This window comes from Gaetbulibacter sp. PBL-D1, assembly GCF_050509525.1.
GTDB classification, from domain to species: domain Bacteria; phylum Bacteroidota; class Bacteroidia; order Flavobacteriales; family Flavobacteriaceae; genus Gaetbulibacter_B; species Gaetbulibacter_B jejuensis.
Genome location: NZ_JBNWKB010000008.1, coordinates 115,020 through 172,690, shown reverse-complemented (window position 1 = coordinate 172,690; position 57,671 = coordinate 115,020). Strand labels below are relative to the sequence as shown.

The 57,671-nt window shown below is 31.5% G+C and carries 66 protein-coding genes (2 of these 66 cut by a window edge); 43 read left to right on the top strand and 23 right to left on the bottom strand.

Annotated elements, in window-relative coordinates:
- Nucleotides 1–1,294: the 5' portion of an aminopeptidase P N-terminal domain-containing protein gene (locus ACQ0RB_RS08965; RefSeq protein ID WP_430497949.1), read on the bottom strand. 185 nt of this gene lie to the left of the window's left edge; only the first 1,294 of its 1,479 coding nucleotides appear in the window; its start codon is at nt 1,292–1,294; its stop codon lies off the left edge, out of view.
- Between the two features lie 301 nt (nt 1,295–1,595).
- Between ACQ0RB_RS08965 and gcvT the strand changes: the two genes are divergently transcribed.
- The 5 genes from gcvT to ACQ0RB_RS08940 all read left to right on the top strand — a co-directional run bounded on the left by gcvT (nt 1,596) and on the right by ACQ0RB_RS08940 (nt 5,771).
- On the top strand, nt 1,596–2,678 hold the full coding sequence (gene gcvT / locus ACQ0RB_RS08960) for a glycine cleavage system aminomethyltransferase GcvT (protein ID WP_430497947.1): 1,083 nt from the start codon (nt 1,596–1,598) through the stop codon (nt 2,676–2,678).
- Between the two features lie 3 nt (nt 2,679–2,681).
- A complete protein-coding gene (locus tag ACQ0RB_RS08955) occupies nt 2,682–3,596 on the top strand; it encodes a glutaminase (RefSeq protein WP_430497945.1) in 915 nt (304 codons plus the stop codon).
- A 22-nt stretch (nt 3,597–3,618) separates the two neighbouring features.
- Complete coding sequence (locus ACQ0RB_RS08950; protein WP_430497944.1) at nt 3,619–4,461, top strand: sugar nucleotide-binding protein; 843 nt, start codon at nt 3,619–3,621, stop codon at nt 4,459–4,461.
- Nucleotides 4,462–4,671: 210 nt separating this feature from the next.
- The gene (locus tag ACQ0RB_RS08945) at nt 4,672–4,962 is read left to right on the top strand and encodes a 4a-hydroxytetrahydrobiopterin dehydratase (RefSeq protein ID WP_129761864.1); all 291 of its coding nucleotides are present in this window, start codon (nt 4,672–4,674) and stop codon (nt 4,960–4,962) included.
- A gap of 62 nt (nt 4,963–5,024) precedes the next feature.
- The gene (locus ACQ0RB_RS08940; RefSeq protein WP_129761865.1) at nt 5,025–5,771 is read left to right on the top strand and encodes a YebC/PmpR family DNA-binding transcriptional regulator; all 747 of its coding nucleotides are present in this window, start codon (nt 5,025–5,027) and stop codon (nt 5,769–5,771) included.
- Nucleotides 5,772–5,822: 51 nt separating this feature from the next.
- Here the strand turns inward: ACQ0RB_RS08940 and ACQ0RB_RS08935 are convergent, their stop codons facing one another.
- The gene (locus tag ACQ0RB_RS08935; RefSeq protein ID WP_430497941.1) at nt 5,823–6,656 is read right to left on the bottom strand and encodes a tyrosine-type recombinase/integrase; all 834 of its coding nucleotides are present in this window, start codon (nt 6,654–6,656) and stop codon (nt 5,823–5,825) included.
- Nucleotides 6,657–6,773: 117 nt separating this feature from the next.
- Between ACQ0RB_RS08935 and ACQ0RB_RS08930 the strand changes: the two genes are divergently transcribed.
- From ACQ0RB_RS08930 to ACQ0RB_RS08820, 23 genes are all read left to right on the top strand, one after another.
- Nucleotides 6,774–7,433: a DUF7079 family protein gene (locus ACQ0RB_RS08930; protein ID WP_430497939.1), complete on the top strand. Its 660-nt coding sequence runs from the start codon at nt 6,774–6,776 to the stop codon at nt 7,431–7,433.
- A gap of 152 nt (nt 7,434–7,585) precedes the next feature.
- On the top strand, nt 7,586–8,026 hold the full coding sequence (locus ACQ0RB_RS08925) for a hypothetical protein (protein ID WP_430497938.1): 441 nt from the start codon (nt 7,586–7,588) through the stop codon (nt 8,024–8,026).
- A gap of 458 nt (nt 8,027–8,484) precedes the next feature.
- Entirely contained in the window at nt 8,485–9,027 is a 543-nt protein-coding gene (locus ACQ0RB_RS08920; protein ID WP_430497936.1) for a hypothetical protein, read from the top strand.
- A gap of 201 nt (nt 9,028–9,228) precedes the next feature.
- Nucleotides 9,229–9,600 (top strand): hypothetical protein, encoded by a 372-nt coding sequence (locus tag ACQ0RB_RS08915; protein WP_430497935.1) that lies wholly within the window; start codon nt 9,229–9,231, stop codon nt 9,598–9,600.
- Entirely contained in the window at nt 9,600–10,481 is an 882-nt protein-coding gene (locus ACQ0RB_RS08910) for an exonuclease domain-containing protein (protein WP_430497933.1), read from the top strand. Before ACQ0RB_RS08915 ends, ACQ0RB_RS08910 begins: the two co-directional genes overlap by 1 nt.
- 207 nt (nt 10,482–10,688) lie before the next feature.
- Nucleotides 10,689–11,444, top strand: coding sequence for a toxin-antitoxin system YwqK family antitoxin (locus tag ACQ0RB_RS08905; RefSeq protein WP_430497931.1), 756 nt, complete (start codon nt 10,689–10,691; stop codon nt 11,442–11,444).
- Between the two features lie 136 nt (nt 11,445–11,580).
- Nucleotides 11,581–12,084 carry a hypothetical protein gene (locus tag ACQ0RB_RS08900; RefSeq protein ID WP_430497930.1) on the top strand — a complete coding sequence of 168 codons (504 nt, stop codon included), beginning with the start codon at nt 11,581–11,583 and terminating at the stop codon, nt 12,082–12,084.
- 156 nt (nt 12,085–12,240) lie between these two features.
- Nucleotides 12,241–12,753, top strand: a complete 513-nt coding sequence (locus tag ACQ0RB_RS08895) for a hypothetical protein (protein ID WP_430497928.1) — start codon at nt 12,241–12,243, stop codon at nt 12,751–12,753.
- 80 nt (nt 12,754–12,833) lie between these two features.
- On the top strand, nt 12,834–13,454 hold the full coding sequence (locus tag ACQ0RB_RS08890) for a hypothetical protein (protein ID WP_430497926.1): 621 nt from the start codon (nt 12,834–12,836) through the stop codon (nt 13,452–13,454).
- Between the two features lie 139 nt (nt 13,455–13,593).
- Nucleotides 13,594–14,106, top strand: coding sequence for a hypothetical protein (locus ACQ0RB_RS08885; RefSeq protein ID WP_430497924.1), 513 nt, complete (start codon nt 13,594–13,596; stop codon nt 14,104–14,106).
- Nucleotides 14,107–14,184: 78 nt separating this feature from the next.
- Nucleotides 14,185–14,694 carry a WapI family immunity protein gene (locus ACQ0RB_RS08880; RefSeq protein ID WP_430497922.1) on the top strand — a complete coding sequence of 170 codons (510 nt, stop codon included), beginning with the start codon at nt 14,185–14,187 and terminating at the stop codon, nt 14,692–14,694.
- A 173-nt stretch (nt 14,695–14,867) separates the two neighbouring features.
- The gene (locus tag ACQ0RB_RS08875; RefSeq protein ID WP_430497920.1) at nt 14,868–15,287 is read left to right on the top strand and encodes a hypothetical protein; all 420 of its coding nucleotides are present in this window, start codon (nt 14,868–14,870) and stop codon (nt 15,285–15,287) included.
- 206 nt (nt 15,288–15,493) lie between these two features.
- Nucleotides 15,494–15,919, top strand: coding sequence for a hypothetical protein (locus tag ACQ0RB_RS08870; protein ID WP_430497919.1), 426 nt, complete (start codon nt 15,494–15,496; stop codon nt 15,917–15,919).
- A 155-nt stretch (nt 15,920–16,074) separates the two neighbouring features.
- Entirely contained in the window at nt 16,075–16,353 is a 279-nt protein-coding gene (locus tag ACQ0RB_RS08865) for a hypothetical protein (protein WP_430497917.1), read from the top strand.
- A gap of 63 nt (nt 16,354–16,416) precedes the next feature.
- Nucleotides 16,417–16,773 (top strand): hypothetical protein, encoded by a 357-nt coding sequence (locus ACQ0RB_RS08860; RefSeq protein WP_430497916.1) that lies wholly within the window; start codon nt 16,417–16,419, stop codon nt 16,771–16,773.
- A gap of 154 nt (nt 16,774–16,927) precedes the next feature.
- Nucleotides 16,928–17,581: a DUF4272 domain-containing protein gene (locus tag ACQ0RB_RS08855; protein WP_430497914.1), complete on the top strand. Its 654-nt coding sequence runs from the start codon at nt 16,928–16,930 to the stop codon at nt 17,579–17,581.
- A 172-nt stretch (nt 17,582–17,753) separates the two neighbouring features.
- Nucleotides 17,754–18,548 carry a cation transporter gene (locus ACQ0RB_RS08850; protein WP_430497912.1) on the top strand — a complete coding sequence of 265 codons (795 nt, stop codon included), beginning with the start codon at nt 17,754–17,756 and terminating at the stop codon, nt 18,546–18,548.
- Between the two features lie 177 nt (nt 18,549–18,725).
- Nucleotides 18,726–19,316: a hypothetical protein gene (locus ACQ0RB_RS08845; RefSeq protein ID WP_430497910.1), complete on the top strand. Its 591-nt coding sequence runs from the start codon at nt 18,726–18,728 to the stop codon at nt 19,314–19,316.
- Nucleotides 19,317–19,470: 154 nt separating this feature from the next.
- Nucleotides 19,471–20,091 (top strand): hypothetical protein, encoded by a 621-nt coding sequence (locus ACQ0RB_RS08840; protein WP_430497908.1) that lies wholly within the window; start codon nt 19,471–19,473, stop codon nt 20,089–20,091.
- Between the two features lie 206 nt (nt 20,092–20,297).
- Nucleotides 20,298–20,546, top strand: coding sequence for a type II toxin-antitoxin system ParD family antitoxin (locus tag ACQ0RB_RS08835; protein WP_019036946.1), 249 nt, complete (start codon nt 20,298–20,300; stop codon nt 20,544–20,546).
- The gene (locus tag ACQ0RB_RS08830; RefSeq protein ID WP_430497906.1) at nt 20,539–20,838 is read left to right on the top strand and encodes a type II toxin-antitoxin system RelE/ParE family toxin; all 300 of its coding nucleotides are present in this window, start codon (nt 20,539–20,541) and stop codon (nt 20,836–20,838) included. Before ACQ0RB_RS08835 ends, ACQ0RB_RS08830 begins: the two co-directional genes overlap by 8 nt.
- Nucleotides 20,839–21,448: 610 nt before the next feature.
- A complete protein-coding gene (locus ACQ0RB_RS08825) occupies nt 21,449–22,243 on the top strand; it encodes a cation transporter (protein WP_430497904.1) in 795 nt (264 codons plus the stop codon).
- A gap of 150 nt (nt 22,244–22,393) precedes the next feature.
- On the top strand, nt 22,394–23,020 hold the full coding sequence (locus ACQ0RB_RS08820; protein ID WP_430497902.1) for a hypothetical protein: 627 nt from the start codon (nt 22,394–22,396) through the stop codon (nt 23,018–23,020).
- A gap of 211 nt (nt 23,021–23,231) precedes the next feature.
- On the opposite strand, the gene ACQ0RB_RS08815 is transcribed toward ACQ0RB_RS08820, so the two are convergent.
- The 11 genes from ACQ0RB_RS08815 to ACQ0RB_RS08765 all read right to left on the bottom strand — a co-directional run bounded on the left by ACQ0RB_RS08815 (nt 23,232) and on the right by ACQ0RB_RS08765 (nt 36,797).
- Nucleotides 23,232–23,873: a DUF6266 family protein gene (locus tag ACQ0RB_RS08815; RefSeq protein ID WP_430497901.1), complete on the bottom strand. Its 642-nt coding sequence runs from the start codon at nt 23,871–23,873 to the stop codon at nt 23,232–23,234.
- Nucleotides 23,874–24,010: 137 nt separating this feature from the next.
- A complete protein-coding gene (locus tag ACQ0RB_RS08810; RefSeq protein ID WP_430497899.1) occupies nt 24,011–24,451 on the bottom strand; it encodes a DUF6943 family protein in 441 nt (146 codons plus the stop codon).
- Between the two features lie 792 nt (nt 24,452–25,243).
- Nucleotides 25,244–25,729, bottom strand: a complete 486-nt coding sequence (locus ACQ0RB_RS08805; protein ID WP_430497897.1) for a hypothetical protein — start codon at nt 25,727–25,729, stop codon at nt 25,244–25,246.
- Nucleotides 25,729–26,442 carry a DUF3800 domain-containing protein gene (locus ACQ0RB_RS08800; RefSeq protein ID WP_430497895.1) on the bottom strand — a complete coding sequence of 238 codons (714 nt, stop codon included), beginning with the start codon at nt 26,440–26,442 and terminating at the stop codon, nt 25,729–25,731. The genes ACQ0RB_RS08805 and ACQ0RB_RS08800 overlap by 1 nt, the downstream gene beginning before the upstream one ends.
- A gap of 32 nt (nt 26,443–26,474) precedes the next feature.
- Nucleotides 26,475–29,327, bottom strand: a complete 2,853-nt coding sequence (locus ACQ0RB_RS08795) for a type I restriction endonuclease subunit R (protein ID WP_430497893.1) — start codon at nt 29,325–29,327, stop codon at nt 26,475–26,477.
- A 4-nt stretch (nt 29,328–29,331) separates the two neighbouring features.
- On the bottom strand, nt 29,332–30,510 hold the full coding sequence (locus ACQ0RB_RS08790) for a restriction endonuclease subunit S (RefSeq protein WP_430497891.1): 1,179 nt from the start codon (nt 30,508–30,510) through the stop codon (nt 29,332–29,334).
- A gap of 2 nt (nt 30,511–30,512) precedes the next feature.
- Nucleotides 30,513–32,126: a type I restriction-modification system subunit M gene (locus ACQ0RB_RS08785; RefSeq protein ID WP_430497889.1), complete on the bottom strand. Its 1,614-nt coding sequence runs from the start codon at nt 32,124–32,126 to the stop codon at nt 30,513–30,515.
- Nucleotides 32,127–32,242: 116 nt separating this feature from the next.
- Entirely contained in the window at nt 32,243–33,142 is a 900-nt protein-coding gene (locus ACQ0RB_RS08780; protein WP_430497887.1) for a hypothetical protein, read from the bottom strand.
- Between the two features lie 5 nt (nt 33,143–33,147).
- The gene (locus ACQ0RB_RS08775; protein ID WP_430497885.1) at nt 33,148–33,432 is read right to left on the bottom strand and encodes a helix-turn-helix domain-containing protein; all 285 of its coding nucleotides are present in this window, start codon (nt 33,430–33,432) and stop codon (nt 33,148–33,150) included.
- 101 nt (nt 33,433–33,533) lie between these two features.
- The gene (locus ACQ0RB_RS08770) at nt 33,534–35,576 is read right to left on the bottom strand and encodes a hypothetical protein (RefSeq protein WP_430497883.1); all 2,043 of its coding nucleotides are present in this window, start codon (nt 35,574–35,576) and stop codon (nt 33,534–33,536) included.
- A gap of 3 nt (nt 35,577–35,579) precedes the next feature.
- Nucleotides 35,580–36,797, bottom strand: coding sequence for a tyrosine-type recombinase/integrase (locus ACQ0RB_RS08765; RefSeq protein ID WP_430497881.1), 1,218 nt, complete (start codon nt 36,795–36,797; stop codon nt 35,580–35,582).
- Between the two features lie 495 nt (nt 36,798–37,292).
- Here ACQ0RB_RS08765 and ACQ0RB_RS08760 point away from each other — a divergent pair, with 495 nt between their 5' ends.
- On the top strand, nt 37,293–37,586 hold the full coding sequence (locus tag ACQ0RB_RS08760; RefSeq protein ID WP_430497879.1) for a hypothetical protein: 294 nt from the start codon (nt 37,293–37,295) through the stop codon (nt 37,584–37,586).
- Here the strand turns inward: ACQ0RB_RS08760 and ACQ0RB_RS08755 are convergent.
- On the bottom strand, nt 37,546–37,848 hold the full coding sequence (locus ACQ0RB_RS08755) for a hypothetical protein (protein ID WP_430497877.1): 303 nt from the start codon (nt 37,846–37,848) through the stop codon (nt 37,546–37,548). The two genes, ACQ0RB_RS08760 and ACQ0RB_RS08755, sit on opposite strands and share 41 nt — an antisense overlap.
- A 267-nt stretch (nt 37,849–38,115) precedes the next feature.
- Here ACQ0RB_RS08755 and ACQ0RB_RS08750 point away from each other — a divergent pair, with 267 nt between their 5' ends.
- Nucleotides 38,116–38,742, top strand: a complete 627-nt coding sequence (locus tag ACQ0RB_RS08750; protein WP_430497875.1) for a CatA-like O-acetyltransferase — start codon at nt 38,116–38,118, stop codon at nt 38,740–38,742.
- 418 nt (nt 38,743–39,160) lie between these two features.
- On the opposite strand, the gene ACQ0RB_RS08745 is transcribed toward ACQ0RB_RS08750, so the two are convergent.
- Nucleotides 39,161–39,460: a type II toxin-antitoxin system HicA family toxin gene (locus tag ACQ0RB_RS08745; RefSeq protein ID WP_430497873.1), complete on the bottom strand. Its 300-nt coding sequence runs from the start codon at nt 39,458–39,460 to the stop codon at nt 39,161–39,163.
- Between the two features lie 2 nt (nt 39,461–39,462).
- A complete protein-coding gene (locus ACQ0RB_RS08740) occupies nt 39,463–39,843 on the bottom strand; it encodes a hypothetical protein (RefSeq protein ID WP_430497871.1) in 381 nt (126 codons plus the stop codon).
- Between the two features lie 368 nt (nt 39,844–40,211).
- Between ACQ0RB_RS08740 and ACQ0RB_RS08735 the strand changes: the two genes are divergently transcribed.
- The 8 genes from ACQ0RB_RS08735 (at nt 40,212) to ACQ0RB_RS08700 (ending at nt 46,717) form a co-directional block, all read left to right on the top strand.
- Nucleotides 40,212–40,733 (top strand): hypothetical protein, encoded by a 522-nt coding sequence (locus ACQ0RB_RS08735; protein ID WP_430497869.1) that lies wholly within the window; start codon nt 40,212–40,214, stop codon nt 40,731–40,733.
- Nucleotides 40,734–40,737: 4 nt separating this feature from the next.
- The gene (locus tag ACQ0RB_RS08730; protein WP_430497867.1) at nt 40,738–41,601 is read left to right on the top strand and encodes a hypothetical protein; all 864 of its coding nucleotides are present in this window, start codon (nt 40,738–40,740) and stop codon (nt 41,599–41,601) included.
- 414 nt (nt 41,602–42,015) lie between these two features.
- On the top strand, nt 42,016–42,957 hold the full coding sequence (locus ACQ0RB_RS08725) for a hypothetical protein (protein ID WP_430497865.1): 942 nt from the start codon (nt 42,016–42,018) through the stop codon (nt 42,955–42,957).
- A gap of 202 nt (nt 42,958–43,159) precedes the next feature.
- Nucleotides 43,160–43,753: a hypothetical protein gene (locus ACQ0RB_RS08720; protein ID WP_430497863.1), complete on the top strand. Its 594-nt coding sequence runs from the start codon at nt 43,160–43,162 to the stop codon at nt 43,751–43,753.
- Nucleotides 43,754–43,906: 153 nt separating this feature from the next.
- The gene (locus tag ACQ0RB_RS08715; RefSeq protein WP_430497861.1) at nt 43,907–44,695 is read left to right on the top strand and encodes a hypothetical protein; all 789 of its coding nucleotides are present in this window, start codon (nt 43,907–43,909) and stop codon (nt 44,693–44,695) included.
- A 119-nt stretch (nt 44,696–44,814) separates the two neighbouring features.
- Nucleotides 44,815–45,264 (top strand): hypothetical protein, encoded by a 450-nt coding sequence (locus tag ACQ0RB_RS08710; RefSeq protein ID WP_430497859.1) that lies wholly within the window; start codon nt 44,815–44,817, stop codon nt 45,262–45,264.
- 72 nt (nt 45,265–45,336) lie between these two features.
- The gene (locus tag ACQ0RB_RS08705; RefSeq protein ID WP_430497857.1) at nt 45,337–46,026 is read left to right on the top strand and encodes a hypothetical protein; all 690 of its coding nucleotides are present in this window, start codon (nt 45,337–45,339) and stop codon (nt 46,024–46,026) included.
- A 49-nt stretch (nt 46,027–46,075) separates the two neighbouring features.
- On the top strand, nt 46,076–46,717 hold the full coding sequence (locus ACQ0RB_RS08700; protein ID WP_430497855.1) for a hypothetical protein: 642 nt from the start codon (nt 46,076–46,078) through the stop codon (nt 46,715–46,717).
- 124 nt (nt 46,718–46,841) lie between these two features.
- Here ACQ0RB_RS08700 and guaB read toward each other — a convergent pair whose 3' ends face one another.
- The 3 genes from guaB to ACQ0RB_RS08685 form a co-directional block, all read right to left on the bottom strand.
- Nucleotides 46,842–48,314 (bottom strand): IMP dehydrogenase, encoded by a 1,473-nt coding sequence (gene guaB / locus ACQ0RB_RS08695; protein WP_430497853.1) that lies wholly within the window; start codon nt 48,312–48,314, stop codon nt 46,842–46,844.
- 71 nt (nt 48,315–48,385) lie between these two features.
- Complete coding sequence (locus tag ACQ0RB_RS08690) at nt 48,386–49,249, bottom strand: hydroxymethylglutaryl-CoA lyase (protein WP_430497851.1); 864 nt, start codon at nt 49,247–49,249, stop codon at nt 48,386–48,388.
- A 96-nt stretch (nt 49,250–49,345) separates the two neighbouring features.
- Nucleotides 49,346–50,368 carry a quinone-dependent dihydroorotate dehydrogenase gene (locus tag ACQ0RB_RS08685; protein ID WP_430497849.1) on the bottom strand — a complete coding sequence of 341 codons (1,023 nt, stop codon included), beginning with the start codon at nt 50,366–50,368 and terminating at the stop codon, nt 49,346–49,348.
- Between the two features lie 96 nt (nt 50,369–50,464).
- On the opposite strand from ACQ0RB_RS08685, the gene pepT reads away from it, so the two are divergent.
- The 4 genes from pepT to ACQ0RB_RS08665 all read left to right on the top strand — a co-directional run bounded on the left by pepT (nt 50,465) and on the right by ACQ0RB_RS08665 (nt 53,843).
- On the top strand, nt 50,465–51,709 hold the full coding sequence (gene pepT / locus ACQ0RB_RS08680; protein WP_430497847.1) for a peptidase T: 1,245 nt from the start codon (nt 50,465–50,467) through the stop codon (nt 51,707–51,709).
- A gap of 88 nt (nt 51,710–51,797) precedes the next feature.
- A complete protein-coding gene (locus tag ACQ0RB_RS08675; protein WP_430497845.1) occupies nt 51,798–52,478 on the top strand; it encodes a hypothetical protein in 681 nt (226 codons plus the stop codon).
- A gap of 114 nt (nt 52,479–52,592) precedes the next feature.
- A complete protein-coding gene (locus ACQ0RB_RS08670) occupies nt 52,593–53,243 on the top strand; it encodes a hypothetical protein (protein WP_262734015.1) in 651 nt (216 codons plus the stop codon).
- 3 nt (nt 53,244–53,246) lie between these two features.
- Nucleotides 53,247–53,843 (top strand): YdeI/OmpD-associated family protein, encoded by a 597-nt coding sequence (locus tag ACQ0RB_RS08665; RefSeq protein WP_262734014.1) that lies wholly within the window; start codon nt 53,247–53,249, stop codon nt 53,841–53,843.
- A gap of 86 nt (nt 53,844–53,929) precedes the next feature.
- Here the strand turns inward: ACQ0RB_RS08665 and yajC are convergent, their stop codons facing one another.
- From yajC to ACQ0RB_RS08645, 4 genes are all read right to left on the bottom strand, one after another.
- Nucleotides 53,930–54,220 (bottom strand): preprotein translocase subunit YajC, encoded by a 291-nt coding sequence (gene yajC, locus ACQ0RB_RS08660; RefSeq protein ID WP_129761827.1) that lies wholly within the window; start codon nt 54,218–54,220, stop codon nt 53,930–53,932.
- A gap of 6 nt (nt 54,221–54,226) precedes the next feature.
- The gene (locus ACQ0RB_RS08655) at nt 54,227–54,724 is read right to left on the bottom strand and encodes a DUF1573 domain-containing protein (protein WP_129761826.1); all 498 of its coding nucleotides are present in this window, start codon (nt 54,722–54,724) and stop codon (nt 54,227–54,229) included.
- A 74-nt stretch (nt 54,725–54,798) separates the two neighbouring features.
- Nucleotides 54,799–55,743, bottom strand: coding sequence for a transcription antitermination factor NusB (nusB, locus tag ACQ0RB_RS08650; RefSeq protein WP_430497841.1), 945 nt, complete (start codon nt 55,741–55,743; stop codon nt 54,799–54,801).
- 105 nt (nt 55,744–55,848) lie between these two features.
- Complete coding sequence (locus tag ACQ0RB_RS08645) at nt 55,849–56,952, bottom strand: Glu/Leu/Phe/Val family dehydrogenase (protein ID WP_131506566.1); 1,104 nt, start codon at nt 56,950–56,952, stop codon at nt 55,849–55,851.
- A 135-nt stretch (nt 56,953–57,087) separates the two neighbouring features.
- Here ACQ0RB_RS08645 and ACQ0RB_RS08640 point away from each other — a divergent pair, with 135 nt between their 5' ends.
- On the top strand, nt 57,088–57,671 hold the 5' end (the start) of the coding sequence (locus tag ACQ0RB_RS08640) for an ABC transporter ATP-binding protein (RefSeq protein ID WP_129761824.1). 1,174 nt of this gene lie beyond the right edge of the window; only the first 584 of its 1,758 coding nucleotides appear in the window; the start codon lies at nt 57,088–57,090; the stop codon falls past the right edge of the window.

Sequence of the window (57,671 nt, the reverse complement as noted above, 5' to 3'; positions counted from 1 at the left end):
GAATATAAATACCTGGTTCTACAGTAATCACCATATTCGGTACAAAAGCACCTCTTAAATTGGTGTCATGAACATCAAGTCCAATATGATGTGAGGTTCCATGCGGAAAATATTGTCTAGCATCAGCTTCATTTTTAGCGATACCTAATTTCACCAAACCTTTATTAATTATTTCTCTAGAAGCAGCATCAGTATCTCTTGTTGAGTTTCCTACTATAGTAGCATTAATTCCAGCTTCTTGAGCTTCGTATACTAAATCGTAAATTTGTTTTTGTTCTTTCGAAAACTTACCGTTTGCAGGTATGGTTCTGGTAACATCTGCTGTATAACCATGATACTCTGCACCAAGATCCATAAGCACTAAATCATTACCGAGTTTCGTCTTATTGTTTTCAATATAATGTAGTACACAACCGTTATGACCAGCACCAACAATACTAGGGTAACCTTCATACTCGCTACCATACTTTTTATACACATATTCATGCACACCTTGTACTTCAGTCTCAGACATATTAGGATGCATTGCTTTCATAACCTCACGTTGTCCCATTGCCGAAATTCGCACAGCTTTCTTTAACAACACCATTTCTTCGTCAGTTTTAACTTCTCGCAATCCTGCCATTAATCTTCCTAAGGTTCGTGTATCTGTTTTTACTTTAGATTGCACTACTTGCGTGTCTTGCTCCTCTTCGATTTGATCTTTCTTGTTATCAATATCAAAAGCTTCTAGCACATGAATTTGCTGTTTAAACGACTGTATTAAACTGTACAAATCTGCTGTGTTTCGTTTAGAATCTCTATAGTCATCTTTAAAATCGAAATACAACACCGAATCAAAACTAGTAAAATCAATTCCTGACTCTAAAAACTCCTTTCCATTAAAAGCCATTTCAAACCCTAACTGCTCTTTTGCGCCTTCTACTCCTAGCCTGTAACCTGTCCATTGTTCTGCTCTAGCATTACGCTCTTGAACATATAGTATTTCGTTGTAGCGTTTTCCTTCGGAATTGGTTTGATGCTCTGAAAATATCACCAAAACTGCATGAGGCTCTTTGTAACCTGTGAGGTAGTAAAAATTAGGATCCTGATGGTATACATAATCTACATCGTTAGCTCTGTTTCTAACAGGATTAGAAAAGAAAACAGCCACACTATTCTCTGGCATTTGTGTGCGTAAAGCTTCTCTTCTATTTTTATGAAATTCTGAACTTAAAAAATCTTCAGGCAACCCTTTTTGTGCTGTTACAGTTAAGGTTAACAACATTATACATACGGAAAATAAAATTCTCATGAGTTTGTTTAATTAGTCTTTAAAATTAAAAATAAATAATAATGTATTGCTAATATAATTATTGCTTTACATTAACATTTTTTTGTAAAACTTTTTAAGTGTTAAGGCGTTTAAATAAACAGATAATTTTATATACTTTTGCGAATAGATGAAGGAGTTTTTACTACTAATAATCGAGTTTTTAGGTGGTAGTGTTGAAATACTATCCAATAGTAAAAACCCAAAAAAAGCAATAGTTTCAGTTATTTGGTTTTAGCTGTTGTTTTTCTAATAATTTATTTACTAACCAAAGATTTTTAAAATGAAAGATACCGCCTTAACAGCAACACATCAAGCTCTTGGAGCAAAAATGGTTCCTTTTGCAGGATACAATATGCCAGTACAATATGAAGGTGTAAACATTGAGCATGAAACCGTAAGAAATGGTGTTGGTGTTTTTGATGTGAGCCATATGGGAGAATTTTTAATTGAAGGACCTCATGCGCTTGAGCTTATTCAAAAAACATGTAGCAATGATGCTTCAAAACTTACTGTTGGAAAAGCGCAATACAGCTGCATGCCTAATGATGATGGTGGTATTGTTGATGATTTAATTATCTATCGTATTAAGGAAGACACGTATTTATTGGTAGTAAATGCGAGCAATATTGAAAAAGACTGGAACTGGTTACAATCTAAAAATGATGTAGGTGCAGAACTACGTGATTTAAGCGAAGATTATTCGTTATTAGCCATTCAAGGACCAAAAGCTGTTGAAGCTATGCAATCCTTATCTAGTCATGATTTGTCAGACATTAAATTTTACAATTTTGTAGTTGGTGATTTTGCAGGTATTGAGCATGTTATTATTTCAGCAACAGGATATACAGGAAGTGGTGGATTTGAAATCTACTGCAAAAACAGTGAAGTTAAACAAATTTGGGACAAAGTGTTTGAAGCTGGAGCAGATTATGGCATTAAGCCAATTGGTTTAGCAGCAAGAGATACGCTACGTCTAGAAATGGGTTATTGCCTTTACGGAAATGATATAGACGATACAACCTCTCCTATTGAAGCTGGTTTAGGCTGGATTACAAAATTCTCTAAGACTTTCACAAACTCTGAAGCTTTAGAAGACCAAAAGCGTCGTGGAGCTGAACGTAAACTAGTCGCTTTTGAGCTAGACGAAAGAGGAATTCCGCGTCAAGGATATGACATTGTAGATTCTCAAGGAAAAGCAATAGGTAATGTAACTTCTGGGACTATGTCACCTTCATTAAATAAAGGTATTGGATTAGGATATGTACCAACTGTATTTGCTGATGCTGGTAGCAAAATCAATATTCAAATTAGAAAAAATGCTGTTCCTGCAACCGTAGTGAAATTACCATTTTACAAAGGTTAAAATATGATAGATTACCAAAACATTTTAAATCAAATAAATCAAAAAGTTACCAAGGATAAAAACAAAGGCAAAATTGCAAGTTATATTCCAGAATTGGCAACTGTAGATTTGAATAGTTTTGGTATTCATTTACAATTAGTCTCTGGTGAGCAGTTTGCGGTTGGAGATGCGCACAAGTCCTTTTCAATTCAAAGTATCTCTAAGGTATTATCCTTGGCATATGCAATGTCAATTATTGGTACAGACTTATGGAAACGACTAGATGTTGAACCCTCAGGAAACCCATTTAATCATCTTTCGCTTTTAGAACTAGAAGAAGGTATTCCAAGAAATCCTTTTATTAATTCTGGAGCCATTGTAATTGCTGATATTCTTGTGTCTAATTTAGAAAATCCAAAATCTGATTTTTTAAATTACATACGAGATATTACTGGAGACAATACAATTGATTACAATTACAAGGTCGCTCAATCTGAAAAAGAAACAGGTTTTAACAACTATGCTGCTGCTAACCTATTAAAATCATTCAACAACTTAAATAATGATGTAGAAGTGGTTTTAGACTTTTACTTTCATCAATGTGCATTACAAATGTCTTGTACACAACTCTCAAAGGCTTTTCATTTGTTTGCTAATAAAGGAAAATGTCTTGCTAATAAAGCACGACTTACTAAAAGTCAAGCCAAACGTATTAATGCTATTATGCTCACCTGTGGTTTTTATGATGAAGCTGGAGAGTTTGCTTTTGAGGTTGGCTTACCAGGAAAAAGTGGCGTTGGTGGTGGTATTGTAGCCTTACTTCCTAATGAGTTTGTAATTTCAGTTTGGTCTCCTGGATTAAATGAACGCGGAAACTCTAAGCTTGGCATGAAAGCCTTAGAGCAATTTACTACGCTCGCCAACCAATCTATATTTTAAAACGTTTAGTTTATAAGTATAAATGAAAAACGAAAACAAACATACTGTTTTAATTCTTGGTGCAAGTGGTTTTTTAGGTAACGCCATTTACAAAGAGCTATGTGCATATTTTAGAACATTTGGTACCTACCGAACTGCTAAACGTGAGTTTGAAAAGAACCAACATTTTTTTCAGTATGATGTTGAAGAAGACGATGTTGTTGAAATTATTGAAGTTGTAAAACCTACCATTATTGTTTCAGCACTTAGAGGCGATTTTCATGCGCAAGTAACAGCGCACAAACACATTGCTGAGTATCTTCAAACTAACAAAAACTGTAAAATCATATTCATTTCTTCAGCAAATGCATTTGATGCTTATAGCAAATTTCCAAGTTACGAGCTCGATAAAACCTTTAGCAACAGCATTTACGGACACTTTAAAATTAAAGTTGAAAACATGCTCTTGCGACTTCCAAAGCAGCAAGTAGTAATCTTAAGACTTCCAATAGTATTAGGCGTACAATGTCCTAGAATAAAGGAAATTCAACAGCACATTTTAGAAGGGACTTCAGTAGAAATTTTCCCTAATGTTATCATGAATGTGACTACAGACAGTAAAATTACCCAACAAGTACATTATATCATTAACCGTAATAAATATGGTATCTTTCATTTAGGAAGTACCGATTTGGTGCATCATGATGAATTCATAAAAGACATTGTAAAACTTCATACTCAAAAGCGTGTTAATTTCAAGCATGTATTTACCACCAACGAAGATAGATATTTAGCAGTATTACCTAAATACAATCTGCTACCAAAGCACTTACAAATATCTAGCACACAGGTTTTGCAAGAGTTGGAAAAACAACACAATAGTTAACGTGAATAACGGATAAGAAATTTTCGTCAGTTAGAGTGAATTTCACTATTAAAATGAGTGGAATTTGTATCGAAAACAAGAAAATTTCTATCAAAAACACACTTCTCGATACAAAATTCTTGCAGAATTTTACTCGAAGTGACTCATATTATTCACGTTAATTAGCCAATAATTTATTACCTTTAAGGGTAACCAAATTATTTAACTTTTATGACACTCCTTACCCAAGATGCTATAGAGAAAAAGCTGTTGCGTTTCCCTGACTGGGAATATTACGAAAACGCTATTCATGTAGAGTTTGAATTCGATAATTTTAAAGACTGCTTTAGTGCCATGAGCCGAATAGCTTTTGAATGTGAAGCGCAAAACCACCATCCAAACTGGACCAATGTGTACAACATACTCACCATTTCACTTTCAACACATAGTGCTAATGGTGTTACCGAAAAAGATTTTAAACTAGCCGAAGCTATCGAAACAATTGTAGAAGTTCAAGAATAGTTGTTTTTACAACGCTACATTTTTATTACATTTGGTCAAAATTTTAAATTAAGTAACAATTTATGGGAAGAGCTTTTGAATTTCGTAAAGCGCGAAAAATGAAACGTTGGTCTGCAATGAGTAAAGCCTTTACACGTATTGGAAAAGATATTGTAATGGCTGTTAAAGAAGGTGGTCCTGATCCAGACAGTAACTCCAGGTTAAGAGCAGTAATACAAAATGCCAAATCGGTAAACATGCCTAAAGACAATATTGAACGTGCCATAAAACGTGCGTCCGATAAAAACCAAGGCGATTATAAAGAAGTATTATTTGAAGGCTATGCACCACATGGTATTGCTATTTTGGTTGAAACTGCAACTGATAATAATACACGTACAGTAGCAAACGTAAGAAGCTATTTTAATAAATGCGACGGTAGTTTAGGTACATCAGGTTCGGTAGTGTTTATGTTTGACCATACCTGTAACTTTAAAGTAAAAAGTGACGGAATAGATCTTGAAGAACTAGAATTGGAGCTCATTGATTTTGGTGTAGAAGAAGTATTTGAAGACACTGACCAAGATGCTGATGGAAACGAGCAAACCAGCGTAATGATTTATGCACCATTTGAAAGTTTTGGGAAAATACAAGCCTATTTAGAAACCAATAACATTGAAATTTTATCTTCTGGGTTTGAGCGTATACCACAAGTTACCAAAGCAATTACTGCAGAACAAGCTGAAGATGTAGAAAAACTTTTAGAAAAGCTTGAAGAAGATGACGATGTACAAAACGTATATCACACTATGGAAGAAACTGCTGAGTAATAGTAGTTAATAAAAAGCATTAAAAAAGAGGAGTTGAACTCCTCTTTTTTATTACAATAAATCCAAAGGACTTTTTACACTTTCAATAGTAGTTTGAGCCACTTGTGTGTACTGTAATGTAGTATTAATGTTGTTATGGCCCAACAACTTTTGTATAATCCTTACATCAGTTCCATTTTCAAGCAAATGAGTAGCAAAGGTATGTCTTAAAGTATGTACAGTAGCTGGTTTTTTTACTTGTGCCTTAGCCAAGGCATTTTTAAATATTTTCCGTATACTAGATGCACTATACTTTCCTTTATTTTGTCCTTCAAATAAGTAAACCTTTGGATGGAACTCTACAAAATAAACGCGCAATAATTTAAGTAGTTTAACAGGCAGCATAACTACTCTATCCTTTTTTCCCTTGGCATTTTGTATATGAACAATCATTCTTTTGCTGTCAATATTTTCAATTTTCAAATCGATAACCTCACTCACCCTAAGTCCCAAACCATAAATAGTTGCCAAAACAGCTTTGTGTTTCATATTGTCAACACTCTGCAAAATATCCTTAACCTCTTCTTTGGATAAAATATGCGGTAAATAGTGCTCTCGTCTAGTAGGATAAATACTTGAAAAATCAATAGTTCTACCACACAGCTCCTTATAAAACAAACCAACCGCACCTATTAGTTGTTTTTGCGAAGACATGCTATATACAGACACCTTAACCATTCTTACAATAGTATTTATGACATCAATATCGCTTAAGAGCTCAAGTTTTTCATCTTGGACATTTAAAGTTTCCTTAAACTTTTTCATAAAATTAACATACACCTTAATTGTATTATCACTATAGCGTTTTAATTCTAAAATAGTTTGAAACTTTACAAGGTACGACATAACCTTAATTTAAACAGTTATACACAAATATACTAAAAGGTGTAGATAACCATTTATATTTAATTGAATAACAGCACTTTTTTTTATATTTGTTTATATACTAACGTTGTGCAACATATGACAAACGCAATGAACTTTCTAAAGAACATATTCAAATCGACAAAAAAAGAAACTTCTAAAGGTGCTATTTTTAACTCGACTGAATATGAAATGAAAAATCTATTGTGTGGAATTGGAAAATCAAAAATTACGGAAAATGAAATAGAAATTTCAGACTATCCATTTGAACCTTCAATTGCCTATCCTGACAAAACTATCAAAGCAAATGAAATTGATTCTTTGAGCGTGGATTTCGGAACTTGTAAAATATACGTTGACAATGATATAATTTTTGTATCAGCAGAAAAAAAGGAACAACTAAAAGAGTTTGCGAAAAATAACAAAATAAAATTGACCAAACATAGCTGGAATTGGGATTGGATTTTGGAACCTTATCTTGACACAGAATTTACTCAAGAAAATGAGCAAAGAGTTTTAGAAAGACTTAAAGAGAATGGAATAAATGAAAGCGAAGTTGACCAAATAAGAACTGAAGTCGGAAAACAAATGTATAAGTACAATTTTGATACAATGTTGTGGGATTGGTGCAGTTTAGGATTGACAGATGTTCTTTCAGCAATGAGAGCGAAATATGACAAAATTGAATTTAAAGACTTTTACAAAAGAGCATTAGAAATTGACAAACGAAATAAAAATACGTTGCACAACAATGTATAACCGCAATTACGGCGGATTCGACTACGTCCGAATCCACTCGGAATTGCTAAAGCCTGTGCTAAACCGAAAATAAATGCTAAATTAACCCGTAACTGACGGTTATACGAGACCGTTAGCAACCATTTCCACTCAAACGCTGAAAAAACGAATAAATGAAAAAACAATTTTTAATACCACAACCACCTTTAACAGACAAGCTTACTTTTTTAGTGGACGATATTAACGAATCACATACATTAGGATTGACAACGGATTTCGATAAAATTGAGTATAACCTAAAACTAATTGATGAAAGTTTTAGACAAGATTTAGAGATCGGACTTAACTTTTCCGAAACTGGAATAATGGATGTTCTTGATATTGGACGATACATTGCTGTTATCGGAATTAAAAAATACCAATCTACTGGTAAAATATATTTTTTCGATACAACAGTAAATTTTAGCAGAAAAGAATTATCTGAAATGCTAAAAGCCGATTTTAAATTTAGTGCTGGCATAATAGAAAGGTTTATGGTTATCTATGATTTAATGAAGTCGGAATCATCGCCATCATTTGACAACGTTGAATTGTTACGACCTTTAGAATCATAAATCTTTTTAAGTTTTTCAAAATGATTTTTGTTTTCTGTAAATTCATCTTCAATTGGTTTTGAATTTGGTAATTGTTTTCTAAAATAACCTGTGATTTTTGACATAATATTTTAATTTTAAATTAATAATCTGAATAAAAAACGAGTTGCTAACAATGTATAAATTCAATTGCGGCTGAATTTCCTGCGGAAATTCATTGCAATTTTCTATCTTTCAGCTCAATCGGAAAATCGTACCGATTTTCCGCAACTGAAATTTATACGCTAACGTTGTCCGCAATAACCTCAACATCGCACCTCAACAATCGCTCCCTTTGGTCGCTGTTTCGGTGCTCGTATCGGATACGTGTCACCAAACTCATTGCATTCCGTTTGACCTGTGACACTAATTGCGGACAACGACTCGCGGATACAAAAGAAAAACCCTGCAAGGCTTCGCCTTGACTATAATTTTTTAATATGGTGGCTAAATTAGACTCACACGGAATAAAACCTGAATATAACGCAGATGAAAAACTAGATGAATTTATTCCTTTAGTTATTAAACACGCGCCCAAATACGATAATTTCTCTATTTCTGATTTAAAAACTGAATTAAATTTATCTAAAACAGACCAAATAATATTTAGTGATTTAGCTTTTAAAATAAGACAACACTTTGTGAGTAATGGAATTGCTGAGATGTATGGCTCACGCCAAATAAAATTACTTGACAAAGGTCGAAACATTAAAAACGGAAAAGAAAAAATATTAGGTAATTTCATTTATAATAATTTTAATAATTCAACAGTAGGAACTTTAATTCAAGATTCTGATTTTTCAAAAAGCCAAAACACAAACAATATAAACGAACAACCAAGCATAAAACCAGACCAGAAATCCCCACTAAAAAAAGCATGGGAATCTGTTTCAAACAATAAACTTTTTGTTTTGATTGTTAGTGTTGTGATTGAAGAAATTGCTTGGGGTAATATTTGGAAATTCATATCGTCTTATCTTTAAATATTATTTCTTATTTTAGACTAAACGGATATTTAAGAATTACAGCGGACAACAATGGATATATATCATTGCTATCGCAATTGGTTTTTCTTTTGTTCGTTGCTCTTTCAACTACTACCACTTAAAAGCAAGCTTTACGTGGCTCGTTGACCGCAACGAAACATATCCGCGAGTCGTTAGGCACAATTAAAACCAACATCGATGACAAAAATTTACAGAAGTTTTTCAGAACCTGACAGAGAAAATCTTTCTTGGGAGGAAACTTGGAGACGAGAAGATAAAGGATTGATTAAAAACTACGAAGTTGGTCGAGCTTTAGCAAAAAAAGAACCTGAATTAGCTGAAAAAGCAAAAAGAGGAGAATTACCAGTTCTTGGATATAAAGGTGGAGTTGAAAAAGAATTAAAGAAAAAAGAAAAAATTGGAGCATTAAATTACATTGCCAAATGGCAAGCGTTACGTGGAGAAGATTTGAATTTAGATATGGACGAAGAAATGGTTTTGACTTGCACAAAGACAGGAGTGACGGTAACATTTACTATGGATTTGGAAAAACTTAAAAATCCTTCGTAATGGACTTTTTGGCTATTGACGTTGAAACAGCTAATTCTGATATGGCATCTATTTGCCAAATTGGATTTGTTATTTACGAAAATGGTCAAATTAAAAAAGAGTGGTCGAGTCTATTAAATCCAGAAGATTACTTTGATTATTGGAACGAATCAATACATAATATAACAGAAGAAGATGTTATTGATAGTCCAAAATTTCCGGAAGTTTACGAGTTTCTTAAACAACATTTGGAAAATTACATCTGTGTTTGCCACACTCATTTTGACCGAGTTTCAATAAATCGGACGTGCGAAAAATATGGACTTCCTTCTATTCAAAACAGTTGGATTGACACAGCAAAAGTTTCTCGCAGATGTTGGGAAGAATTTGCATACAAAGGTTATGGACTTGCCAATGTTTGCAAAAAATTGAATTTTTCTTTCAATCACCACGATGCTTTGGAAGATGCCAAAGCTTGTGCTCATATTTTAATTTCAGCAATTAAAGATAAAGAGAATACGATTGATGATTGGCTCGTAAGAGTTAACAATCCAATTTTGGCTAACGCAAAAAATTATAGTGATTCCGTTTCCAAAGAGGGAAATCCAAATGGAAATCTATTTGGGGAAATTTTAGTGTTTACGGGTTCATTACAAGTTCCAAGAAGAGAGGCTTCATTACTTGCATCAGAAATTGGTTGTAAAGTAGAAAACGGAGTTACTAAAAAGACTACGCTTTTAGTTGTTGGCGACCAAGATTTGAGCAAATTATCAGGGAATAAGAAAAGTTCAAAACATAGAAAAGCGGAAGAATTAAAAGTAAAAGGACAAAATATTAGAATTTTAAAAGAATCCGATTTTGTAGCACTTTACGAATCGAATAAAGAAGATAGTGAAAAATAACTGTGCCTAACAACGTGTATAGCTCATTGCTATTCAGTTTCTTAATCGAAGTTAAGGCATATTTGGAAAGTCGCCAAATTTTTAAATTTGACGATTTCCAACAAATAAGATAAATAGTAAAATTTAAAAATCTGGCTTGTGGCTCAACCGAAAAATAATCGCTAATTTACACGCAACGAGCCATACACAAGACCGTTGTGGTTAATTATGAAAAAACTGATCTACATACTAATCTCAGTAATACTTTTTAATTGCAAGTCCGAAAAAAATGAAATTTTTCAGGAATATAATGGACAATTAGTAAAAGTGGAATTTGATGATTCAAAAATAGATTCGACATTTACCGGATATGGTGGAGAACATTACCCGAATGGGAATTTGAAATCTCTATCATACATAAAAAATGGAATCCCTACAGATACTCTGTTTTTATACTATGAAAATGGAAAAGTAAAAGAAAAAGGGTTGATTAAAAATAACTTACCGATTGGTTGGTGGACTTATTACAATGAGAAAGGGAAACTAACTGAAAAATCAGAATGGCTAATATTAAGAGATAGATCTTACAAAAATCAATCAATATATTACGACCAAAACGGAAAGATTAAACATAAAAATAGTTCATTCTTCTACTTAAAAATATCTGATACTATTCAAGTTGGAAAAAACATAGCAAGTTTTGATTATAATTCAAATATTAACGTTTACGATAAGTTAATGTACGTTGTAATTGAAAATCAGTACAAGGAAGATAAAATAAAATTAGACACATTTGGAATTGAAGATGATGATTATAGATTTGGAGTTTTTGCATATAAAAAAGGTAGACTGAAGATTAAAGGACAAATTGTTGAGGAATTATATGAAATCAAAAAAATCGGAAATGATTCAGCAATAGGAACTATAAGCAATCACAAAAAATATTTTGAAAAAGAAGTATATGTTTCGGACAAAAATAACTAACCACAACAACGTGTATAATTAATTGCGGCTGAAATTCCTATCGGAATTTCATTCTTATTAATTATCTTTGGTTTACAGCGGAAAATGACTGCGTCCTTTTCCGCAACTAATCATACACAAGACCGTTGCCAGTAATTTGAAAAAAACATTCTTAATCATATTGACCTTAATCGGATTTGTAACATTCGGACAAGAAAATAAACTTGACCGAATTGATTATGAAGTGATTTTAATTGAATCTGACTCGACTCTAACTGAAACTGAATTTGACTGGACGGAATTGACGGGAATTACTACAGATGGTGGCGGAATTTTAAAAGTATGGCGGAATAAAAACCAAATCTGTAAAATCGTTGAGGAAATCGGACTTTCTTATGGTCGAATAAGAACTACGATTTATATAGAAAATGGATTACCGATTAAAATAATAGAAACTGAAGAAAATTTCGGGCAGAAAAATGGCGAATTAAATTATACAGAACTCAATGAAGTGTTTAGAGCAACGATTTATGTGTTCGACTGGGAAAATGACGAAAGTAAAATTGAACGAGTTGGAAAAAGAAATTTAAGCGAAGGAAATTGCTCGACTTTTGATTACAAACCGATTTTAGAACGTGCGAAAAAAGCAACAGCGGAATAAAAAAACTACTGGCAACACCGTGTATAATTCATTGCTAGTTATAGCCTACTTACGAAAGTCCTCGCGGACTTTCTATCTGTGATTTATTTGCTAAATTAGTTGCTTAAACACGCAACGAAATCATACACAAACACGTTAGCTACAAGCTGAAAAAAGATGCACGAAAAGATTGATGAAAATATAATCGGATTTTTTGCGAGCTTTAATGCTGGCGAAACTGACCAAAAAATAGTCAAGGACTACTTGTGGAGTGATAGCGGACTGAAAAATAAACTCGCTCATCTGAAATGGAAAAATTACGGACAAGGACTGCAAATAATTCTGTTTCAAGTTTATGTAAAGCCAATTCCTTACGAAAGGAGAAATTTGAGAGAAATAGAAAATTATAGACCTAAAGAAAAATCTATCGGAATCCCTATTATTCTCGACAACGAAAATTTCTTTAAGTTATCAGAAACTGACCGACAACAATTCTTTGCGGAATCGATAGTTAAAAAACTTGGACTTGTTGAATTAAAAGTAAAGCGGAATAAATTGGATTTTGACATTTTACGACTAATAACTGATGTAAAAAAAGCACTGAATTACAAAAAAATAGAAAAAAAGCCTGTAGCTAACAATGGCTATAATTCATTGTGGCAAAGGGCTAAAACAAAGTTTAATTTATAAATCAAACGGCTGGATTTCGGCGGAATAATCCTGCGGATGATTCCACAACGAAATCATAGCCTATACCGTTGCAAGTAATTATGAAAAACATTCTGCTGACATTAATAATTTTGACTTCAATAAGCTGTAAAAGTCAATCAAAATCTGAATTGAATTTAGAACAGCTAATTGAACGTGACAAAGCGGAGTTGAATAAAATAACGAAGTCGGAAAAATCTAAAGGAACTATTTCTGAACTGAATATTTTAGATTTAAAATTTGGACAGTCGACTAAAGTTGTTGACTCAATTCTAAAACAAAAATCTGACTTTGAATCTGTAAACGGAGATACGAATGAGTTTGAGAATTATGGAATAAACTGGGAATTAAACGCTGACTTTAAAATTCCAACAATTATCCGAACTGATTTTTACAAAGACAAACTATATGAATTGGAATTAGTGTTTTTGACTGACGAAAACAACATTGAACTCGGATTTGAAAAGCTGATTGAATATTTAAGACAAAAATATGGAAATGAGTATTTGAAAGTTTACTCTATTCTGTCACAAACGAAAGAAAGCGGACCATTTACGTACTATTGGATTGAAAAAAACAGAAAAGTTATGGCTTACCGAATGCAGGAATACTGTTATTTAAGAATTACAGATTCTTCGGTGGATTATGATAAATTGAGAAACATATTTGGAAACAAAAAATAACTACTTGCAACAACGTGTATAGCTCATTGCGGCTGAATTCCTAATCGGAATTCATTGCAATTTGCTATCTTTCGGTTAGGGCGGAAAATCCTCGCGGATTTCCCGCAACGAGCCATACACGAACACGTTGTACATAATTATGAAAAACCTTAATCTGAAAAAACATTTCTTTAAAATTGTACTTCTGATTTTCGGAATTTACTTGACGTACGACTACTTTGACAATAGAAAAAAGATAGAAAATCTGAATTACGGAATCAAAGCTAACGAATTGAGAAAATCTTTAAATGTTCCTATTATCGATGAGTATATGACAGCAGAAAATAGACACGGTGAATTTTTCGGAAATAGATGGGAATCGTGCAGAGAAAAACCCAAAGAAAATCAAATACTTCACGCTTGGAAAAATGTAACTCCATCGGAAAATGAAAAATTCATATTGGACGAAGAAATGGACGCATTTCGGATAAAAGAATCTAATGGAAGAATAAGACAATTAAATATTTACTGTAAAATAGTTAATGATTCTATTTTGACTCGAACAGGAAGAACTTTTTATAACACTGACCCAAGAGAGACATTAGAACTGAATGAAAATGGAGTAGATAGCGTCATGAAAAGCTGGAGATTAAATTATCTGATTAAAAAATAACTATGTACAACAACGGCTATAATTCATTGCGGCTGAAATTCCTGTCGGAATTTCATTGCAATTTGCTAACTTTCGGCTATGGCGGAAAGAATCCTGCGGATTTTTCCGCAACGTATCATAGCCAAAACCGTTAGCTACAATGCAAAAATGACTAACCCAGTAGACATATATTTTGAGATTAAGGATGGAGTTAACTTCTTACGAATTGATGTTCTTAAACAGAATTTTCCAAACTCGGAATTGGACTGGGATAAAAACTCTCTGAATTGTTTGGTTTCAGTTAAATGCGGCAGGTTTTCAGGGGATTTTAATACTGATTTAATGTCAACAGATTTCAAAACTTTTAAAGCAGAATTAGAAACTCTTTATGAAAACCTTGACAAAACAGCAACTTTTGAGGGAATTGAAAATCAAGTTACTATTCAAGTTGAAGGAGATGGAATTGGACACTTAACAGCAAAATGTTCGTTAATGGATAATGCTGGAATTGGTAATAAACTAATTTGTGAAATGAATTTTGATCAAACTGAACTACCAAAATTAAATCAACAACTGAATAAAATAATATCAATATATAAAGTGTTCTGAAAAATAAATAAAAAAACACTGTAGCTAACATCGGCTATAAGCCATAGCTACTGTTTGCCTACCCGGAAAATCCTACGGATTTTCCTACCGTTCATTCTTTTTTGGTAACTTAGTCGCAAAATCACGCTACGGCGCATAGCCATAACCGTTGTGCATAAGTTGAAAAAACGATTATGGAATTGGAAATTGACATTAAAATTCATCTAAAATCTACTTTAGAAAGTGGATTTAAAATTGCGGAATCGAAAGATTTAGGAATGGCTAAATTTTGCCGACTTGAATACCCGATTTTGAATATGGAAATTTGGAACGACCGATTTGATTACGATGCATCAATTGAATATGACAACCAAAAATATAATGTAATCCATCTTGCGAATTTTCTGAATGATAAAAATGAAAAATACGTTTTCTACGATTTCGGATTTGAAACAAAAGAAATAAATGCCAAAAGATTTCTAACTCAACTTGACGGACTTATAAAATCGGAATTTGACAAAATTTTAGATTTTCTTTTTAACCTTACAACTGAAAAACAAACTGAATTTGAAAAGTATTGTGAAAAGACAAATCTTGACGCAACTGGATTTTGAATAAAAAAACCTATGCACAACAATGTATAACCGCAATTACGGCGGATTCGACTACGTCCGAATCCACTCGGAATTGCTAATGTCAGTGCTTAACCGAAAATCATTAACTTTAATCCCGCAACTGACGGTTATACGAGAACGTTGGCAATAATCTTGAATGCAGCAATCAGGTCGCAATCGTACCGAAAAATAAATTAATAATAATTATGATGAATAACAAAAGAATTACGTTACTAGTTTTATTTTTGACAATTAGCTCGACTTTATATTGTCAAGAAAATACATTGCTAAGAAATGGCAAAATAGGAAAAGGGACCACATCTGCCTTGTTTTCTGAACCATTAGGTAGAAATGTGAAAGTTAAGTATGACGTTTTCTTTAAAACTTATATAGTGACTTACACAAATATTGATGGATATAACCAAACAATGAAATTTGTTAGAGATAATGATATTACGGGTGGTCACTTCGGAGAATTGGAATACAATAGAAAAAGATTTGGACTGATCATTGACAAAAATGAAAAAACAAAAAAAAACACAATAATCTTTAAGGAAATTACTAATTATAAACCTATAAAATATTTTATTTATGATTTTGACGAAATTAATTTAACTAATTACAAAAAATAAAATACTATTGCCAACAACGTGTATAGCTCATTGCGGCTGAATTCCTAATCGGAATTCATTGCAATTTGCTATCTTCGTTCTACGGCGGAAAATCCTCGCGGATTTCCCGCAACGAGCCATACACAAAACCGTTGTGCAACATTTGAAATACGATTATGAAAATAGATGATTTAATGAACGATAATAACGAAATAGGATTTAATGTAAACGTAGGAAACGCTTTATTAAGAATACTCGAAATATCAAACCGAAACCAAAGATATGTTAGAACCATATTACAAACGCAATTAGAAATAAAAGAATTATTAAAAGGAAAAGTAGAATCGGATTTAGACGATAACTTTTACGATAAGGTTCACGATTTAGAGAAAAAGGTTTGGAAGTTAGCCGAATCTGACTACCACGACCTTCTCGATAAAGTTCTTGACAAGTAAAAATGTCACTTTCTTTTACAAATGTCTTTATTTTATTTTTTTTAAACATATTTATTAAAATTTATGAGCGCACCAATTTGGAATATTATTGACCCTAAAACTGAATTACAAATAGATATTCGGAATTTAATACACGAACAACTAAAGACTTCTGAAATGCAATCTAAAACATCTGATAAACAGTACAAAGTCTCTATATTTTTGACTGTTGCTGCCATTATTATAAGTTTAGTTCCTATTGCTACTGAGTTATTAATTGAAAAACCTAACTATAACAAATCCATAATCCGAATAACTGAATCCCAATCAAAACTAACTGAAAAAGTATCAGATATGTCCACTTATTTACTTGACCTTCAGAATCAAGTGCAAACCTTGGAACAAGAAAACGCACGATTGAATCAAGAGTTGAATAAGTAAAAACGTTGCACAACAACGTATATAAAAAATTGCTTTTTAAGTTCTTATTTCTGTGTTTCATATTATTTACTATTTTTAATTATTAATCGGAAAGTAATCGCTCTTTTACACGCAACTTTCCATATACAAAAACGTTGTGCATAATTGAAGAAAAATGTGGTTCCAAAAGAGAATTAAACCAGAAAAAATAAAAGATAGGAATACAAAGCAATTACGTTCTTCTGGAATTGAGGTTATTGAACACTTGCCTTATTTGGACAATCCTGAATTTAGAGAACCTGAAAAGATTGCTCGTAGAACAATGATTCTAACTGCATTATTTCAGTTACACCTTCAAGCACCAAGAGACATAATTAAAAAATGGCTCGAAGAAAATAAACTTATAGACTATTTGAACGAAGAAGAATTGGAATATTTGGAAACGGAATATTCGAAATTACCCGAACAGAATCAAATAGACATTTATTGGTATGTAGAAGCTATTTGGACTTTTGCTTGGATTGGCGGTTTTCACAATAATCTGACTTTAAATACTGGTGTTGAAGATTTACTTGCTTCGTTAATTCCAAATATTGCAAAAAATGAATCAGCCGAAAAATTTATTTCTGAATTCAAATTGAGAAATCAAGTAGAAATATTTGAAATGTTGGACAAGTTCTATCGTGCTCATTGGTTCGCTCGAAATAACAATTTAACTGGAAAACAATCGGACAAAGTAGATTTAGACATAATAATGGAGAGAAGAAAAGCATTAGAATATACCGTTTATAAAGAATTTGACTGGAATGAAATTTCTCTTGACACGTAAAAAACAACTATGCACAACAACGCATAAAAGCAATTTGGGGTTGATTTTCTAACGAAAATCAAGTACTTTTAACCTAAGTCAGTGTAACGGTTCGAAAAGGCGTTGCTCTTTTCTCCCAAACTGACTTCTATGCAAACCCGTTGTGGTTAATGTAAAAAAACCGAGAAACTAAATGAATAAAACAATATTTGAGATTACTAAAATGGACTGTCCTTCAGAGGAAAATCTAATCCGAATGAAATTGGACGGAATTTCAAGTATTGCGAATTTGGACTTTGACATTCCCAACCGAAAACTGACCGTTTTTCACAGCGGAGAAACTGTCCAAATCGAAAAATCAGTTATCGAACTGAATTTAGGCGGAAAGAAAATCTCGACTGAACAAACCGACCAAACAGAATTTAATAAAAATGCAAACCAAAAAAAACTACTTTGGTCTGTACTTGCCATAAATTTTGCGTTTTTCATAATTGAAATGACAACAAGAATAATCTCAAAATCAATGGGATTGGTTGCCGACAGTTTAGATATGCTTGCGGACAGTTTCGTTTACGGAATTAGCTTGTTTGCGGTTGGTGGAACAGTAATAAAGAAAAAACGGATTGCCAAACTTGCTGGATATTTTCAAATAACACTTGCAATTATCGGATTTGTAGAAGTTTTAAGGAGATTTTTCGGAGACGAGAAATTACCAAACTTTTCGACAATGATTATCGTTTCAATTTTCGCACTTATTGCAAACGGAATTTGTCTTTACATTTTACAAAAGTCAAAAAGTAAGGAAGAGGCACATATGAAAGCAAGTATGATTTTCACTTCAAACGATGTGATTATAAATTTAGGAGTCATAACAGCTGGACTTTTGGTAAACTGGTTGAGTTCAAGCAAACCTGATTTGATTATCGGAACAATAGTTTTTGTTTTGGTAATTCAAGGTGCTTTTAGAATTTTAAAATTGAGTAAATAAATAAAAAAACACTAACCACAACAATGGCTATAAGTAATTGCTTGTTCTCGCCTACTTCTGAAAATCCTCGCGGATTTTCAGTTTGTTGTGTACTTGCAGAGTTAAGTGCTAAACCACGCAACTACTCATAGCCGAGACCGTTGTGTGTAAGCTGACAAAAATCCGTGAATTAAGAAAATGGGAATATTTGATTTTATAAAAGGTAATAAAAAAGCAAAATCGGAAAGAACCGAAAAGCCATCGCCTGAACAAAAATCATTCTCTGAAAAAGCTATGGAAATTGTCATTCCGACTTTTGAACAGTTCGGATTCCAAAAACACCGAATTGAAATCGGAAAACACTCTTCGACTATAATTTACCGAAAGGGAAAGCAATATCTAAAAATATCAACCAACACTTATCCAAGAGATTATCCTTATCACTATAATATCATACTTGGAGAAGGAAATAGCGAAGACTTTTTTGAATATGACTGGAATTCAATTGCACTCTGGAGATTTAAAAAAGAAATTAATCCAGCATTAAAAGCAACGGAATATAAATTCCCAAAGGATAACGGAATTGAACCGAGTTTGAAAAATGCTAACTCTGAATTACTAAAATACGGACTGACTTTTCTAAATGGAGAATTGGAATTGTTCCATAAAATTAGAAAAGAGCAAAATAAAGACAGAGAACCTTATAAAATTCACTCACCTGACAAAAATGGAAATTACCAAACGTCATTTGAACCTAAAAGTGTTGAGCAAAAGAAAAAGTACAGTTGAATAAAAAAAGCCTACACACAACAATGTATAACCGCAATTACGGCGGATTCGACTACGTCCGAATCCACTCGGAATTGCTAACGTCTGTACTAAACCGAAAATTAACGCATATTAACCCGTAACTGACGGTTATACAAACACGTTGCAAGTAATTATGAAAAACATACTGCTGACATTAATAATTTTGACTTCAATAAGCTGTAAAAGTCAATCAAAATCTGAATTAAATTTAGAACAGCTAATTGAACGCGACAAAGCGGAGTTGAATAAAATAACGGAGTCGGAAAAATCTAAAGGAACTATTTCTGAAATGAACATTTTAGATTTAAAATTTGGACAATCGACTGAAGCAGTTGACTCAATTCTAAAACAAAAATCTGACTTTGAATCTGTAAACGGAGATACGAATGAGTTTGAGAATTATGGAGTAAACTGGGAATTAAACGCTGACTTTAAAATCCCAACGATTATCCGAACTGATTTTCACAAAGACAAACTTTATGAATTAGAATTAGTGTTTTTGACTGACGAAAATAATATTGAACTTGGATTTGAAAAACTGCTTGAATATTTGAGACAAAAATATGGAAATGAGAATTTGAAAGTTTACTCAATTCTGTCACAAACTAAAGAAAGTGGACCATTTACATACTATTGGATTGAAAAAAACAGAAAAGTTATGGCTTATCGAATGCAAGAATACTGTTATTTAAGAATTACAGATTCTTCTGTGGATTATGATAAATTGACAAACATATTTGGAAACAAAAAATAACTACTTGCAACAACGTGTATAGCTCATTGCGGCTGAATTCCTAATCGGAATTCATTGCAATTTGCTATCTTTGGTACACGGCGGAAAATCCTCGCGGATTTCCCGCAACGAGCCATACACAAGACCGTTGGGTGTAATTTGAGCAAAAATCCACAAATTTGATTGTTTTACCAAAATTTGGTATATTTGATTAAAATTAAAACGGAATGAAAAATACATCAATATCGCTCGGAAATTATTTTGACCAGTTTGTACAAACTCAAGTTTCTGCTGGACGTTACAAAAACGTAAGTGAAGTAATCAGAGCTGGACTTCGATTATTGGAAAATGAAGAAAGCAAAGTAATTGCTTTACGAAATGCAATTCAAGAAGGACTAAACAGTCCATTAGTGGAAGACTTTGACTTTGACGAAAATCTAAAAAGACTAAAAGCGGAAAAAAGAAAAAATGGCTAAAGTAATATTAAGACAAAAAGCCATTGATGACTTGAATGACATTTGGGATTATACTTTTGAAAAATGGTCAGCAAAACAAGCGGACAAATATTATGCGACAATAAAATTAGCGTGTAACGGAATCGGACAAAATCCAGATGTTGGAAAAGAATATGTCGGAATAAATAAAAACTTGCTTGGACTAAAATCAGGGAAACACATTATATTTTATCAATCACTTTCCGAAGATAAAATTGAAGTTATAAGAATTTTACACGAGCGAATGGATTTGAAAAATAGAATAACCGAATAAAAAAACTACACCCAACAATGGCTATAAGTAATTGCTTGTTTTCGCCTACTTCTGAATCCCGATAGCTATCGGGACGCGGATTTTCAGTTTATTGTTTACTTGCAAAGTTAAACGCTAACCCACGCAACTACTCATAGCCGAGACCGTTGGTTGCAATAGCGGAATTAAAAACTAAACGTTTAAATCGTGTGAATTCCGAACTTTGAAAACAGCGGAACTGTACGCAAAAAAGTATTACGGAAACTGAATTTAAAACTCGAGACCGAAACGTGAAGCTGAAATGAAATTTAAAACGGAAAAGTGCGCAGAAATTCACTTTTGCTGAATTGAAAAACGTGAATTGATCACTTCTACTCTATCGAATTCCAAAAATTACGGAATCAAAACGTGGAATTGAATAGCTGAACGCAAAACAAAACTCTGAATGAACCTCAAAAAACTTAATTATAACTGCAACCAACAATGTATAAATTCAATTGCGGCTGAATTTCCTACGGAAATTCATTGCAATTTTCTATCTTTCAGTCTCAATCGGAAAATCGTACCGATTTTCCGCAACTGAAATTTATACGCTAACGTTGTAAGTAATGCTGAAAAACCCAAGAACCGAGTGAACAAAACGATATTTGAAATTACCAAAATGGATTGTCCATCGGAGGAAAATCTAATCCGAATGAAATTGGACGGAATTTCAAGTATTGCGAATTTGGACTTTGATATTCCGAACCGAAAACTGACCGTTTTTCACAGCGGAAAAATTGACCAAATCGAAAAATCAGTTATCGAACTGAATTTAGGTGGAAAGAAAATATCGACCGAACAAACTGACCAAACGGAATTTAAAGAAAACGAAAACCAAAAAAAGTTACTTTGGTCTGTACTTGCAATAAATTTTACGTTTTTCATAATCGAAATGACGACAGGAATTATCTCAAAGTCTATGGGACTTGTTGCCGACAGTTTGGATATGCTTGCGGATAGCTTCGTGTACGGAATTAGCTTGTATGCGGTTGGCGGAACGTTGATTAAGAAAAAAAGGATTGCCAAACTTGCAGGATATTTTCAAATAACACTTGCAATTATAGGATTTGTAGAAGTTTTAAGAAGATTCTTTGGAGACGAGAAACTTCCTGATTTTTCGACAATGATTATAGTTTCGGTTTTTGCACTTATCGCAAATGGAATTTGTCTCTATATTTTGCAAATGTCCAAGAGCAAAGAAGAGGCACATATGAAAGCGAGTATGATTTTCACCTCGAATGACGTGATTATCAATTTAGGAGTAATAATTGCTGGGATTTTGGTAAATCGGTTGAATTCGGGTAAACCTGATTTGGTTATTGGAACAATCGTCTTTGTATTAGTAATACAAGGAGCGTTCAGAATATTGAAATTAAGTAAATAAAAAAAGCACTACTTACAACAACGTGTATAATTAATTGCTCCGCAAGTTGGCTAAGACGACGATTCTTCCCTGTTTTTTATTATATTGCTTAACAAAGAATTATAGCGTACTTACACGCAACTAACCATACACATACACGTTACCCAACATTTGAAAAAAACGACTTACATACAATTCAAAGTTCCGAAAAACGAACATACTTCTGAACCAGATGGAGCTGTAAAGCGGAATATTAAAAAAGCAATTATCGGAATTTTAAGTTCTATAATTCCGAAAGGAAATCCTGATTTTGAAAATAAAATTGGCCTTGTAGAAACATGGATTGTTGAATTTGAAAACGAAACTGAAATTCCAGAACGCGAAATCGGAATGGATAAAGATGGACGAATAATTGTAAAAATGCCATTCAAAAATAATTATGGTTATTGGACTGACAACAATTTATTATTACCCGATTTTAAAAAACATTTTGAGACAACAGAAATAAGTCAAGACAGTTTTGAAAACTATTGGAGTTTATTTGAAAAAACAGAGGATTTTGAAACCGAATTAACTGAATTCAAAACTCAATCAACTGGAGCTGATGGCGGACATAAATATCTAAAGTCTAAAGTTGATTATAAAGGTCAGAATCGAGAAATAGTTATCTATTTCACAAACAAATCGGACGAACAGAAAATTACGGAATTGAATAAAATAAAAATACGTGGAAAAATAGTTGATGACGGAATTGAACAATCATTAACTCTTTACGAAACAAAATTACTAAATGAATAAAAAACGTTGGGTAACAATGTATTATATTAAGTAAGCCAAAAAACGCCGATAAATAAAGGGTTTTTAGAATTAAAATCAAAAAAGGTACAACATAGGTGCAACTTTTTAAAATTTGAAATTAAGAAGAAAAAAGAGTGATCTATAACCAATAAAAAACCGTTACAAATATACTGTAACGGTTTTTTTTTGTATGTATTTATGCTTAAATTTATTAAGAAGCCGTACCAGAGCCTAAATACAAACTATTTGATACTTGTGCTCCATCTTCTGAAACAAATGCCATAAACAGCTCTACAGTATCTCCAGCATATGTACCTGGTATAGTTACCACTTGAGAACCTACTGTTCTTACTGCTCCATCCAAAATATACATTGATTCTTTTTTACTTGGATTGTAAACTAATACCATTGCCTTATCGGTTGCATTTGCATTACCTTCTGTTGAGTTATCATCCCAAGAAAAAGAAATTTGTCCTGCTGTTGCTAAATCTGTCGTTGCATTTAATGCTCCTGACAATGTACCTCTACTTAATAAGGCATTTGCATAGTCTATTGTAAAGTTAGGTGCAGTACCACTTACTGCATTATTTAACACATAAGACATTGCAGCATTAAATTCAGTTTTCTTTGTCGCAAATGACTTATAACCTACTTTTAAAAACTCTTTGTTTGGTTGTAAATACTCCAATGTAACAGTAAATTTGTTACGTTGGTTAACTTGTCCCTCTGTTCGAGGATTTGCCACACTTGACGGCTTAATTCTGATGTAGTCAATACCTTTCCAACTACCTCCAATAATGTTACCTACTTTTCCAGATAACCCTCCTAAAATACCTTGAGAAATTTTCCCCATTACTATAACTATTTAAAATTAATACTCGTTCGGATTTGGTACGGACTTCATATTGCTTTTAAACGTCTTAATCGCTATTAATATAACGAAAATTATGCCATTTTGTTACTGTTTTAAGGCTATATGATGCTTTTGCATTATGCTTCTTTACTTTGCATCAAGTTGAAGCAATTTCGTATATATGCGACTTTTAAAACTGCCATTTTATCAATGACATTTTGTAATTCTTTTTCTTTCATACTGATAACCTCAACCGCTTTAATATGCTTTTGCATTTGGTTTGTGATGTTTTTACTTGATTTCAGACCGCTTTTAAGCGTTTTTCTGCAATCATCTATTGAGATGAACGGAATAACACTACCTTTTAAATAATAAGCGTAAAAACCGCCTATTTGCAACATCATAGATAAATGAAAAAGTGTGTTTTTATCAGATTCGGTTTTTATTAAGATTACAAAACAGTTAGGACAAGGATTTGTTAAAGGCTTTCCGCTGTTTAGACCTTTGTTTAGAATAAAAAAATGAGGTTGCGTGTAGGTTCTTCCGATTTGATGTGTTTTTAGTTCAAAAGTTGACATAGCTATCCAATTTAAAATTGCTTCGCTACGCTTCGCACCATTATTTTTTTTGAAAAGAAAAAAGATAGCCATACTTATTGTGGCGTGGATGAGGCTGTCAAGGTTTTTGGATAAAAGTTTTTTTTTAGTTATTATGTTTAATTAAATAGAAGGAATATTTTAAAAAAAGTTTTATTCAAAACCCGTAGGGCTTGACCTTTATAGCCTTGTGCGTTGGCTTTAGGTAGCCACATATATTTGCTTCTCTTTTTTTATTTTAATGCAATACCATTGATAACTTTCCATAATTGGATAACGAAATGAAACAAACAAAGACTTGAGGTAAGGAATACTTGGACTTAGTGATGGTTTTGTGTAGCTTGAATGAGATAACTAATTATTCTTTGAAGTTCCAATTTGAGCGTTGGCAAAGCGGATATTTTACATAATGACCGTTATAACGCTTCAGTTGTTATAACTACGCATTATGTAAACATAGCTTGGGTAAGTTTAGGGTTTTATGATAGAATAATAATAGAATAGCTTGTTATAGTTTAGGTTTGATTTTATGAAAACCTAAGCTATAATATGCTATTACCTTAAAGACAAAAAAACGCTAAACTTGTGAGGTGAGCGGAATAACACAAAAAACAGAGGGTTTTGAGGTACGAAAAAACTGGGTTTTGGGTTATGAGGAAAAGAACTTTAACAGATTTTTATAATAAAATGGTATATATTTTGTATATTTGCAATATCATTTCCCAAGGGAAAAGGATCTGGTCGGCCACAACACCTTAGTTGTGGCACTTTTTTTTATTCTCTATTCTCATACTTCTTTTCATAGTAATTTCTATTTCTATCATCATCAATATGAAAACAAGAAATCATCATATAGTTCGGTGTTATTAATTCCATTATAACTAAAAAATCACCTTCTTTAAACCAAAAATAATCTCTTATATTACCATTACCTTCTTTAAACTTGAATACTATAATATCATCAGAATCACGTTGCTCTAAAATTGGTTTTATCCAATGAATTTTATTAGCTCTTTTTCTATCAAAAACCCTATTATTCTTTTTACCTCTTGTTAGCATTTTTACGAAAGTATGCGGATAATCTTCAAAACCATCTTCTTTAGAATTACGCATATCAATCCTTACCTCAATACCATCTATAAAAAAAGGATTGTTAATAAAATCTTCTTCAAAAGCTTGAAACAAAACTTCTAAATGCTCTTCTGATGGGTCAATACCTAATGCTGGAATCAAATCATCTAAATCAAACAAATCAATCATTAACTTCTCCTTTTTGGTTGATGGTCGAAAATATTAAACTTAGTTTCCCAAGGTTCTGTTCCTTCATCTAAATTAAATCCTGATTTTTCTTCTAAATAATTTATAAATTCTAACTTATGAGGTGTAGGTTCAACAATATTACCTGAAGCAACTCTTGATTTATACGCTACTGCACCAATAAAAAAATCTGCTAACTGAAAGAAAATATTGTGGTCTGAGTGTAAGTGTTGGAAATAATTAAAAGATGTTTTTTCTTTAAATTCGTTCTCTAATACTTCATTTATCTTTACTAACTTTTCCTTACCTCTTGTATCTTTTACATCTATAAATACTCTAATATTAGAATTAACAGAATTGTTTACACGTAATAAATAATATATAAGCTTGTAGTAAAAATTATCGTGAGAACCTTGATTAAAATCTTTATGATTTAATCGGTCTTTGTATTTCACCAAAACACAACGAAACTCTAAAGGGGTTTGAAAAAAATAATCAACTAACTCTTTGTATAAATCTAATCTTGCTTTAGAAAATTTTTGCCATTTTAATTCACTATTCTGATTGTGCTTAATGAATACTTCTTTTAATTCATTTTTTAAATTATTATACACATCGTCACTTGTAGGAACTTTTACATAACCTATACACATTACTGGTATATGGTCGTTTTCTAAATGACAGGTTTCATCTATAAAAATATCAAAATCACTCATTTTTTATATTTTAAAAATCTGCTAATTCTTTTTTAATTATCCATACCATTAATAAAAGTCTCAACAAAATTGACAACTTTATTTAAAATTCTATCTCCAATTGATTTACGTTTTAATACGTTTGGTTTATCACCTTGTATTAAATCTAATAATTCATCACGTAATGGTTCTCTTTCAGCATAAAGGTAATCTTCTATGAGTTTCTGTGTTTTTTCTGATGATAGATTTTCTTCTTTTACAAATACTTCAAATGCTTTTTGTTGTTCTTCATTCCAGAACTTTTCAAATTCTTGTGGTATGGTTTCTGAATCTTCTATTTGAGGTAAATTGTCTTCTATAAACTTTTCGATTAACTCTCGCTTACTTCTTAAATTAGCTTCACCTGTTAAGGCATCTACAATTTCTTTTTTCTTAGCTTCTTGTTCTTCTTTTTTAGCATCTTTTAAATTAGCTAATAGTTTAAGAATATAGGTTACATTGATTTCGTCTCTATGAATTAATTCTAATTCAAAATCTACATCATCAAGAATTGAAACTTTTTCTTTGGCTGTATCGTGTTTTGTTTTTTGCCATAAATCAAGATACTTACTTCTGTAATCATTAAACAATTGTTCTGCCATTACTAAATCTTCCCAATCGAAATTAGCAAAGGTTGTCATTGTATTTTTTAAACGCATTAATTCACGAAAAGCCTTTATGAACGCTAATTCATCTTCTTCACTTACTAAATCATTTACACTATTTACTGTTGGTGTTATTTGTAATAAATTGATAAAAGCGTCATTGAATTTCTTTACATATTCTTCATAAGGCTTCATAATAATTACCTCAATGGCTTCTTTATTACTAAAGAGTGTTATTGCCTCATCTGTTGCTTTTTTGAGATTTCGGAATACTACAATATTACCTTGTGATTTCTGCTCGTTTATAATTCTGTTTGTTCTTGAATATGCTTGTATTAATCCGTGATATTTTAGGTTTTTATCTACATACAACGTATTTAATGATGGACTATCAAAACCTGTAAGGAACATATTTACTACTAATAGAATATCAATTTTACGTTCTTTAACTTTCTTTGATATATCGTTGTAATAATTGTAAAATGACTGACTGTCTTTAGTTGAGAAATTAGCCCCGAACATCTCATTATAATGCCCTATATAGCTTTCTAATTTATCTCTTTTATGTACGTTTAAGCCATATAAAGCTGGTGATTCTTCAACTACTGAAACTTCTTCTGGAATATATCCGTTTGCATCTGCATCGTCTTCGTTAGCTACATAACTAAATATGGTTGCTATTTTTAAGTTATGTTCTCCAGCTTGTTTTTTGCGATAAAAAATATCATAATAATCTACCAACATATCTGTACTACCAACACAAAACATTCCTGTAAATTCTTTGTTATGTGTTTTACGGTTGTGATTTGCTATGATATAATCTGCTATTTTTTCTAAACGCTTTGGTGATTCCATTAACTCTTTACGATCAATATCTTCTACCTCAATATCTATTTCGGTTGCTGATTCTTTTTGTTTGTATCGCCCAACATATTCTACTGCAAACTTTAATACGTTTTCATCTTTAATAGCATCTGTAATCACGTATTTATGCAAACACTCACCAAATAACTCTTTTGTTGTGCGCTTTCCTAATTCGTTTTTAACTGCATTATCTGCAAATATGGGTGTTCCTGTAAAACCAAACATTTGATGATTGGTAAAGAACTTTTTAATATTATTATGTGTGTCGCCAAATTGACTGCGATGACATTCATCAAAAATGAAAACAATACGCTCGTCTTTAAGTTGCTCCATTTTGGCTAAATAGTTCTTTTTACTAATGGCTGTATTTAGCTTTTGAATGGTAGTTACAATAATTTTAGTATCGTCGCTAAACTGTTTTACTAAAGCCTTTGTATTATCTGTACCATCTATACTACCTTTAGAAAAACTATTGAACTCTTTAGTAGTTTGATAATCTAAATCTTTTCTATCTACTACAAATACCACTTTTTTAACTTGTGGCATTTTCATAATTATTTGACTTGCTTTAAAAGAGGTTAGTGTTTTACCCGAACCTGTGGTATGCCATATATAACCGTTATGTGTGCTATTTTTAACCTTATCTATAATACTTTCAACTGCATAGAATTGATACGGTCTAAGCACCATTAATATTTTATGCGTTTCGTTTAATACAATGTATTTACATATCATTTTTGAGATATGACAAGGCTCTAAAAACTCACTTGTAAACCCATTTAAAATATTGGTTAAACGCTTGTTTTCTTTGTTTGTCCAATAGAAAGTTTGCTTGAATGATTGATGCCTATTATTTGCATAGTATTTGGTATTAACACCGTTACTAATTACAAATATTTGAACGTATTGAAATAAGGCAGATTTAGCACCAAACGAATGTCTTTGATAGCGATTTATTTGATTAAAGGCTTCTTTCATTTCTAAGCCTCTACGCTTTAGTTCTATTTGTACTAATGGTAAACCATTAACCAACAAAGTAACATCATAACGATTCTTATAGCTACCCTCAATAGTAACTTGATTAGTAACTTGATATTGGTTTTGACACCAATGCTCTGTATTTAAAAACTCAAAATAAAGGTTATCACCATTATCTCTAACAATATGTTGTTTTTCTCGTAGTGTTTTAGCCTTCTCGAATACAGAACCTTTACTAAGAATATTAAGTACACGTTCAAACTCTTTAGCTGTAAATGTAATATTGTTATGCTTTTCTAATTGTGTTTTTAGATTAGCTAATAAAGAAGCTTCATCTGGAATACTAACTTTGGTATATCCAATGTTTGATAATTGCTCTACTAACTGATTTTCTAATACTTGCTCTGGTTGTGTACTCATAATTTTAATAGCAAAACATTTGCTGTAATAATGCTTTTTTGTAGACTTTTAAGTCTTCTATTTGACTTGAAACATTTTCAATTTTATTGTCTAAATTAGAGAGAAAATCCGCTATTTTATTTTGTTCTTCTAATTCAGGAATCTGTATTTTCTCCTTTGAATAATCTTTAAAATAAATATGTGGTATTGTACTCCCTGTTATATATTTTTTAAAATTTACACGAGAAAGTAAACCGAATAAAAAAAATAGGTTTGTCTGATTATTTTTAGGTTTCAAAATCTCTAAAGTTCCTAAGACTGAAGAATATGGTTCACATAAAAAATTGTTCCCAACGCCTGCACCATCCTTTACAATTGCTATATAATCTTCTTTTTCTTCAAAAAAGTCAACTGTTTGAAATAAACCTGAAGCACCATAAATATTATATGAACCTACACAATCAGTAATTGTATTAGCAGAAATACTTGAAGATTTTTTTACAGCAATATCAGAAAGTTTCTTAACCTGCCAATCTGCAAAATCCCTGCCATCCTCTTTTTTAAACCTTATTTCTTGGGTAAATATTTTTTGTATTATACCTTTTTTATAATCTTCTAAAAGATTATGTTTTTCTTTTAATTTATTGATTTTAGTATCAATTACATTAAAAAAATGTGCAATGCGTTTTTGCTCTTCCTTTTTAGGTACAAAGATTCTATCGTGTAATACATATTCATTGTTAATCTTCATATCGTTTTTAGCTCCCTTTCTTACTAAAGGTCTTAAATAACGATTGGTATTAGCATCTAATGAAAAGTAATGCTCTATAAATTCACCATCAGCTTCATTTTCTTTTACATTGTAAACAGCATATAATGTTGATACTATACCAGGGACACCTTTGTTTAATTTGATAATACCGTAAGGATTCTCTTTTAAAGGACTTTTAGTGTACACTATATCTCCGTTTTCTACAACACCGTAATTATGAACAGAAGCACCAGCGTATGAACGCCCTAAATGTTCTATTTGGTTTACAATACCTAATTCACCAGAAACCGATAATACTTCTTCTTTAGAATACTTTAAGTCTTTGTTTTTTTTCTTAGAAACTTTTAGCAATTCATTTAATTGTTTATGCTCCCAACCCTCTTTAAACTCTGGAAATCTGATAAGAGGTATTTTACTTTCTCTTTTATCCATTTTTAAAAAGGTGTCTCTATGTTTAGTTCATTACAAAGTGCTATTAATGCATCATCAGTTTCTTTCATATCCATTTCTAAAGCTTTCAACTTGGTAGATACTTTTGAAACATCAATAATTTCTTCCTCCTCGAATGTGTTTACATATCTTGGAATATTAAGATTGTATTCGTTTTCTTCTATTTCGGAAAGCGGTGCAACATAACTATACTTATCAACTACGGTTCTATCTCTATATGTTGTTATGATTTTTTCAACATCAGATGGTCTTAAAACATTTTGTGTTCCTCTTTCAAAATATGCACTTGAATCAATAAACAAAACATCATTTGGATTTTCACGACACTTTTTAAACACTAAAATACACGTTGGTATTGGTGTACCGTAAAACAAGTTAGTAGGTAAACCTATAACCGCATCTAATATGTTCTTCTCTTTAATTAAATATTGACGAATGTGTTCTTCAGCATTTCCTCTAAACAATGCACCGTGTGGTAATACAACTGCCATTTGTCCGTTTTCGGCTAAATGATGTACCATATGTTGTACAAATGCAAAATCTGCTTTACTGCTTGGTGCTAACTTACCGTATTGACTAAATCTGTCATCACTCATAAAGAGTTGGTTGGCACTCCATTTTGCAGAAAATGGTGGATTTGCAACAATAGCTTCAAAACGGTGTTCTAAGTGTTGTGGATGCTCTAAGGTATCTTCTTGCTTAATATCAAACTCACGGTAATGGACACCGTGTAGTATCATATTCATACGTGCTAAGTTGTAAGTAGTACGGTTTAATTCTTGTCCATAAAAGTTGTTTACTTCATCTACTTCTTTAGCTACACGTAATAACAAAGAACCACTACCACAGGTTGGGTCGTATACAGATTTTAGTTTCTTTTTACCTGTTGTTACCAACTTAGCCAATACCATACTTACCTCTTGCGGTGTATAAAATTCTCCTGCTTTTTTACCTGCTCCACTTGCAAATTTCCCAATTAGATACTCATAGGCATCACCCAATACATCTAACTCGGTATTTTCTAATTTGAAATCTATTTTATCTAAGTGTGCGAGTACTTTAGCTATAATCTCGTTACGAGCTTCTGGTGTTTTACCTAATTTGGTAGAGTTTAAATCCATATCCTCAAAGAGGTCTTCAAAATCTTCTTCGCTATCCGTACCCATTGTACTGTTTTGGATATTGTTTAGAATTTTTTGTAAGTCTTCTAATATGAAATTGTCTTTGGTATTATAAGTGCTTTCACTTTCTTTTACCAAAGTTTCTCCTTCATCATTAAAGTTTCCTCTTTTGGCAATAGATGTAAATAATTCTGAAGGCTTTAAAAAGTAGCCTAATTTCTCTAAAGATTCTTCTCTTATGGCTTCTATATATTCTAATCCTGTTTCTGTGTTTTCATCTATTTCTGAAAATAAAAATGTGTCGCCACCTTCTTTTAATATTTTGTTGGCATATAGTTCGATTTTCTCTGCTAAATATTTATAGAAAATAAAGCCTAATATATAATCACGAAACTCATCGGCATTCATTTTACCTCTTAGGGTGTTCGCTATATTCCAGAGTTGTTGTTCTAACTGTTTTTTATGGTCTTCTGACATTTGATTGTTTACAATTTTAAGAATGTTAAAAATATAATATTAATCTGACTTAATTATACGATTTACAGCATTTACTTTTTACCCCTGTTTTAGGGTATATTACAAGTTGTAAAACGTTAGTTGTTTTTACAGTAGTTTATCTGTTCAATAATTTTACTTCTAATGCTGTCTTCTAATTCAGAATCAGTAAAGTTCTCTAATAGTTTAGTATACTTTTTTCTGTATAAAGTAAATGAATCTTTATGATACTTTTTTAACCCATTAAAACTATACTTGTCTTTCATAGCACCCAACAATAATATATCTTTTGGTTGTAGTTCTTGATAGTTAATTACTGGTTGTTTTTTAATAGTATCATAAACTTTTAATAATTCATCTGCTAATGCATTAAACTTTGTTTTGTTTACTAAATCTGCTACCGTATATATACCTATTGCATTTTTTCCTGTATTTATATATCTGTGATTTGCTTCAAATTCAAATCTTATTAAACTATTATCTATTTTTTTACCAGATTCATTTTTAGATTGATACGTTTTATCATACCCTTTAATATTGTAATTAGTTGCTTTAAAGTGAGCACCATAAACACGAGTTTTATTACGCATTACCAATGGTTTTTTGCCTTTGTATTCTAACCAATTCTTGAATGTATTATCTTCAATATCGTTTATAACAACTGCAACCGATGTTCTTTTTACTTGTGCTGAATATAAATCAAAATCAAAGTAAGCATCTAATTCTGCTATTGCATTTACAACTTCAGAAAAAACAAATGGTTTATAGTTATTATTCATATAGAATTTTTGCAAACTATTACTTACTGTAAGTTCTGAACCTCTTAGTTTTAAATCAAGGTTTTTGAGTTTAGCAACATAACAAGTTATTTCACCTGTTTTTAAATTAAACTTCGGTGACCACAAACAATTATTCCAATAAAAAGGTTTTTCGGCTCTGGTAACAGCTTCTTTTGGTAATTTGTTTAATTGCTTTATTATAACGTTAGTATCGTACAAAGCAACTACCTTTTGTTTTTAAAAGCCTTGTTGTAGTTTTTATTTAATAATACTTCAACATCTTTCATCTTGTAGTAAATCTTACTGCCGATTTGAGAAAATGATATTTTACCTTCATCTCGCCACGTTTGAGCTGTTCTTTTACTAATATGCATTAGCTGAATAAACTCTTGATTATCAAGAAAAACTTCGTGAGATGGTTTTTGATTAGATTCTAAAGATGTTTTTAATTCATCTAATCTTGATACTAAATTGTTGTACTGTTCTGCTGTTAAAATTACTGCTTCCATTTACTTAATATTTAATGTTACTAATTATTTCTGCAACAAATATTAAGCTCTGGATAGGTACTTATAAGGCTGACCTTATAAGACCTTTTATTAACTGTATTTTAATGAAGTGGATTGTTTTTTATGTATTGTTTTGCATCTTTTTGAAACTTTTGAGAAATATCAGAAAAATCAAGTTTAGACTTTAATTCTAAGTCTATCTCTTTTGCTATGATTTTACACAACTTAGCTATACCCATTTGAGGTAAAATATTTTCTTCTCTTAATGCTTCCACAACACCTCTTATAGCTCCTTTTTTTCTTTCAGTTAAAGTTGATTTACCACCTACTGTAATACTTAAATCTTCAAGCAATTTTAGTATATAATTCTGCTTATCTTGGTTTACAAATGTTTTAAAAGTCTTTACTTCTTCAATTAAAAGTTTGCTATCAGATTTTGGCAAATAGGTCATTGGATTTACTTGCATTGTCTCTTTTATAAAATCTGCTTCTATTGATAAAAAGTCTTTAAATAAATTTGGGTATTTATCTTCTTTATCTTCAAACTCTTTATTTCTTTCGGCTATTGATCTAAACTTTAATTCTCTTTGCTTTAACTCTTTTAACCTTGTTTGAATGTAAAGGACTTTATTACTTGGTTCTGCATTATCTAATACCTCTTGAAGCCTTGAAATGCATTTATCAAATAAGCGTAAATGAATATTTCGATGATTTATAAAATGAATATCTAAAGGAACAGCATCATTTTGAAATCGCTGAAAGAAAACATCCATTGATGAATGCAATTCATTATAATCATCTTTATCTAATACCATATCATTCATTAGTGAATGAATTATTAAATGTGAACCAGAATCATTCTTGTAGTACATTGTTCTACTATCAAACAATTCATAGAAAATTCCTGTAATTTCCCAACTTACATTTAAAATCCTATATGCTTTTTTTAATTCTTCTAATACTTCATCAAGAGAATCATTAATAATATAACTGAACCTTAAATTTTCAATTAATAAGTTTTCGTTTTCATCTCTTAAAAAGAAGAATATTCTTTTGTCTTTAATTTTGTTGTAAGCATCAATTTCGTCTTCAAATTTAGCTCTTAGATATTCCTTTTTTTGTTCTAAGGTAATTGTTTCATCATTGAAACAAAAGTCATTCAATTCATCAATTTCTATTTGATATTCATTTTCTGTTTCTTCCTTAACTTCTTCAATTTTCTTTTTTAAGTCTATATATTCAAAAGGCTCATTTATTGACTTTCCTTTAATAATATTTTTCATCCATTTCAATACAGTATCTAAAACATAAAATAAAGTAAGTTCATTGCTAACAATAGTTTTAACATTATTAGAAATTTTATTTAAAGGCTCTTTTAAATTTTCAGGATTTAGTTTTCTGTAATTGTTTTCATCATTGAAAAACAAAGGATAATTTTCTAATAGCAAATCATTATTATATTTGCTCAAATCATTATTCCTAAAAATATAAAGTTTGGATAAAATTTGTTTTAAAACTGATCCGTCATTTATTGCTTCTGAAAGTTCTTCATCAAGAATAGAAAGTTCTTGTGTGATGAAGTTAAGAGGGTTTTTAATTGTTTTGCAATACTCTTGATATGCTCCAATACTATTGACAACATCATATTGAACTACATCCAATAAACTATTCATTTGCCATTTAGAAATCTCATAATAATCTTCTTTCTCTATGTTGTAATAATAATCGAAGGTTTCCAGATATTGGCATTGAACCCCTGTTAAAAAATCCTCATAAGTTAATTTAGGTATACGCTTTAATAATTCATCAATCTTATCAAAAATTAATTTATCATAATCACCTAAATACACCGATTGAATAAACTCATCAGTTTCATCAACATTTAGTAAAAAATGACGATTTGCAAATTGAGTTAGCAACCAATCATCACTATTATTTATATAGTATGGGTGTGGGTCTTCTTTCTTTAATATTTTATTTTTTTCATCTTCAGCAACACATAGCTTTAATTTTTGAAAGTCATCTAACCCCTCAATCTTATCAAGTATATTTATTTTAAAATCCTTTTCAGCCTTTTCTTTTGCAGTTCTTCGCATTGTTTCAAAATGCTCTTTAACTATATTATTTATTGGTTTATTAAACATATTTTAATTGATGTATTTATCTACTGCATTATCCAACTCACTACTAATAATTTTTGCATATACTTGTGTTATTCCAATATCGGAATGATCCATTAATTTAGATACGTGTTCTATTCGCATACCATTATTTAAAGCTCTTGTAGCAAATGTATGTCTGCTAATGTGAAATGATAAATTGAAAGGTAATTCTAACTGCTTACCAAATCTACTTAAATACATATTGCTCAATGAAATTGCTCTATTGGTTATTAAACTTCTGTATTCTCTATCTTTGAAATATTGTTCATCTACTGAAGCAAAAGGAAATATTATATCGTTTTGTTTTTGGTTTTCGGTTGCATACTTTTCTAAAATATCAACTGCCTTTTGACCTATTCTAATACTATGCTGCCTTTTTGTTTTTCTTATCGTCTTTGTAATTCTATGATTTTTACTATCGTAGTTTTTCCATTGCAACTCGATAACATCACCAAATCTTAAACCTCCAGAAAAAACAGAAAAAACAAACATATCTTTAATAACCTGTGCTTTATGTTCTTGTGGTACTTCTAAATTTATTAGTGCTTCAAGTTGCTCAGCGTTTAAATAACGCTTTGTAGTCTTGTTTTTCTTTACTTTAAACTTTGTAAAGGGTACAAGTTCATTTGATATTAAATCCTCTCTTTTTGCTTCTCTAAACATTAAATTTAGGATTCTAAACGCATAGTTTATAGTTGTGTTATTATTACCTAACTTAGAACTGCAATGTGAAGCATAGTTTTTTAAAGTTGAGGCTGTAATATCATCAAACATTATTTCTTTATGACCAATAAACCTTTCAAACTTTTCTATATTGTTTTTATAACTTCTGTATGTAGATAACGTAACCGTATCTTTTAACTTCTCACATCTATCATAAGCGAACTCAAAGAAGTTAATTAAAGGTTTACCTTTTATAGCTTCTTTTATTCTTCTTGCTGAGGTAGATTGGTTTCTTCTTTCTAAATCTGCAATTTCACCCTCTGCATCTGCAACCTTTTTAGATATATATGCGTTTAATCTTGTAGAGCTTTTATGATTCTTCTTTACTTTTTGTTTATCTTCATCCCATTCGTTAGGCTGTAGTTTTACACTCAATGAAATGAATTTAGTTTTTCGGTCTTTTATAACACGTAAATAAAGAGGTGCAACACCTGTTTTATTTATTTTATCTTTCCTTAAAACTATTTTTATTGAAGACATAATACTCTGGTTTTTAGGTAGCGCAATAGAGTGCAACTGAATACTAAGGTACAACAATAGGTATAACAAACCTAACATTTTGTAGTATTTTATTGCATTATTTTGCATTAACTAAAAACACAAAACCCCTATATATAAAGGCTTTATGAGTATTTTAAAGAAAACGAGTGATAATACTATATAACAATGTATAACCGCAATTACGGCGGATTCGACTACGTCCGAATCCACTCGGAATTGCTAACACCTGTGCTAAATCGAAAATTAACGCATATTAACCCGTAACTGACGGTTATACGAGACCGTTGTCCGCAATAACCTCAACATCGCACCTCAACAATCGCTCCCTTTGGTCGCTGTTTCGGTGCTCGTATCGGATACGTGTCACCAAACTCATTGCATTCCGTTTGACCTGTGACACTAATTGCGGACAACGACTCGCGGATACAAAAGAAAAACCCTGCAAGGCTTCGCCTTGTCTTAATATTTTTATATATGGTTAATAAAAAAGAACTTCAAAATATATATGAAATTTTAGATGCACAAAGAATCTTTACTATATACTCCCCTAATATTATATATAAAGCTATCTTAAAAGCTAAGAATATTTTAGAAAATGAAGGCATTCAAAATGATTTATTAAATGAAATAAACAAAGCATTAGAAATTGGGGAGGAATACTTCAAAAAAAGTTTAGTGAATGACAGCAAAGAACAAATAAATCAATATTGTATTAAAATGATTAGACCTACTCAGTATCCAATAAAACAATTTGTTGATACAATTTAGGAAACAAACCTTTAAAAAAAACGCTGATTTTCAAAATTTTTTGAACAAGCAAAACATTGTTATATTCAATATAAGAGTTTGGTATAAGAAAACATACCATACCTGTTTTTTCACTATATAACCTATGTATATCACCAGTGTGTATTACAACCAACTTAGTGCCATCTTTTAAAGTATAATCACCACTAAAATACCTTAAATCATTTTCTACTAGATTCAAATCAAAACCTAGAGATAAATAAAATTCATAAAGATTTTTCATAGAATAAAACTATTTTGATAAACATCTATTAAAAAGGACATTAAATAAATTTAAATTATTTGTACAATCTTATTAACTTGTAGAAAAATTATAGCGGACAACAAAGGATATATTTCATTGCTACGCAATTGGTTTTTCTTTTGTTCGTTGCTCTTTCAACTACTACCACTTTAAAGCAAGCTTTACGTGGCTCGTTGACCGCAACGAAACATATCCGCGAGTCGTTGGCGATAATTAAAAACACAAAATCGTGACATTGATAAAAGAATGAAAATAATAGACACTAAAAATTGGAATAGAAAAGAACATTTTGAATTTTTCTCAAAAATGGCAAATCCATATTTTGGTATTGTAACTGAAGTTGAATGTACATTAGCCTATGAAAATGCTAAAAGAAAAGGCGAATCTTTTTTTGCTCATTATCTACATAAGTCAATGATTGCTGTAAATTCTGTCAACGAACTAAAGTACCGTATAATCGATGATGAAATAGTTTCGTTTCAGGTTATCAATGCAGGGGCAACGATTAGTAGAGAAGACGGAACTTTCGGATTTATCTTTGTGCCTTTTACAGATGATTTTAAAACATTTAATGCCGAATTACAAAAAGAAATTACAAACGTTCAAAATTCTACAGGATTAAGATTAAATGATGATGATGTAAAGCAAGACTTAATAAGACATTCAACAATTCCTTGGACATCCTTTTCGGGCTTGCTGCATCCTACTAACTTGAATCGAAAGGAATCTGTTCCAAAAATCACTTTTGGTAAATTTAAAATTAGAGATAAAAAAAAATATTTACCCGTTTCAATTGAAGCTCATCACGGGTTAGTTGACGGATTTCATTTGGCTAAATATTTAAATAAATTTCAAAAGCAACTTGACAAATAAAAACTATCGCCAACAACGTATATAAAAAATAGCGGTTTAATCGCTTAATCGAAAGAAAATGAACAAATTAAAGGTCTGTTATAATCCGAAAAGTTAGTGCTTAAAATCCGCTACTTTTCATATACAAGACCGTTCAAGCACATTCGGCTAAAGCCGACCAATGTTGCTACATTGCTTCGCAATTCTCGCCCCATTGGAAATGTGCTTGAACGCTGCGCTATGCCAAATTGCTCCTAGGTATATCAAAATAACATCGACTTTAACCGCACTTCGAGTGAAAACGTGCAAGAACAATAGCTATACGCAATTTGATGTGGTTTAAACTGTATTTATAAAAATTTGTGAATAAATTCACTATTTTTAAAATCCAAAACCACACTACGCATAGCGCAGCGTTGGCAACAATTATGAAGAAAGATTATTTCTTCTTTTTAACTACGTCTTGAAGTATAAATTTATTTCCTTTTCTAACAACTTCCTTTTTATTTTCAAGAATATCGTGAAAATCGTTTTTTGAATAACCTAGGCCTCTTAATAAATTCTTTACTATAAACCCTGGAACTGGATCAATATGATTTTGAAAAGGTAAAGGTCTTGTTAAATCAGCTCTGGTATATTGAATATGACCTTTTCTATTTTTAATGTACTTACAGAGACATAACTCGAGAAAAGACTCTAATTGAGATATAGAAACATTTCGGAGATGCCTTGTTGACATAATTAAGCGAGTTGAAGATTGACATTAGACGAGTCTCTTACTAAATCTTTTGATTTATATAAATGTCTAAAATGCTCGTTTTCAGATAATAAATCTTCAAAATCAGGAGAAACTACTCGTTTTCTTCTTTTATTTACTGCCCAACCAAGATTTTCTAATTCTTTGAAAATTGTTTTTTTATTGTGAGTATACTTTATAAACTCTTCTAAAACAGTCTCAAAAGACTCTCTTGCTTCATCTTTAGTTAAGCCATAACCTGTCAAATCTAAAGCAGGAGAATAAACATAAAAAATAGAATTTTCTTCCCATAAGAAAATTGAAACACTAAATTCAATATTCTGTCTTCCATCAGAATATTTAGCATTTGCTCGTTTTTTATCCATCTTTTAATTTTTTTTCAAATATAAATAATTGAACTTTAATGACAACTTTCTATTCTGAAATATAAGAAAAAAATAACAGTTGCCAACAACGTATATAAAAAATAGCTAATTCTGTTCCAAAATTAATTGCATAGCCAATTTAATAACGTTAATTTAGTCGGAAAAGTATGTGTATACTTACACGCTACTTTCTATATACAAACACGTTGTAAAACATTTAAACCAAACTGGAAATGTCAAACATACTTATTGAGAAACATAATCATAATATCTCTAATTTAGAAAATATAATAAGGAGTATTCAGAACTATTTGCACGAAATCCATACTAAACCTAGATTTAGAGACGAAAGGAATAGGTCCAAAAGTATGAAAGAATGGCAGGACTTATTCATTGAAAGTAAATTAAACTTAAACATCGCATTTAATAAAATTTTTACTGCTGGTGCAAAAGCTCAAAGTTTACACCAAATAAATCATCAGTCTTTTAATCAGTTAAAAAAGGTTATGACTGAATTTCCTGAACTTAACTTTAATACTACAGAAAATCATCAATTAAATCATTTCAATTCGGTGTCATCAACTAGTAAACAATCCAATATTGAAATTTACGATGCTTGGAAGAATACGAAAAAAGAAGATTTGGATATTGTAAAAACATTTTTTGAGGAAACTAGTACTGGTTTTGAAAATTATAATCTTTGGATAAGCAAAACAGAATCATATCTTACTTTGAAATTATATGATTTAAATTACTTAGAATCAATTATCAAAAATATTTTTCAAGAGAATAGTATGGCTAAACATTTATATAGCCATATCATTAAAAATAAATTTTATCAAATAAACTTACCATCAAATTTTTCTTCAAATAATATTATCTTAGAATAAGTAAATGGAAGAATGGACACCCAATCATTATTACAACCAAAACAAAAAACAGAATAAGGTATATAAACCAGTTCAGTCTGTTAGTAAACCATTTACAGAAAAGCAAAATTATTCTTCAGAAACTCAATCAGAAAGGTTTGAGAAAATGATGGAGGAAATAAGAAGAAAAAAAGGAAAGAAGAGTAAATCGACATATTCTAATAATTATACATCAAAACAAAATGATAGTAAAAATCTGTTTTGGTTAGTTGGCAGTATTGCAATTATAATTCTAATCTATTTTTTACATCCATATTTATTCAAATCGAATAATGTTTCATTTCAATCATTTGAAGTAGTTAATGGTATTAATTCAATTTATAATTACAATCAAGATTTAGAAAAAATAGTGATTAACAGGGATAAAAATCTTTATGTTACGGTTTTAGAAAACACAAATAAGTATGAGCCTTGGAAGTTATGGAAAACCAATGAAATATTTCCCTTTAGTCTAAATAAGAATACAAAGAAAATAGCCTTTCAAACAGAAAAAAATGTACAAGCTAGAGTAATTATTCTTCAGAGCAAGAATAGAACTAGTCAAAAACAAATAAGTGAAAAGCTAAAAAATCAGAAGCAGTTTAGAGTGAACCATAGTAAAAGTACAGTTTATAAATTAGCCGATTTTGAGAATATAGAAATAGATAGAAGTCTAAATTTATATGTTTCCGTTTTGATAAAAGGAAAAAATAAATGGGAACCTTGGATTTATTGGGAATTTGGACAAAAAATACCATACAAAGTCGATGTAAATGACGTTAGCCATATTGCATTCCATTGTGAAAAAAATAAGGTTGACAATATTACGGTCTCACAATATGACAACTAAAAACGTTTTACAACATTGTATAAAAATAATAGCGGTTTAAGTACATTAAAAAAATTAAATTTATAAATCAAACGACAGTAACAAACCGAAAAGTAAGTGCATAAAAATCCGCTACTATTCTTATACGTTACCGTTCAAGCACATTCGGCTAAAGCCGACCAATGTTGCTACATTGCTTCGCAATTCTCACCCCATTGGAAATGTGCTTGAACGCTGCGCTATGCCAAATTGCTCCTAGGTATATCAACTAACATCGACTTTAACCGCACTTCGAGTGAAAACGTGCAAGAACAATAGCTATACGCAATTTGATGTGGTTTAAACTGTATTTATAAAAATTTGTGAATAAATTCACTATTTTTAAAATCCAAAACCACACTACGCATAGCGCAGCGTTGTGGCTAATTAAAAGAAATGAAAAACATTCTAGCTTACATATTAATTTTCTGGTTTCTTTTTGCATGTAAAAAAGATGACGAATCGAGTACGTTTGAAAACTCAAACACGCACATCGAATTTTTCGGATTTACAATTATTGACACATTTTGGGATGACCCAACCGATTCGGAAATCAAAACAAATTACGCTGATGAAATCCATCAATTTAGTAACATAGCAGATATTTTAGTTGTGAATCCAAACGACAATATTGTTCAAAGGACACAAACATTTGCCGATTTGGATTTAAAAGCAATTTTACATCTCAATGAATTGTTCTTTGAATTAATAGACAATAACAGTCCTTCACAATCAAATTATGATTTAAGGACGGATTATCAGGACAGATGGAATGAATTTAAAACTATAAATCAATCTATTTTAAACACCAATTACGTTGGTACATTTTACATTGGCGAAGAACCTACCTGGAATGGAATATCCTTCTTGGAATTGGATGCTGTGGCTCAACTATTGCAAGGAGAATTTCCGAACATTCCCACGATGGTAATTGAAGCTTATCCATCATTGAATACCTTTCAGGTTCCAGAAACAATTGATTGGGTAGGTTTTGACCGTTATTTTGTAAAAAACCCAAATACAAACACTGAATTTCAACAAGATTGGCATATGCTAAAATCAAAACTATCTGACCCAAATCAAAGGATTATGGTTATTCTAGATAGTCATTATATAAATTGGGCACACGGAGACTTTGGAGGCATAGTATTGAACCAAATGGATGAAGTTGCTAATAACTATTATGATTTAGCCAAAAGTGATGAAAAAGTGATAGGAATGCTAGGATACTTTTGGCCAAATGGATTTGATATTTCAGAATCTATTGGAGCTAGAGGAATGCCCCAAAATGTAAAAATGGAATACGAAAGAATTGGAAGAGAAATCACCAAAAAATAACTAGCCACAACAACGTGTATAGCTCATTGCGGCTGAATTCCTAATCGGAATTCATTGCAATTTGCTATCTTTCGGTTGCGGCGGAAAATCCTCGCGGATTTCCCGCAACGAGCCATACACGAACACGTTCAAGCACATATGAGAAAAACGACAGCTATCATACTATTAACAATGATTTTTTAATTCCGTAATCGGACAAAATATGAATGGAAAATGGATTCTGAAAGACGTTGATTCCGGAAATGAAAAAAAAGGATATCCTGGTTTTCAACTTCTTGAAATCAACAATGACAATGTTGACATTTATACTGATTTTTCTCTAAAAGAAAAAGCAACAACATTGAAAATGGACAATGGAGACTTTTTAAATCAAAACAATGAGAAAACCTCTAAATATGAAATCGTTAATGAGAATCATATAAAGTGGTTTATCGACGGAAAATCAAATGACAAAGACGCTGTTTTTGAATGTGACTTTTATCGACTTGAACCAACAATTACAACGCTGAAAAAAGAAGATATTGAAAGAATAACATTCGTTCTGACTGAAAACGGACGAGAATCGGAATTTGAATTTAATAAAGAACTTTGGGACAAAGAAAGACTCAAACTGTTTAAGAAAAAAGAAGGAGAGAAAAAAGTGATTGAAAAAATTGACTCAACGTTTTTTGTTTCTATGTATTATAATGGAAAAAGAAATGGCTCAATTCCAATCAAAGAAGTTACGTCGGAATTTTTAAAACTTTGCTTAATTCCAACTGGACCAATGGAAATTACAGCATACCGAAAAAAATAAAATACGTGCCACAACAACGTATATAATCCATTGCTAGTACTCGCCTACTTACGAAAATCCTCGCGGATTTTCTATTCGGTTTTTATTTGCTAAATTACGAGCTAAACCACGCAACTACTCATAGCCGAGACCGTTATAGTGCATTTGAGAAAAATGAAACTTTTTAACTACATATTGATAATTTTGATTTTCATTTCTTGCTCAAAAAACAGAAATCAAATCAATCTACCTCAATCTGAATTTACTAATTATTCCATAGAGGAAAACACAGCTGAATATCTCATTTATGTAGACCAAGTCTCGGAAACTGAATTTAGAATAATTGATGACGATACTTTAATCACAAAATTGGATTCAACTTTGCATAGCAGAATTGATTCGCTTCGTTTTCAAAGACATTATCACGATTATCCAAAGGTTATTTTATCACTTGACCAAAATCTATCTTACCAAACTTTTCAAAATTTGACAAAAGAGTTTAGAAAAGCGTTTAAACAATCGTTCATCCTTAACCTTAAAGGAAAAAATGATTTAAGAATTACATTACCACCTTATATTCAAAACGATTCGGAATTTATTGTAGACCATTTAAGAAGAAAAGGAGCACCAAATTATTATCCAGAATTGGAACCTTACTTTTTGGAAAAGAAAGTGCTAAATCTAAAGGTAAATGCAAACAATTTTTTAATTACCGATTCATATTCGAACAAAATATCCGATTTAAAAAAGTACGTGGAATTAAATAGAAAATTTGTAATTCTTTTCGAGTTTTCGACTGATTCTAACTATCAAGATTATGTAAATATGATTTCTTATCTAAAATCAAATTTTTCGGAAATAATTGAAAAAGAAAAGTCGGAAAGCAAACTAACTGATGAAGAAATTCAAGAGAAATATAGATTTATAACAGAAGAAAAAAACGATCTACAACACCTTATATAATCCTTTGCTTATGAGAGCCTACTTACGAAAATCCTCGCGGATTTTCTATTCGGTTTTTATTTGCTAAATTACTTACTAAAACACGACACAAATCATACACAAAACCGTTGTAGCACATTATGAAACACCTCATACTAATCATTTTAATACAATTCTCATTTATTTGCTTTGGTCAAGAATCAATTGAAAACAATGGTAAAATGTGTCGATTGTTGAATGAAATGATTAATAATGATCAATTATATAGAAGTGGAGAAATCTTAGGTGGTTCTTTTGGTACTGAAAATAATAGTTCAAAAAAAGAAATTGATTCGGTTTGGTCTCTACAAATTGAAATTGATAACAGAAACACAGAAAAATTAATTGGACTGACCAAAAAATACGGATGGATATCTGATGAACGAATTGACTGTCCAAAACTTAACATTTGGCTTATATTTAGACATTCTCAAAAAAAATATTTTCCAGAAATTTTGGAACTAATTACAAAGGAACATGAAGCTAAAAGACTGAATGATTTTCATTACAGACTTATAAAAAATCATTTGGAAGGAAGACCAAAAATGTAATTTGCTATTAATAAATGTGACAAAACAACGTGTATAGTTCATTGCATTTTTACAACACACAAACACTCAACTATGAAAAAAATACTACTACTAATTGTAACTGTTATATTATTTAACTGTACTAATGACGATTCTGACTCAATAGACACCAACAATAGTATTGAAATGGTTTCTGAATTTAACAAGTGGTATCATAGAGGCGAATATGAATATTTTAATGGTGCAACAGCAACAATTGAATCAACCAAAATATATTTAACCTATTTTTTTGATGGAGATACGCTTATTAACAACGTTGAGTACAAAAAAATGTATACGAATCAGTTAGATTCCATTTTTCATTTGCCTGCCTCTGCTAGTGCTTATCAATTTATATCTACAAGTACAAGTTTAAATTATAGATGCGCAATGCGTCAAGATGCAAGTATGGTGTACTTTGTTAATAAAAATCAAAATAACGAAGAGTTGTATGCTGATTTTAACATTACCCTTGGAGATGTTTTAAACTATAAATGGAGCTCAAATAATGAAGTGGTTACCGAAATTGATTCAATACCTATAGGAGATAGCTATTTAAAAAAATATAAACTAAGTAATAATCAATATTTTTATGAAGCTATAGGTGGATCATATGGGCTGTTTAAAGACTGGAGTATTGGTTTTGAAGGAGGGCATTATTTAAACTGTTTTAGGCATAGCAATGATAAAATAAGTGTTGATGAGAGTTTAAGTCCTACAAACAACTACTGTCCTGAATATTAAACTTACAACAACGTTTTACTCATAAAAAGTTAAAAAAAGCTGCTATATAATGATAAGGCATCGAAAAATAAGAGGTGGTAATCGTATTTTAAAATCTATTGAAGAATGGAAAAACTACAATATAGAGTTAGACTTAGATTATCTTAAATCTAGTAAGCGAAATTACTGTAAAATATGGGTAAGTCCTTTTGCCAACATCTCTATTACAGGTTCCAATATACCTTCACCTAAACTCAAACACAGACAAGAAATTATAAAAGGTTTATTGGATATTTATAACCATTGGGAACAGCAGCTAAACACATTAAACAAGCCTTACTATTTGGCAATTTGGTTGTTTGAACCTCGATTAAAAAAGTCTCAAGTTGTTTGTGCTATTGATGAAATGGTAAATTTTTATGACATCACATTTTATAAACCAAAAGACCAGCATAATTTTTCATCTCAAAATTACGGTAAACTTCAAGAAGAGCTAAACACTTTTAATTGGACTTATGCATTGGATGAAGATCATTTTTTTCAGTCTGATATCGATTTAGAAGAAGATAGTTATGCTAGCAAGCAAGACTATATTGGCATGCAAAAATGGTATAATAGAAAACTAAAACAAGGTTTGCGAACCGACACTTCTTCAAAAGACACCTTTTATGCTGTAAAAATGGGTACTACTTGGATTGGCACTAAAAATTAAATAATAAGTCCTGCAACGGTACAATAAAAAGTACCTTCTGAAAAGTATAATGCTAATACAAATCCTAAATTATCTAATTTATAATCTTTCCCATTAAAATGAGTAACCCAATAACAATCTAAATCTATCTTGAATAATTAGGAGCTTCTTTAGTAATAGTGACATCATGCGGATGACTTTCGTTGATTCCGCTAGCTGTGATTTTTACAAACTGTCCAGTTTCTTTAAGTGTTTCAATATCTTTGGCACCACAATAACCCATTCCAGCACGTAATCCGCCAATAAACTGATGGATACTTTCTACCAATTCGCCTTTGTATGGCACACGACCTACAATACCTTCTGGTACTAGCTTCTTGATGTCATCTTCTACATCTTGGAAATAACGGTCTTTACTACCTTGTTTCATGGCTTCAACCGATCCCATTCCACGATACGATTTAAATTTTCTTCCTTCGTAAATAATGGTTTCACCCGGAGATTCTTTAGTTCCTGCTAAAAGCGATCCTAACATTACACTATCAGCTCCTGCTGCAATGGCTTTAGGGATATCACCTGTGTAACGAATACCACCATCAGCAATTACTGGTACTCCACTACCCTTTATTGCTGCAGCAACTTCTAATACTGCTGAAAATTGAGGAAAACCTACACCTGCAACTACACGTGTTGTACATATTGACCCTGGACCAATACCTACTTTTACAGCATCAGCTCCTGCCTCTACTAAGTACTTTGCAGCTGCAGCAGTAGCTATATTACCTACTACTACATCCAATTCTGGGTATTTAGTTTTTACTTCTTTTAGCACTGAAACCACACCTTTGGTATGTCCATGAGCTGTATCAATAATAACAGCATCAACACCTGCAATTACTAGAGCAGATACTCTATCTAGAGCATCTCCTGTAACACCAACAGCAGCAGCAACACGTAATCTTCCGTATTTATCTTTATTTGCAATAGGTTTTTGGGTGAGTTTAGTAATATCTCTAAATGTTATTAACCCAATAAGTTTATAGTTATCATCAACTACAGGTAATTTTTCAATTTTATTGTCTTGTAAAATAACTTCAGCATCCATTAAAGATGTGCCTTCACCAGCAGTTACTAAGTTTTCAGAAGTCATTACTTCAACAATGGCTCTGTCATTGTCTTTTTCAAATCTTAAATCACGATTGGTAACAATTCCTTTTAATGTTCCGTTTTCATCAACAATAGGAATTCCACCTATACTGTGCTCTGCCATGTTTTGCTTAGCATCAATTACTTTGGCAGTAAGCGGTAAAGTTACAGGGTCTATAATCATACCACTTTCGGCACGTTTTACACGCCTTACCTTTATAGCCTGCTCCTCAATGGTCATGTTTTTATGCAATACACCAATACCTCCTTCTCTAGCAATGGCAATAGCCATTCTACTTTCGGTAACGGTATCCATAGCTGCAGAAACTATAGGAACGTTAAGTGTAATGTTGCGCGTGAATTTTGTTTGGATTTTAACCTCTCTTGGTAATACTTCGGAATAGGCTGGGACTAAAAGTACGTCGTCATAAGTTAATCCTTCTCCTAGTATCTTATTTTGATGTGCTGTCATGTTGCAATTACGATTATAATTGCATGCAAATATACAACTAAATACCTAAATAGCTTTAAGGAAACCTTAAATTAATGATATGCTGTAAAAGTTTTAGTGGCTTCGTTATAAGCACTTTCAAAACTCATAGCGTTAAGGTCGCTACTTTTTTGAGATGTAAAGTAAGATAATAGCTTTTCAGTAGGCATATTACCCGTAAGTTCGTCTTTGGCCATAGGACAACCACCAAAGCCTTGTATAGCTCCATCAAAACGTCTGCAACCTGCTTTATATGCTGCATCTACTTTTTCGAACCAAGTAGTTGGTGTAGTATGTAAATGTGCCCCAAACTCTACATGAGGATATTTAGGAATAAGGTTGGAAAATAAATAATCAATACTTTCAGGGTTAGAAGTCCCTACAGTATCACTTAACGAAAGAATCTTCACTCCCATTGCTGCAAGTTTTTGGGTCCATTCACCAACAATATCCACATTCCAAGGGTCTCCATAAGGGTTACCAAATCCCATAGAAATATAGACAACCACTTCTTTGTTTGACTTATCTGCTATTTCCAGTATTTCATTTAGGGTCACTACAGATTCTGCAATGGTTTTATGCGTGTTTCGCATTTGGAAGTTTTCAGAGATTGAAAACGGATAGCCTAAATAGTTAATTTCCTTGTGCTGAGAAGCATCATTTGCTCCTCTTGTATTTGCAATAATTGCCAACAACTTGCTAGTCGTTTTGCTTAAATCTAATTGCGAAAGGACTTCGGCAGTATCCACCATTTGCGGAATAGCTTTAGGTGACACAAAGCTTCCAAAATCAATAGTATCAAAGCCTACACGTAGTAAAGACTGAATGTACTGTACTTTCTTTTCGGTAGGAATAAATGCCTTAATACCTTGCATGGCATCTCTAGGGCATTCAATGATTTTTACTGGATTGCTCATTAGCTTCAAAGATAGAAAAGAATATTGTCATCGAAAACGATTTCATAAAATCTATTTTCAACAAACAGCTAATGCTTTGTTAGTTACTAACTTAAATTACTTAAGCTTTTTAAGTAGTGCTTTATTAATGTCTTTAATAAGTTTTGGTCCTTCGTAAATAAACCCAGTATAAAGCTGAACTAAATCTGCTCCAGCCTCTAGTTTATCAAGCGCATCTTGAGCTGTATGAATGCCTCCTACTCCAATTATTGGGAATGCTTTTTGGCTTTTTTCTGATAAGAAACGAATCACATCAGTAGAACGTTGTGTTAATGGCTTACCACTTAATCCGCCAACTTCTGTTTTATTATCAGACTGTAAACCTCCTCTAGAAATAGTCGTGTTGGTAGCAATAACACCATCTATTTTAGTCACTTTAACAATATCAATGATATCTAATAATTGCTCATCGGTTAAATCTGGAGCAATTTTTAATAAAATAGGTTTAGGATTCGCCTTTTTAGCATTTTGCAGTTTTAACTCTTGTAAAAGCTTAGTTAGAGGTTCTTTGTCTTGTAACGCTCTTAAATTAGGTGTGTTGGGAGAACTTACATTTACCACAAAATAATCGACATAATCATATAAAGCGTTAAAGCAGTATACGTAATCATCAGTTGCATTTTCGTTAGGTGTTACTTTGTTTTTACCAATATTACCACCAATAAGCACACCTTTATTTTTCTTTAATCGTTTTACAGCCTCTTCTACACCTCCATTATTAAACCCCATTCGGTTAATAATAGCGTTATCTTCTTTTAATCTGAATAATCGCTTTTTAGGGTTTCCTGGTTGCGGCTTAGGAGTTAGCGTTCCTATTTCAATAAACCCAAACCCTAAGTTACCCAGTTCGTTAAACAGTTTAGCATCCTTATCAAAACCAGCAGCAAGACCAACGGGATTTTTAAATGTTAATCCAAATAATTGTCGCTCTAGCGATTTGTCTTTCACCAAGTATAAACTTTTAAACAACGAAGGTACCAAAGGTATTTTGTTTAAAAATCGAATTAATGAAAACGTAAAGTGATGAATGCGTTCTGGGTCGAAACAGAATAGTAATGGACGAACAATGATCTTGTACATGAAATTATGTTTGCGCAAAAGTAATTTTAAATAAAAAAACCTACAATTCAAAAACCAAAAAAATTATAAATGTTATTTTTGAATAAAATAAAAAACATGATCGAAAAACAACATATTATTGACCGCTTTATAAGCTATGTAACCGTAGATACTGAGTCTGACCCAAACTCTGATACAACTCCAAGTACAGCTAAACAATGGGATTTAGCACACGCACTTGTAAAAGAACTTATAGCTATTGGACTTAAAGACGTTACCATAGACAATAACGCTTATATTATGGCAACCTTACCTAGCAATGTTGAGCACGATGTACCAACAATTGGGTTTATATCGCATTTTGATACTTCACCAGATTTTACAGGAGCCAATGTAAAACCTCGTATTATTGAAAACTACGATGGTAAGGACATTGCTTTAAATGCAGAAGAAAACATTATCCTGTCTCCTAGTTATTTTGAAGACCTGTTGCTTTACAAAGGTCAAACCCTAATCACTACTGATGGTACTACGCTTTTAGGTGCTGATGATAAAGCAGGTATTACTGAAATTGTTTCGGCAATGGAATACCTTATTCAGCATCCTGAAATAAAACATGGCACGATTAAAATTGGGTTTACACCAGATGAAGAAATTGGTCGTGGAGCGCATAAGTTTGACGTTGAAAAATTTGGAGCAGATTGGGCTTACACTATGGATGGAAGTCAAATAGGTGAATTAGAATATGAAAACTTTAATGCTGCAGGAGCAACTGTAAAAGTAAAAGGTAAAATTGTACATCCTGGTTATGCCAAAGGAAAAATGGTAAACTCTATGTATATCGCAACCGAATTTATTAATGCCTTACCACGATTAGAAACACCAGAGCATACTGAAGATTACCAAGGCTTTTTTCATTTACACTCTATACAAGGTGAAGTTGAAGATACTGTTTTAAAATACATTATTAGAGACCATGACAAAGCACACTTTGAAGCACGTAAAGAAGTGATGCAAAAACTTGCTTTTGATATCAATACCGAATATGGTAGAGAAGTTATTGACATTGACATTAAAGACCAATACTTCAACATGAAAGAAAAGGTTGAACCTGTTATGCATATTGTTGATATTGCCGAAGAAGCAATGAAACAACTTAACATTGAACCTTTGATAAAACCTATACGAGGAGGTACTGATGGATCGCAGCTGAGTTATATGGGATTACCTTGCCCAAACATTTTTGCTGGTGGACATAACTTTCATGGACGTTATGAGTATGTACCAGTTGAAAGCATGATAAAAGCAACCGAAGTAATTTGCAAGATTGCTGAATTGACTGCTGAAAAGTATAAAAAATAAACACTTTTTAATTTGTAAGATAGCTTAAGACGAATTCTTAAGCTATTTTTTTTAACGTATTTTATTCCTTGTTAAGTTACCCTACACTATGAAATTTAGTCGAATAATAGTTGTCTTTTTTGTATGTTTATTTTTGTTTACTAGCTGTAAAAGTAAAATTATTCCGCTTTCAAAAACCTATTATGATAACACCAACAAAGTTGGAGTACTCTTTATAGCTGACTCTATTAGAGCAGAAATTATTGGAGACCAAAGTTTATTAGAAATGGCGTTAACTGGTACTAAACGGTTTAGAGCACCATTAGAACTAGTCGACAAAGTAATTAACCCTATTAGCGACATTGAAAATATTTACTTTAACACTTACCAAGAAAAAGGAAAACCTATTAAAAAAATTGATTATGAGCTTAACACTGAAGATTTAGTTGAGTTTGAAAAACCAAAAAAATCTAAGAAGCAGTATTTTAATTATGATTTAAGATTTTTACAAAGTAAAGACATTGATGAACTTTTAATTGTAACTATTGAGTATGGACTTTTGGTAAACTACGATGGTATTTTTGAAGAAGAGAAACTAGGAAATTGTAGAATAGAATCTAAAATCATAAACCTAAAAGACAATTCTATTTTGTATAACAACTTTACCGTTTTTAATGTTGAAGTTATTGGTAATTGGAAAACACCACCCAACTATCCTAATTTAAAACATGCCATTCAATTAGCTATTAAACAAGCTATTGAAGAAGAGAAGAGAAAGTTTAACAATTAGATTAATACTTATTAGCGATTAATACTTTATAGTGTCAGAAAAATCAAATTTAATTCGGTAGTGAACACCTATTTTATATCTTTATAAAGTTGTGTGATATTTAAAACCAAACTCATGAAAAAAACAATACTATTTCTAGCTTTAATCATCAGTTTTTCAAGTTTTTCGCAAAGTATGTGGAAAAAAGAAGCTGATAGATATAAACAAAATGGAATAAAAGAAGTTAAAATCTACTTGTTAGATCTTGAGCATCAAAATGAAAAAAGGTTATGGGATTGGGAGCTTTATGACAAAAATGGACGTATGATTGAGAAAAAGCGATTTCAACCCAATGGAACCTTAGAATCTCATTACAAGTTTGAATATCCTAATGATACATCACGAATTTTAATTTCATATAATTCCAAGGGAAAAGAAATTAAGCGAGTAGACCAAGAATTTGACTTATCTGGTGATAAAAATCCACAGAATCAATACAGTAAAAATGGTGCTTTTGAGTACGAATACAACAAAGCAGGTGACGTTACTAAAGTTTGGAGAGTTAAAGACAATCCTAAACGACTTCAAACTGAAAACGTATATGATGAAAAAGGATTTTTAATTGAAAGCAAAAGCTTAGTGTTTACAAATAATCAAAAAAGTAATTACATATCCACAAGTACCTACTGTGTTGACAACATTGGAAATATTTCAAAAATAACTACCGAAGCCAACGGAACAATAACCAGTGTCGCTATTTATGAATATGTAAAACATAACAACTAAACCATGAAAAAAGTATCCTCAGTAGAAGAATATATAGAAGTCAATAGCCATTTTAGTGATGCCTTAACCTTATTGCGTGACCTTATAAATTCCACCCAACTTGATGAAAGTTTAAAATGGAGTGCTCCTGTGTATTCACTAAACGGTAAAAATGTTGTGGGTTTAGGTGCTTTTAAACAGCACTTTGGTGTTTGGTTTTTTAATGGTGTGTTTCTTAAAGACGAACAACAACTACTAGTTAATGCTCAAGAAAAAACAAAAGCTTTACGACAAATGCGTTTTGAGTCTATTGAAGATATCGACAAAGCTGCTGTATTAGCCTATGTAAAAGAAGCTATAGAAAACCAAAAGCTTGGTAAAGAATTAAAACCAGAACGTAAAGGTAAAACTGTGATTATCCCAAAAGAACTAAGTACAGTTTTAAAAGCCAATGGTGAGCTTAACACTAGTTTTAAAGCTTTAACTCCTAGTAAACAACGAGAATACTGTGAGTATATTGAAAGTGCTAAAAGAGAAACTACCAAACAAACCCGATTAGACAAAATTACACCAATGATTTTAAAAGGTGTTGGCTTACATGATAAATATAAGAATTGCTAATTGGTGTTTAGTGTTTAGAATAAATACATAAAAAAAACTCCGAAGGATTACTTCGGAGTTTTTTTATTTTATACTGTTTAAGCAAGTTACTTAGTAGTTGCAGGAGCATTTAACTTTTTGCTCATTTCCATTGAAATGGCAGAACGTTCAAACTTTATTTTTCCTGCTAAGGTTTCAATGACACAGCTATTGTCTTTGTCGTTTAATTCAACAACTTTACCATGCATACCACTTTTGGTAATAACCTTATCTCCTCTTTTTAATTCGCTTGCAAACTTTTTTTCCTGTTTAGCTCGTTTCATTTGAGGTGCAATCATAAAGAAATACACCACAACAAACATGGCTATAAAAGGTAAAAAACCAGAAATTCCTTCCATTAATTATTAGTTTACTTGCTTAATACTTGCACTACCTGCTGCTTTTTGAGGAGCGTTTGGATCTGGCTCAATAAAAGCTTTAATTTTAACTTGCTCTGAACCTTTTTCAGTGTTTGTAGTTAAAGTAATAGTTTTAGTGATTTGGTTTTTTCCTTTACCATTGAATTTTACAGTAAATTCAGATGACTCACCTGGAGCTAAAGGTTCTCTACTCCAATCTTGAGGTACAGTACATCCACAAGTACTTTTAATGTTACTAACTACTAATGGTGCTTTACCTGTATTAGTATATTTAAATTTTGTTTCAACTGGAGTTCCATCAACTATGGTTCCAAAATCGTGTTCTGCTTCTTCAAAAGAAATCACTGGAAGTTCACCAGCAACTGCATCTCTTTCAGCAGCTTGAGCTACATTTTCAGATTTCACTTTGCTTGCTGCATCTTCCTTACATGAAGTAAAAGCTACCATACATAATGCGCTTAAACTTAAGATCACTTTTTTCATAGGGTTAAATTTTTAAAAATTATTATTTAAATGTTTTACATTTTTCAGCAGATAAAGGTACTAATAATTTCTTATTACATCAATCCTCTGCCTATTTTATTTAGTTTCCCATCGGTTTTGTATTCTTTAACAATTTTGTCTAAAACACCATTTATAAAGATGCTACTCTTAGGTGTTGAGTACTCTTTAGCAATCTCTAAATACTCATTTATAGTTACTTTAACTGGAATAGATGGAAACTTTTGAAACTCACAAATTGCCATTCTTAACAATACCGAATCTAAACTCGCGATACGCTCAGCATCCCAGTTTTTGGTTTTGTTTGCTATTTCATCGTTATAAACTTTAGTGTTTAAAACGGTTTTTTTGTACAACTCTGTAGCAAAATCTTTATCGTCTAAATCTTTGTACAAGCTTGGTGTAAAGAATGCTTCAGGTGCATCTGGCTTACATTTTTTAAGCAACTTTAATATGCTAGTGTTTACTATTGGTAAATCATCTACCCAAGTAAGCTTTTTGTCTTCAAAGTAATCAAATAGCTTTTCGTTAGGCGCTATGATTTCAGTAAATAAATCAACTATTACAGCTTTATCTTCATTAAAACTAGAAGTTTTAGTAGCCATATAGTCTTTGTAGATTTTACTTTCTAAAATGGCTTTAAAAATGATTTCGATGTACTCAAAATCTAAATACCAATAGTTTAGTTTACGATTATCTAGTTCGTCCTTTAGGGTTTCGTTGTCTCTTAAAGCACAAAGTATACTATTGTTTACAAACTTTGAATTAGGATTTTTTTCTTCTTGTGTAGCTAAAAACTTCTTTTGTGTTTTGTCTAAGTGGTCTTCAGCTCTTTTTTGAACTTCAATGAGTAATGATAGAATAGCTAAGTACAAATCGTACATACTATCTAAACTTTGAAGTAGGAATTTTTCATCTTTTTTGAGGTCAGAACTTTCTGAACCATTAAATGCATAAATGGTTTGCATGACCTTGATACGAATATGTCTTCTGTTAAGCATATTATAAAGAACGTTAAAATTAAGAGGCGAAAAGCTTTACCTTTTCGCCTCACAAAAATAGTATTATTTATTCATTACCGAAACTAAATGCTGGTAACTGTTAAATTATTTTGCGTTTTCTCTTTTTCTAGTCTCGATACGCTCTTGAGCGATATCTAAAGCAGCTCTGTTGGTTGTGATACCATCGTGTTCTGCTTTTTTAAGAATTTCTAAAGTGGTATTGTAGATATTCTCTGTTTTACGCATAATTTCTGGTTTTCCGTAGTTTTCCAATTCTGCGTAAACATTAATAATTCCACCAGCATTAATTAAGAAATCAGGAGCGTACACAATACCTCTTTCTTGAAGTATTTTACCATGAACCTCTTCAATCTCTAATTGGTTGTTTGCTGCTCCTGCAATAACTTTAGCTTGTAATTTATGAATAGTATCATTGTTTATAGTAGCTCCTAAAGCACAAGGTGCATAAATATCCATAGCTTCACTATACAAATCGTTACCATTGTAAATAGTTACACCATATCTGTCTCTAATGCTTTCTAAACGCTCTTTACTAATATCACTAATAGTTACGTTAGCTCCTTCGTTAACCAAATGCTCTACTAAAGCTTCACCAACATTTCCAATTCCTTGTACAAAGATGGTTTTGTCTTCTAAAACATCTGAACCAAACTTAAATTTGGCAGCTGCTTTCATTCCCATAAATACACCATAAGCTGTAATTGGTGATGGGTTACCTGCTCCTCCAATACTTTCAGAAATTCCAGTTACGTAAGGTGTTACTTCTCTTACTGTATCCATGTCTGAAGTTTCCATACCTACATCTTCAGCAGTAATATAACGACCACTTAAAGAGTGAACAAACTCACCAAACTTTTTCATAAGTTCAGGAGTTTTTTGGGTTTTAGCATCTCCAATAATTACTGCTTTTCCACCACCTAGGTTTAAACCAGTAATTGCCGATTTAAAGGTCATACCTCTAGACAATCTCAACACATCGTTAAGTGCTTCCCACTCGTTGTTATAATTCCACATTCTAGTTCCACCAAGTGCTGGACCTAAAACTGTGTTATGAATTCCAATTATTGCTTTTAAACCAGTATCTTTGTCGTTGCAAAACACAACTTGTTCGTGATTGTCAAAAGATACTTGACCAAAAACAGGATCAACCTTTGAAAGTTCTTTAGAACTTATGACGTCTGATATCATTATATTTTTATTAATTTTATAGCTTTTTTAGTTTGTCTAAAAACAGCGTGCAAAAATAACTTAATATTAAAGTATTCGCAAAATTATCCGACTAAAATTACATAGTAACGATTATTAAATCTTTGCAATCCTTAAATGAAAGAATTACAACATCTCAATAAATACTTTTATAAATACAGATACAAACTTCTATCAGGAGTTATAATTACTATAGTTGCTCGTATCTTTCTATTGTTTACACCAGAGCTTGTAGGAGCTGCTTTTGATACAATAGTAGAAAAAATAAATGGAGAAATTTCTTATGAAACATATAAAGTAAATATGCTTCGCAATCTCCTGTATATTGTTGGTGCTGCGGTTATTGGAGGCATTTTTACGTTTTTAATGCGACAAACCATTATCAATGTATCAAGATATATTGAGTTTGATTTAAAAAACGAAGTTTATCAACAATATCAACGTCTGTCGTTAGACTTTTATAAATCCAACAGAACAGGCGACCTTATGAGTCGTATAAGTGAAGATGTTGGTAAAGCTCGCGAATATGCAGGACCAGCAATTATGTATAGCATCAACACGCTAACATTATTTGTTATTGCTTTGTTTTTAATGTTTAAGTCTGCACCATTACTAACACTATATACTATTATTCCACTACCAGTTTTATCCTACCTTATTTATGTTTTAAGCAAAACCATACATAAACGTAGTACAATTGT

Coding starts and splice junctions, on each gene's coding strand:
- gcvT (WP_430497947.1), top strand. CDS start 1,596: ATGAAAGATACCGCCTTAACAGCAACACATCAAGCTCTTGGAGCAAAA.
- ACQ0RB_RS08955 (WP_430497945.1), top strand. CDS start 2,682: ATGATAGATTACCAAAACATTTTAAATCAAATAAATCAAAAAGTTACC.
- ACQ0RB_RS08950 (WP_430497944.1), top strand. CDS start 3,619: ATGAAAAACGAAAACAAACATACTGTTTTAATTCTTGGTGCAAGTGGT.
- ACQ0RB_RS08945 (WP_129761864.1), top strand. CDS start 4,672: ATGACACTCCTTACCCAAGATGCTATAGAGAAAAAGCTGTTGCGTTTC.
- ACQ0RB_RS08940 (WP_129761865.1), top strand. CDS start 5,025: ATGGGAAGAGCTTTTGAATTTCGTAAAGCGCGAAAAATGAAACGTTGG.
- ACQ0RB_RS08935 (WP_430497941.1), bottom strand. CDS start 6,656: ATGTCGTACCTTGTAAAGTTTCAAACTATTTTAGAATTAAAACGCTAT.
- ACQ0RB_RS08930 (WP_430497939.1), top strand. CDS start 6,774: ATGACAAACGCAATGAACTTTCTAAAGAACATATTCAAATCGACAAAA.
- ACQ0RB_RS08925 (WP_430497938.1), top strand. CDS start 7,586: ATGAAAAAACAATTTTTAATACCACAACCACCTTTAACAGACAAGCTT.
- ACQ0RB_RS08920 (WP_430497936.1), top strand. CDS start 8,485: ATGGTGGCTAAATTAGACTCACACGGAATAAAACCTGAATATAACGCA.
- ACQ0RB_RS08915 (WP_430497935.1), top strand. CDS start 9,229: ATGACAAAAATTTACAGAAGTTTTTCAGAACCTGACAGAGAAAATCTT.
- ACQ0RB_RS08910 (WP_430497933.1), top strand. CDS start 9,600: ATGGACTTTTTGGCTATTGACGTTGAAACAGCTAATTCTGATATGGCA.
- ACQ0RB_RS08905 (WP_430497931.1), top strand. CDS start 10,689: ATGAAAAAACTGATCTACATACTAATCTCAGTAATACTTTTTAATTGC.
- ACQ0RB_RS08895 (WP_430497928.1), top strand. CDS start 12,241: ATGCACGAAAAGATTGATGAAAATATAATCGGATTTTTTGCGAGCTTT.
- ACQ0RB_RS08890 (WP_430497926.1), top strand. CDS start 12,834: ATGAAAAACATTCTGCTGACATTAATAATTTTGACTTCAATAAGCTGT.
- ACQ0RB_RS08885 (WP_430497924.1), top strand. CDS start 13,594: ATGAAAAACCTTAATCTGAAAAAACATTTCTTTAAAATTGTACTTCTG.
- ACQ0RB_RS08880 (WP_430497922.1), top strand. CDS start 14,185: ATGGCGGAAAGAATCCTGCGGATTTTTCCGCAACGTATCATAGCCAAA.
- ACQ0RB_RS08875 (WP_430497920.1), top strand. CDS start 14,868: ATGGAATTGGAAATTGACATTAAAATTCATCTAAAATCTACTTTAGAA.
- ACQ0RB_RS08870 (WP_430497919.1), top strand. CDS start 15,494: ATGATGAATAACAAAAGAATTACGTTACTAGTTTTATTTTTGACAATT.
- ACQ0RB_RS08865 (WP_430497917.1), top strand. CDS start 16,075: ATGAAAATAGATGATTTAATGAACGATAATAACGAAATAGGATTTAAT.
- ACQ0RB_RS08860 (WP_430497916.1), top strand. CDS start 16,417: ATGAGCGCACCAATTTGGAATATTATTGACCCTAAAACTGAATTACAA.
- ACQ0RB_RS08855 (WP_430497914.1), top strand. CDS start 16,928: ATGTGGTTCCAAAAGAGAATTAAACCAGAAAAAATAAAAGATAGGAAT.
- ACQ0RB_RS08850 (WP_430497912.1), top strand. CDS start 17,754: ATGAATAAAACAATATTTGAGATTACTAAAATGGACTGTCCTTCAGAG.
- ACQ0RB_RS08845 (WP_430497910.1), top strand. CDS start 18,726: ATGGGAATATTTGATTTTATAAAAGGTAATAAAAAAGCAAAATCGGAA.
- ACQ0RB_RS08840 (WP_430497908.1), top strand. CDS start 19,471: ATGAAAAACATACTGCTGACATTAATAATTTTGACTTCAATAAGCTGT.
- ACQ0RB_RS08835 (WP_019036946.1), top strand. CDS start 20,298: ATGAAAAATACATCAATATCGCTCGGAAATTATTTTGACCAGTTTGTA.
- ACQ0RB_RS08830 (WP_430497906.1), top strand. CDS start 20,539: ATGGCTAAAGTAATATTAAGACAAAAAGCCATTGATGACTTGAATGAC.
- ACQ0RB_RS08815 (WP_430497901.1), bottom strand. CDS start 23,873: ATGGGGAAAATTTCTCAAGGTATTTTAGGAGGGTTATCTGGAAAAGTA.
- ACQ0RB_RS08810 (WP_430497899.1), bottom strand. CDS start 24,451: ATGTCAACTTTTGAACTAAAAACACATCAAATCGGAAGAACCTACACG.
- ACQ0RB_RS08805 (WP_430497897.1), bottom strand. CDS start 25,729: ATGATTGATTTGTTTGATTTAGATGATTTGATTCCAGCATTAGGTATT.
- ACQ0RB_RS08800 (WP_430497895.1), bottom strand. CDS start 26,442: ATGAGTGATTTTGATATTTTTATAGATGAAACCTGTCATTTAGAAAAC.
- ACQ0RB_RS08795 (WP_430497893.1), bottom strand. CDS start 29,327: ATGAGTACACAACCAGAGCAAGTATTAGAAAATCAGTTAGTAGAGCAA.
- ACQ0RB_RS08790 (WP_430497891.1), bottom strand. CDS start 30,510: ATGGATAAAAGAGAAAGTAAAATACCTCTTATCAGATTTCCAGAGTTT.
- ACQ0RB_RS08785 (WP_430497889.1), bottom strand. CDS start 32,126: ATGTCAGAAGACCATAAAAAACAGTTAGAACAACAACTCTGGAATATA.
- ACQ0RB_RS08775 (WP_430497885.1), bottom strand. CDS start 33,432: ATGGAAGCAGTAATTTTAACAGCAGAACAGTACAACAATTTAGTATCA.
- ACQ0RB_RS08770 (WP_430497883.1), bottom strand. CDS start 35,576: ATGTTTAATAAACCAATAAATAATATAGTTAAAGAGCATTTTGAAACA.
- ACQ0RB_RS08765 (WP_430497881.1), bottom strand. CDS start 36,797: ATGTCTTCAATAAAAATAGTTTTAAGGAAAGATAAAATAAATAAAACA.
- ACQ0RB_RS08760 (WP_430497879.1), top strand. CDS start 37,293: ATGGTTAATAAAAAAGAACTTCAAAATATATATGAAATTTTAGATGCA.
- ACQ0RB_RS08755 (WP_430497877.1), bottom strand. CDS start 37,848: ATGAAAAATCTTTATGAATTTTATTTATCTCTAGGTTTTGATTTGAAT.
- ACQ0RB_RS08750 (WP_430497875.1), top strand. CDS start 38,116: ATGAAAATAATAGACACTAAAAATTGGAATAGAAAAGAACATTTTGAA.
- ACQ0RB_RS08745 (WP_430497873.1), bottom strand. CDS start 39,460: ATGTCAACAAGGCATCTCCGAAATGTTTCTATATCTCAATTAGAGTCT.
- ACQ0RB_RS08740 (WP_430497871.1), bottom strand. CDS start 39,843: ATGGATAAAAAACGAGCAAATGCTAAATATTCTGATGGAAGACAGAAT.
- ACQ0RB_RS08735 (WP_430497869.1), top strand. CDS start 40,212: ATGAAAGAATGGCAGGACTTATTCATTGAAAGTAAATTAAACTTAAAC.
- ACQ0RB_RS08730 (WP_430497867.1), top strand. CDS start 40,738: ATGGAAGAATGGACACCCAATCATTATTACAACCAAAACAAAAAACAG.
- ACQ0RB_RS08725 (WP_430497865.1), top strand. CDS start 42,016: ATGAAAAACATTCTAGCTTACATATTAATTTTCTGGTTTCTTTTTGCA.
- ACQ0RB_RS08720 (WP_430497863.1), top strand. CDS start 43,160: ATGAATGGAAAATGGATTCTGAAAGACGTTGATTCCGGAAATGAAAAA.
- ACQ0RB_RS08715 (WP_430497861.1), top strand. CDS start 43,907: ATGAAACTTTTTAACTACATATTGATAATTTTGATTTTCATTTCTTGC.
- ACQ0RB_RS08710 (WP_430497859.1), top strand. CDS start 44,815: ATGAAACACCTCATACTAATCATTTTAATACAATTCTCATTTATTTGC.
- ACQ0RB_RS08705 (WP_430497857.1), top strand. CDS start 45,337: ATGAAAAAAATACTACTACTAATTGTAACTGTTATATTATTTAACTGT.
- ACQ0RB_RS08700 (WP_430497855.1), top strand. CDS start 46,076: ATGATAAGGCATCGAAAAATAAGAGGTGGTAATCGTATTTTAAAATCT.
- guaB (WP_430497853.1), bottom strand. CDS start 48,314: ATGACAGCACATCAAAATAAGATACTAGGAGAAGGATTAACTTATGAC.
- ACQ0RB_RS08690 (WP_430497851.1), bottom strand. CDS start 49,249: ATGAGCAATCCAGTAAAAATCATTGAATGCCCTAGAGATGCCATGCAA.
- ACQ0RB_RS08685 (WP_430497849.1), bottom strand. CDS start 50,368: ATGTACAAGATCATTGTTCGTCCATTACTATTCTGTTTCGACCCAGAA.
- pepT (WP_430497847.1), top strand. CDS start 50,465: ATGATCGAAAAACAACATATTATTGACCGCTTTATAAGCTATGTAACC.
- ACQ0RB_RS08675 (WP_430497845.1), top strand. CDS start 51,798: ATGAAATTTAGTCGAATAATAGTTGTCTTTTTTGTATGTTTATTTTTG.
- ACQ0RB_RS08670 (WP_262734015.1), top strand. CDS start 52,593: ATGAAAAAAACAATACTATTTCTAGCTTTAATCATCAGTTTTTCAAGT.
- ACQ0RB_RS08665 (WP_262734014.1), top strand. CDS start 53,247: ATGAAAAAAGTATCCTCAGTAGAAGAATATATAGAAGTCAATAGCCAT.
- yajC (WP_129761827.1), bottom strand. CDS start 54,220: ATGGAAGGAATTTCTGGTTTTTTACCTTTTATAGCCATGTTTGTTGTG.
- ACQ0RB_RS08655 (WP_129761826.1), bottom strand. CDS start 54,724: ATGAAAAAAGTGATCTTAAGTTTAAGCGCATTATGTATGGTAGCTTTT.
- nusB (WP_430497841.1), bottom strand. CDS start 55,743: ATGCTTAACAGAAGACATATTCGTATCAAGGTCATGCAAACCATTTAT.
- ACQ0RB_RS08645 (WP_131506566.1), bottom strand. CDS start 56,952: ATGATATCAGACGTCATAAGTTCTAAAGAACTTTCAAAGGTTGATCCT.